Annotated in this window: 51 protein-coding genes and 1 pseudogene (2 of these 52 only partly in view); 38 read left to right on the top strand and 14 right to left on the bottom strand. The window is 64.8% G+C overall.

Annotation, left to right across the window (positions count from 1 at the left end; genetic code table 11):
* From AC07WS_RS01045 to tatC, 17 genes are all read left to right on the top strand, one after another.
* Nucleotides 1-504, top strand: the 3' portion of a protein-coding gene (locus tag AC07WS_RS01045; protein ID WP_494727308.1) for an ABC transporter permease. The gene continues 264 nt to the left of window position 1, outside the view; only the last 504 of its 768 coding nucleotides appear in the window; its start codon lies beyond the left edge, outside the window; it ends in the stop codon at nt 502-504.
* Nucleotides 505-519: 15 nt separating this feature from the next.
* Nucleotides 520-756: a BolA family protein gene (locus AC07WS_RS01040; RefSeq protein ID WP_494727307.1), complete on the top strand. Its 237-nt coding sequence runs from the start codon at nt 520-522 to the stop codon at nt 754-756.
* A gap of 6 nt (nt 757-762) precedes the next feature.
* A complete protein-coding gene (gene murA, locus AC07WS_RS01035; protein ID WP_494727306.1) occupies nt 763-2,013 on the top strand; it encodes a UDP-N-acetylglucosamine 1-carboxyvinyltransferase in 1,251 nt (416 codons plus the stop codon).
* A 2-nt stretch (nt 2,014-2,015) separates the two neighbouring features.
* Nucleotides 2,016-2,678, top strand: a complete 663-nt coding sequence (gene hisG / locus AC07WS_RS01030) for an ATP phosphoribosyltransferase (protein ID WP_008443069.1) — start codon at nt 2,016-2,018, stop codon at nt 2,676-2,678.
* Between the two features lie 6 nt (nt 2,679-2,684).
* Nucleotides 2,685-4,001 carry a histidinol dehydrogenase gene (gene hisD, locus AC07WS_RS01025; RefSeq protein ID WP_494727305.1) on the top strand — a complete coding sequence of 439 codons (1,317 nt, stop codon included), beginning with the start codon at nt 2,685-2,687 and terminating at the stop codon, nt 3,999-4,001.
* A complete protein-coding gene (locus AC07WS_RS01020) occupies nt 3,998-4,816 on the top strand; it encodes a DNA-methyltransferase (RefSeq protein WP_494727304.1) in 819 nt (272 codons plus the stop codon). Before hisD ends, AC07WS_RS01020 begins: the two co-directional genes overlap by 4 nt.
* Nucleotides 4,817-4,829: 13 nt before the next feature.
* Nucleotides 4,830-5,924 carry a histidinol-phosphate transaminase gene (hisC, locus tag AC07WS_RS01015; protein WP_494727303.1) on the top strand — a complete coding sequence of 365 codons (1,095 nt, stop codon included), beginning with the start codon at nt 4,830-4,832 and terminating at the stop codon, nt 5,922-5,924.
* A gap of 19 nt (nt 5,925-5,943) precedes the next feature.
* A complete protein-coding gene (hisB, locus tag AC07WS_RS01010; protein WP_161095267.1) occupies nt 5,944-6,534 on the top strand; it encodes an imidazoleglycerol-phosphate dehydratase HisB in 591 nt (196 codons plus the stop codon).
* A gap of 8 nt (nt 6,535-6,542) precedes the next feature.
* Nucleotides 6,543-7,181 carry an imidazole glycerol phosphate synthase subunit HisH gene (hisH, locus tag AC07WS_RS01005; protein WP_117012195.1) on the top strand — a complete coding sequence of 213 codons (639 nt, stop codon included), beginning with the start codon at nt 6,543-6,545 and terminating at the stop codon, nt 7,179-7,181.
* 32 nt (nt 7,182-7,213) lie between these two features.
* Complete coding sequence (hisA, locus tag AC07WS_RS01000; RefSeq protein ID WP_161083055.1) at nt 7,214-8,005, top strand: 1-(5-phosphoribosyl)-5-[(5-phosphoribosylamino)methylideneamino]imidazole-4-carboxamide isomerase; 792 nt, start codon at nt 7,214-7,216, stop codon at nt 8,003-8,005.
* The gene (gene hisF / locus AC07WS_RS00995; protein WP_494727302.1) at nt 8,005-8,766 is read left to right on the top strand and encodes an imidazole glycerol phosphate synthase subunit HisF; all 762 of its coding nucleotides are present in this window, start codon (nt 8,005-8,007) and stop codon (nt 8,764-8,766) included. The genes hisA and hisF overlap by 1 nt, the downstream gene beginning before the upstream one ends.
* Before the next feature lie 13 nt (nt 8,767-8,779).
* Nucleotides 8,780-9,241 carry a phosphoribosyl-AMP cyclohydrolase gene (hisI, locus tag AC07WS_RS00990; RefSeq protein ID WP_117012192.1) on the top strand — a complete coding sequence of 154 codons (462 nt, stop codon included), beginning with the start codon at nt 8,780-8,782 and terminating at the stop codon, nt 9,239-9,241.
* On the top strand, nt 9,238-9,576 hold the full coding sequence (locus tag AC07WS_RS00985) for a phosphoribosyl-ATP diphosphatase (protein ID WP_117012191.1): 339 nt from the start codon (nt 9,238-9,240) through the stop codon (nt 9,574-9,576). The genes hisI and AC07WS_RS00985 overlap by 4 nt, the downstream gene beginning before the upstream one ends.
* Before the next feature lie 21 nt (nt 9,577-9,597).
* Nucleotides 9,598-9,969, top strand: a complete 372-nt coding sequence (locus AC07WS_RS00980) for a histidine triad nucleotide-binding protein (protein ID WP_494727301.1) — start codon at nt 9,598-9,600, stop codon at nt 9,967-9,969.
* Between the two features lie 125 nt (nt 9,970-10,094).
* Entirely contained in the window at nt 10,095-10,298 is a 204-nt protein-coding gene (gene tatA / locus AC07WS_RS00975; protein ID WP_117012745.1) for a Sec-independent protein translocase subunit TatA, read from the top strand.
* 40 nt (nt 10,299-10,338) lie between these two features.
* Nucleotides 10,339-10,833 carry a Sec-independent protein translocase protein TatB gene (gene tatB, locus AC07WS_RS00970; RefSeq protein ID WP_494727300.1) on the top strand — a complete coding sequence of 165 codons (495 nt, stop codon included), beginning with the start codon at nt 10,339-10,341 and terminating at the stop codon, nt 10,831-10,833.
* Nucleotides 10,834-11,589 (top strand): twin-arginine translocase subunit TatC, encoded by a 756-nt coding sequence (tatC, locus tag AC07WS_RS00965; RefSeq protein WP_494727299.1) that lies wholly within the window; start codon nt 10,834-10,836, stop codon nt 11,587-11,589.
* A gap of 9 nt (nt 11,590-11,598) precedes the next feature.
* Here tatC and AC07WS_RS00960 read toward each other — a convergent pair whose 3' ends face one another.
* From AC07WS_RS00960 to AC07WS_RS00945, 4 genes are all read right to left on the bottom strand, one after another.
* The gene (locus tag AC07WS_RS00960) at nt 11,599-12,102 is read right to left on the bottom strand and encodes a CCDC90 family protein (RefSeq protein ID WP_494727298.1); all 504 of its coding nucleotides are present in this window, start codon (nt 12,100-12,102) and stop codon (nt 11,599-11,601) included.
* A gap of 108 nt (nt 12,103-12,210) precedes the next feature.
* Entirely contained in the window at nt 12,211-14,160 is a 1,950-nt protein-coding gene (locus AC07WS_RS00955; protein WP_494727297.1) for a DUF885 domain-containing protein, read from the bottom strand.
* 103 nt (nt 14,161-14,263) lie between these two features.
* Nucleotides 14,264-18,427, bottom strand: coding sequence for a DEAD/DEAH box helicase (locus AC07WS_RS00950; protein ID WP_494727296.1), 4,164 nt, complete (start codon nt 18,425-18,427; stop codon nt 14,264-14,266).
* A 6-nt stretch (nt 18,428-18,433) separates the two neighbouring features.
* Nucleotides 18,434-20,404 carry a dipeptidyl-peptidase 5 gene (locus AC07WS_RS00945; RefSeq protein ID WP_494727295.1) on the bottom strand — a complete coding sequence of 657 codons (1,971 nt, stop codon included), beginning with the start codon at nt 20,402-20,404 and terminating at the stop codon, nt 18,434-18,436.
* 114 nt (nt 20,405-20,518) lie between these two features.
* Here AC07WS_RS00945 and hemE point away from each other — a divergent pair, with 114 nt between their 5' ends.
* Together hemE and AC07WS_RS00935 are read left to right on the top strand one after the other, a co-directional pair.
* The gene (gene hemE, locus AC07WS_RS00940; protein WP_494727294.1) at nt 20,519-21,601 is read left to right on the top strand and encodes a uroporphyrinogen decarboxylase; all 1,083 of its coding nucleotides are present in this window, start codon (nt 20,519-20,521) and stop codon (nt 21,599-21,601) included.
* Between the two features lie 784 nt (nt 21,602-22,385).
* The gene (locus AC07WS_RS00935; RefSeq protein WP_494727293.1) at nt 22,386-24,419 is read left to right on the top strand and encodes a primosomal protein N'; all 2,034 of its coding nucleotides are present in this window, start codon (nt 22,386-22,388) and stop codon (nt 24,417-24,419) included.
* A 96-nt stretch (nt 24,420-24,515) separates the two neighbouring features.
* Here the strand turns inward: AC07WS_RS00935 and AC07WS_RS00930 are convergent, their stop codons facing one another.
* Nucleotides 24,516-25,406 carry an ArgP/LysG family DNA-binding transcriptional regulator gene (locus AC07WS_RS00930; RefSeq protein WP_494727292.1) on the bottom strand — a complete coding sequence of 297 codons (891 nt, stop codon included), beginning with the start codon at nt 25,404-25,406 and terminating at the stop codon, nt 24,516-24,518.
* A 144-nt stretch (nt 25,407-25,550) separates the two neighbouring features.
* Between AC07WS_RS00930 and AC07WS_RS00925 the strand changes: the two genes are divergently transcribed.
* Entirely contained in the window at nt 25,551-26,993 is a 1,443-nt protein-coding gene (locus AC07WS_RS00925; RefSeq protein ID WP_494727291.1) for a dihydrolipoyl dehydrogenase, read from the top strand.
* Nucleotides 26,994-27,070: 77 nt separating this feature from the next.
* Nucleotides 27,071-28,207, top strand: coding sequence for an HD-GYP domain-containing protein (locus AC07WS_RS00920; RefSeq protein ID WP_494727290.1), 1,137 nt, complete (start codon nt 27,071-27,073; stop codon nt 28,205-28,207).
* Here the strand turns inward: AC07WS_RS00920 and AC07WS_RS00915 are convergent, their stop codons facing one another.
* Nucleotides 28,208-28,690 carry an SRPBCC family protein gene (locus AC07WS_RS00915; RefSeq protein WP_494727289.1) on the bottom strand — a complete coding sequence of 161 codons (483 nt, stop codon included), beginning with the start codon at nt 28,688-28,690 and terminating at the stop codon, nt 28,208-28,210.
* 136 nt (nt 28,691-28,826) lie between these two features.
* On the opposite strand from AC07WS_RS00915, the gene AC07WS_RS00910 reads away from it, so the two are divergent.
* From AC07WS_RS00910 to AC07WS_RS00900, 3 genes are all read left to right on the top strand, one after another.
* Nucleotides 28,827-30,887, top strand: a complete 2,061-nt coding sequence (locus tag AC07WS_RS00910; protein ID WP_494727288.1) for a UvrD-helicase domain-containing protein — start codon at nt 28,827-28,829, stop codon at nt 30,885-30,887.
* Nucleotides 30,888-30,950: 63 nt separating this feature from the next.
* Nucleotides 30,951-31,406, top strand: a complete 456-nt coding sequence (locus AC07WS_RS00905; protein WP_494727287.1) for a cache domain-containing protein — start codon at nt 30,951-30,953, stop codon at nt 31,404-31,406.
* A gap of 37 nt (nt 31,407-31,443) precedes the next feature.
* Complete coding sequence (locus tag AC07WS_RS00900; RefSeq protein WP_494727286.1) at nt 31,444-31,656, top strand: SlyX family protein; 213 nt, start codon at nt 31,444-31,446, stop codon at nt 31,654-31,656.
* On the opposite strand, the gene AC07WS_RS00895 is transcribed toward AC07WS_RS00900, so the two are convergent.
* A complete protein-coding gene (locus AC07WS_RS00895) occupies nt 31,657-32,124 on the bottom strand; it encodes a heme-degrading domain-containing protein (RefSeq protein ID WP_494727285.1) in 468 nt (155 codons plus the stop codon).
* Between the two features lie 49 nt (nt 32,125-32,173).
* A complete protein-coding gene (locus AC07WS_RS00890; protein WP_494727284.1) occupies nt 32,174-33,808 on the bottom strand; it encodes a TonB family protein in 1,635 nt (544 codons plus the stop codon).
* Between the two features lie 158 nt (nt 33,809-33,966).
* On the opposite strand from AC07WS_RS00890, the gene AC07WS_RS00885 reads away from it, so the two are divergent.
* The gene (locus AC07WS_RS00885) at nt 33,967-34,413 is read left to right on the top strand and encodes an SRPBCC family protein (RefSeq protein ID WP_494727283.1); all 447 of its coding nucleotides are present in this window, start codon (nt 33,967-33,969) and stop codon (nt 34,411-34,413) included.
* A 6-nt stretch (nt 34,414-34,419) separates the two neighbouring features.
* Here the strand turns inward: AC07WS_RS00885 and AC07WS_RS00880 are convergent, their stop codons facing one another.
* The 3 genes from AC07WS_RS00880 to AC07WS_RS00870 all read right to left on the bottom strand — a co-directional run bounded on the left by AC07WS_RS00880 (nt 34,420) and on the right by AC07WS_RS00870 (nt 38,689).
* Nucleotides 34,420-34,692: a hypothetical protein gene (locus AC07WS_RS00880; protein ID WP_494727282.1), complete on the bottom strand. Its 273-nt coding sequence runs from the start codon at nt 34,690-34,692 to the stop codon at nt 34,420-34,422.
* 111 nt (nt 34,693-34,803) lie between these two features.
* Nucleotides 34,804-36,711, bottom strand: coding sequence for an NPCBM/NEW2 domain-containing protein (locus AC07WS_RS00875; RefSeq protein ID WP_494727281.1), 1,908 nt, complete (start codon nt 36,709-36,711; stop codon nt 34,804-34,806).
* 13 nt (nt 36,712-36,724) lie between these two features.
* Nucleotides 36,725-38,689 (bottom strand): sialate O-acetylesterase, encoded by a 1,965-nt coding sequence (locus tag AC07WS_RS00870; RefSeq protein WP_494727280.1) that lies wholly within the window; start codon nt 38,687-38,689, stop codon nt 36,725-36,727.
* A 164-nt stretch (nt 38,690-38,853) separates the two neighbouring features.
* Between AC07WS_RS00870 and AC07WS_RS00865 the strand changes: the two genes are divergently transcribed.
* Nucleotides 38,854-41,163, top strand: coding sequence for a glycoside hydrolase family 31 protein (locus AC07WS_RS00865; protein WP_494727279.1), 2,310 nt, complete (start codon nt 38,854-38,856; stop codon nt 41,161-41,163).
* A gap of 7 nt (nt 41,164-41,170) precedes the next feature.
* Here the strand turns inward: AC07WS_RS00865 and AC07WS_RS00860 are convergent, their stop codons facing one another.
* Nucleotides 41,171-41,569, bottom strand: a complete 399-nt coding sequence (locus AC07WS_RS00860) for a VOC family protein (protein ID WP_494727278.1) — start codon at nt 41,567-41,569, stop codon at nt 41,171-41,173.
* Nucleotides 41,570-41,758: 189 nt separating this feature from the next.
* Between AC07WS_RS00860 and AC07WS_RS00855 the strand changes: the two are divergent.
* From AC07WS_RS00855 to AC07WS_RS00845, 3 genes and pseudogenes are all read left to right on the top strand, one after another.
* Nucleotides 41,759-41,932, top strand: a pseudogene (locus tag AC07WS_RS00855) (TMEM175 family protein); the annotation flags it as partial.
* A 59-nt stretch (nt 41,933-41,991) separates the two neighbouring features.
* Nucleotides 41,992-42,741: a hypothetical protein gene (locus AC07WS_RS00850; protein WP_494727277.1), complete on the top strand. Its 750-nt coding sequence runs from the start codon at nt 41,992-41,994 to the stop codon at nt 42,739-42,741.
* Nucleotides 42,741-43,298: a TMEM175 family protein gene (locus AC07WS_RS00845; RefSeq protein ID WP_494727276.1), complete on the top strand. Its 558-nt coding sequence runs from the start codon at nt 42,741-42,743 to the stop codon at nt 43,296-43,298. The genes AC07WS_RS00850 and AC07WS_RS00845 overlap by 1 nt, the downstream gene beginning before the upstream one ends.
* On the opposite strand, the gene AC07WS_RS00840 is transcribed toward AC07WS_RS00845, so the two are convergent.
* Entirely contained in the window at nt 43,267-43,656 is a 390-nt protein-coding gene (locus AC07WS_RS00840) for an MmcQ/YjbR family DNA-binding protein (protein WP_494727275.1), read from the bottom strand. The two genes, AC07WS_RS00845 and AC07WS_RS00840, sit on opposite strands and share 32 nt — an antisense overlap.
* Before the next feature lie 213 nt (nt 43,657-43,869).
* Here AC07WS_RS00840 and AC07WS_RS00835 point away from each other — a divergent pair, with 213 nt between their 5' ends.
* From AC07WS_RS00835 to AC07WS_RS00805, 7 genes are all read left to right on the top strand, one after another.
* Nucleotides 43,870-45,993, top strand: a complete 2,124-nt coding sequence (locus AC07WS_RS00835) for a M3 family metallopeptidase (RefSeq protein ID WP_494727274.1) — start codon at nt 43,870-43,872, stop codon at nt 45,991-45,993.
* A gap of 24 nt (nt 45,994-46,017) precedes the next feature.
* Nucleotides 46,018-48,138, top strand: a complete 2,121-nt coding sequence (locus AC07WS_RS00830) for a M3 family metallopeptidase (RefSeq protein ID WP_494727273.1) — start codon at nt 46,018-46,020, stop codon at nt 48,136-48,138.
* A 310-nt stretch (nt 48,139-48,448) separates the two neighbouring features.
* Nucleotides 48,449-49,894, top strand: coding sequence for a DUF2169 family type VI secretion system accessory protein (locus AC07WS_RS00825; RefSeq protein WP_494727272.1), 1,446 nt, complete (start codon nt 48,449-48,451; stop codon nt 49,892-49,894).
* Nucleotides 49,891-51,564, top strand: coding sequence for a polymorphic toxin type 46 domain-containing protein (locus tag AC07WS_RS00820; RefSeq protein WP_494727271.1), 1,674 nt, complete (start codon nt 49,891-49,893; stop codon nt 51,562-51,564). Before AC07WS_RS00825 ends, AC07WS_RS00820 begins: the two co-directional genes overlap by 4 nt.
* Nucleotides 51,565-51,577: 13 nt before the next feature.
* The gene (locus AC07WS_RS00815; protein WP_494727270.1) at nt 51,578-51,853 is read left to right on the top strand and encodes an immunity protein Tsi6 family protein; all 276 of its coding nucleotides are present in this window, start codon (nt 51,578-51,580) and stop codon (nt 51,851-51,853) included.
* A 143-nt stretch (nt 51,854-51,996) separates the two neighbouring features.
* Nucleotides 51,997-52,206 (top strand): VF530 family protein, encoded by a 210-nt coding sequence (locus tag AC07WS_RS00810; protein WP_494727269.1) that lies wholly within the window; start codon nt 51,997-51,999, stop codon nt 52,204-52,206.
* Between the two features lie 8 nt (nt 52,207-52,214).
* On the top strand, nt 52,215-52,493 hold the full coding sequence (locus AC07WS_RS00805) for a DUF4404 family protein (RefSeq protein ID WP_494727268.1): 279 nt from the start codon (nt 52,215-52,217) through the stop codon (nt 52,491-52,493).
* Between the two features lie 46 nt (nt 52,494-52,539).
* Here AC07WS_RS00805 and AC07WS_RS00800 read toward each other — a convergent pair whose 3' ends face one another.
* On the bottom strand, nt 52,540-53,049 hold the full coding sequence (locus AC07WS_RS00800) for a DUF1269 domain-containing protein (RefSeq protein ID WP_494727267.1): 510 nt from the start codon (nt 53,047-53,049) through the stop codon (nt 52,540-52,542).
* 234 nt (nt 53,050-53,283) lie between these two features.
* Here AC07WS_RS00800 and AC07WS_RS00795 point away from each other — a divergent pair, with 234 nt between their 5' ends.
* Both AC07WS_RS00795 and AC07WS_RS00790 read left to right on the top strand, forming a co-directional pair.
* Entirely contained in the window at nt 53,284-55,584 is a 2,301-nt protein-coding gene (locus AC07WS_RS00795) for a YgiQ family radical SAM protein (protein ID WP_494727266.1), read from the top strand.
* 223 nt (nt 55,585-55,807) lie between these two features.
* Nucleotides 55,808-56,322 carry the start of a hypothetical protein gene (locus AC07WS_RS00790; protein ID WP_494727265.1) on the top strand. Its footprint extends 919 nt past the window's final position, so the window shows 515 of its 1,434 coding nt (coding positions 1-515); it begins with the start codon at nt 55,808-55,810; the stop codon falls past the right edge of the window.

Genomic DNA, 56,322 nt, shown 5'->3' with positions numbered 1-56,322 from the left:
GGCAACCTGGTGTTCGTGCTGCTCACGCCCCTGTCGCACTGGGAGATCTTCTCCGCATACGTGCTGGCCGCCATGGTGCGCGGCATCGTGGTCGGTTTCGGCGTGTTCGTGGTGACGGCGTGGTTCGCCCACATGTCGTTCACGGCGCCGCTGTGGATCGTGGTGTTCGCGCTGCTGGGCGCGGCCATCCTCGGCACCATGGGCCTGATCGCCGGCATCTGGGCCGAGAAATTCGACCAGCTGGCCGCGTTCCAGAACTTCCTGATCATGCCGCTGACCTTCCTGTCCGGCGTGTTCTACTCCATCCATTCGCTGCCGCCGTTCTGGCTGACGGTCTCGCACCTGAACCCGTTCTTCTACATGATCGACGGTTTCCGCTACGGTTTCTTCGGCCAGTCGGACGTCAACCCGCTGGTCAGTGTGAGCATCGTCTCCGCCTTCCTGGTCGCGCTGGCGTTGCTGGCGATACGCTTACTGCGCAGCGGTTATCGCCTGCGCCACTAATTTTAAGGACTCATCATGGCTACCACTCCAGAACTCATCCACGGCTACATCTCGGCCGGCCTCGAATGCACCCACCTCGAAGTGGAGGGCGACGGCCAGCACTTCCAGGCCGTCATCGTCTCGCCCGCGTTTGCCGGCAAGCGTTTGATCCAGCGCCACCAGATCGTGTACGCCGCGCTGGGCGACCGCATGCGCGAAGAAATCCACGCGCTGTCGATGAAAACCCTCACCCCTGACGAATACCAAGGATAAGCAAGCATGGACAAGCTCCTCATACAAGGCGGCAACCGCCTGAACGGCGACATCAACATCTCCGGCGCGAAGAACGCGGCGCTGCCCATCCTGTGCGCCGGCCTGCTGACGTCGGGCGACGTCGAGCTGTCCAACGTGCCGCACCTGCACGACGTGGCCACCATCCTCAAGCTCTTGGGCCAGACCGGCCTGAAAGTAACGCAGGACGGCGACAAGGTCACCCTCAACGGCGGCGCCATCGACAAGCTGGAAGCCCCGTATGAGCTGGTGAAAACCATGCGCGCCTCGATCCTGGTGCTGGGTCCATTGCTGGCGCGCTTCGGCGAAGCCAAGGTCTCGCTGCCGGGCGGCTGCGCCATCGGCTCGCGCCCGGTGGATCAGCACATCAAGGGCCTGCAGGCGCTGGGCGCGGACATCACCGTCGAAGGCGGCTACATCTACGCCAAGTGCAAAAAGCTCAAGGGCGCGCGCATCGTCACCGACATGATCACCGTCACCGGCACCGAGAACCTGCTGATGGCCGCGACCCTGGCCGAAGGCGAGACCGTGCTGGAAAACGCCGCCTGCGAACCTGAAGTGACCGACCTGGCCAACCTGCTGGTGGCCATGGGCGCGAAGATCGAAGGCATAGGCACCAACCGCCTGACGATCCAGGGCGTCGAAGCTTTGCACGGCGCGAAGCACGCCGTGATCTCCGACCGCATCGAAGCGGCGACCTTCCTGTGCGCGGTGGCTGCCACCGGCGGCGACATCACGATCCGCAACACCCGCGTCGACATCATGGACGCCGCGCTGGACAAGCTGCGCGAGATCGGCCTGCAGATGACCATCGGCGACAACTGGATCCGCGCACAAATGGACAAGCGCCCGGCGCCCGTGACCTTCCGCACCACCGAATACCCGGGCTTCCCGACCGACATGCAGGCGCAGTTCATGGCGGTGAACACCATCGCCGACGGCGCCAGCCGCGTGACCGAGACGATCTTCGAAAACCGCTTCATGCACGTGCAGGAGATGAACCGTCTGGGCGCGTCGATTGAAACCGACGGCAACACGGCCTTCATCAAAGGCGTCGAGCAACTGGTGGGCGCGCCCGTGATGGCGACCGACCTGCGCGCCTCGGCGTCGCTGGTGATCGCGGCGCTGGCCGCGCGCGGCGAAACGCTGATCGACCGCATCTACCACCTCGACCGCGGCTACGACCAGATGGAAGTGAAACTGTCCGCGGTCGGCGCCAACATCAAACGGATTAAATAATCATGAGCGCATTCCAGGCCAACTCGCAGCTGATCCTCGCGCTGTCGAAGGGACGTATTTTCGAGGACACCCTGCCGCTGCTGGAAGCGGCCGGCATCACCGTCACCGAAAACCCGGAGACTTCCCGCAAGCTGATTTTGTCGACCAACGATCCCGACGTGCGCGTGATCATCGTGCGCGCCACCGACGTGCCGACCTACGTGCAGCACGGCGCGGCGGACTTCGGCGTGGCCGGCAAGGACGTGCTGCTGGAGCACGGTGGCGAAGGACTGTACCAACCCATCGACTTGAACATCGCGGCCTGCCGCATGTCGGTCGCGGTGCGCAACGGTTTCGATTACGAGACCGCCGTGCGCCAGGGCGCGCGCCTGCGCGTGGCCACCAAGTTCGTGGAAACCGCGCGCGAGCACTTCGCCAAGAAGGGCGTGCACGTCGACCTGATCAAGCTGTACGGCTCGATGGAACTGGCGCCGCTGGTCGGCCTGTCGGACGCCATCGTCGACGTGGTCAGCACCGGCAACACGCTGCGCGCCAACGACCTGAAAGAAGTCGAAGCGATCATGGACATCTCGTCGCGCCTGATCGTCAACCAGGCCGCGTTGAAGCTCAAGCGCGCCCGCCTGCAACCGATCATCGAAGCCTTCGAACGCGCCTCTAAAAAGTAAACCATCATGCCGATTCAAATCACCAAGCTCGATTCCACCCAAGCCGATTTCAAAAAGTCACTGGACGCCCTGCTGGCATTTGAAGCGAGCACCGATGAAGCGATCGAGCGCGCCGTCGCCGGCATCCTGGCCGACGTGAAGGCGCGCGGCGACGCCGCCGTGCTGGAATACACCAACCGCTTCGACCGCATTCCGAACGGCGGCGCCGCCAGCATGGCCGCCTTCGATATCCCCGAAGCCGAACTGCAGGCCGCATTGGCCGCGATTCCCGAGGCGCAGTGCAACGCGCTGCACACCGCCGCGCAACGCATCCGCGTGTTCCACGAGCGCCAGAAGCAGGAGCTGAACGGCTTCACCTACACCGAGGCCGATGGCACGGTGCTGGGCCAGAAGGTCACGCCGCTGGACCGCGTGGGCATCTACGTCCCCGGCGGCAAGGCGGCCTATCCATCGTCGGTGCTGATGAACGCGATACCCGCGCACGTCGCCGGCGTCGGCGAGATCACCATGGTGGTGCCGACTCCGGACGGCGTGAAGAACCAGATGGTGCTGGCCGCCGCCGCGATTGCCGGTGTCACGCGCGTCATCACCATCGGCGGCGCGCAGGCTGTGGCCGCGCTGGCGCACGGCACCGAGACCATCCAGCCGGTCGACAAGATCGTCGGCCCGGGCAACGCCTACGTGGCCGCCGCCAAGCGCCGCGTGTTCGGCATCGTCGGCATCGACATGATCGCCGGCCCGTCCGAAATCCTGATCATCTGCGACGGCACCACCGATCCCGATTGGGTGGCGATGGACCTGTTCTCGCAGGCCGAGCACGACGAGCTGGCGCAAGCCATCCTGCTGTGCCCCGACGCCGGCTACATCGCCAGGGTGGAGGCGAGCATCAACAAGCTGCTGCCGACGATGCCGCGCGCGGCAACGATCCGCACCTCGCTGACCGACCGCGGCGCGCTGGTGAAGGTGCGTGACATGGCCGAAGCCTGCGCCATCGCCAACAGCATCGCCGCCGAGCACCTGGAGATATCGGCCGAGAACCCGCAGCAGTGGGCCGACCAGATCCGCCACGCCGGCGCCATGTTCCTCGGCCGCTTCTCGTCCGAATCGCTGGGCGACTACTGCTGCGGCCCGAACCACGTGCTGCCGACGTCGCGCACCGCGCGCTTCTCGTCGCCGCTGGGCGTGTACGACTTCCAGAAACGCTCGTCGATCATCCACGTCAGCGAAGCCGGCGCGCAAACGCTGGGCAAGGTCGCGGCGGAACTGGCCTACGGCGAAGGCTTGCAGGCGCACGCCCGCAGCGCGGAGCTGCGCCTCAAATGAGCGAAGCGTGGATCAATCAGGTCTTCTGTGAGGATGCGCTGGCCGGACTGGCGCGCATCCCGGACGGTTCCATCGACCTGATACTGACCGACCCGCCGTACAACCTGGGCAAGGACTACGGCAACGACTCCGACTCGCAAACGGTGGAGGAGTACCTGCGCTGGACCGAGCAGTGGATCGACGCGGCGCTGCCGAAGTTGAAGCCCAACGGCAGCCTGTACATCTTCCTGACCTGGCGCTTTTCGCCGGAGATCTTCGTGCTGCTGAAAAAGCGCATGACGATGATGAACGAGATTATCTGGGACCGCCGCGTGCCGTCGATGGGCGGCAGCGTGCGCAGCTACTCGTCGGTGCACGACACCATCGGCTTCTTCGTGCGCCGCAAGGACTACTACTTCGACCTGGACTCGGTGCGCATTCCCTACGACGCCGAAACCAAGAAGGCCCGTTCGCGCTCGATCTTCGTCGGCGCCAAGTGGCTGGAGGTGGGCTACAACCCCAAGGATTTGTGGAGCGTGTCGCGCCTGCACCGTGAGCATCCCGAGCGCGCCGACCATCCGACGCAGAAGCCGCTGGAGATCATCGAGCGCATGGTCAAGGCCTCGTGCCCGCCGGACGGCGTGGTGCTGGACCTGTTCATGGGCAGCGGCACCACGGCCATCGCGGCCAAGCGCTGCGGGCGCAATTTCGTCGGCTTCGAACTGAATCCCGACTACTGCGCCATCATCGCCGAACGCCTGGCGATGCCTGAGGTGCCCGCGCCGCCCGAAAAGAAGAAAAAAGCATCACCCAAGCGAAGTTTAATCAACTCATAGGAGCCTTAGTAAGATGTCTTCCATCGACACCCTGGTCAACACCACCATCCGCTCCGACGTGCGCGCCATCCATGGCTACCATGTCGCCGACGCGAGTGGCTATATCAAACTGGATGCGATGGAGAACCCTTACCACCTGCCGCATCATCTGCGCGAGGAGCTGGCCAACCGCCTGGTGGATGTAACGCTGAACCGCTACCCGGTCGCCTCCTACGCCACTATCAAGGAACGCGTGCGCGCCAGGCTGGGCGTACCGGCCGGCTACGACGTCATGCTGGGCAACGGCTCCGATGAACTGATCTCCATCCTGTGCACCGGCTGCGCGCTGCAGGACCGCCGCGCCGTGGTGCTGGCGCCGACGCCGTCGTTCGTCATGTACCAGCGCTCGGCGCAGTTCGCGGGCATGGACTACGTGGGCGTGCCGTTGAAGGCCGACCTGACGCTGGACCTGCCGGCCATGCTGGCGGCGATCGCGCAGCACAAGCCGTCGCTGGTGTTTTTGTCCTATCCGAATAACCCGACCGGCAACCTGTTCGCGGCGGACGACATCGTCGCCATCATCAAGGCGCTCGATGGTTTCGGGCTGGCCGTGGTGGACGAAGCCTACGAGCCGTTCGCGCAGCAGACCTTCATGCACCGCCTGCCGGAGTTCGAGAACCTGGTGGTGATGCGCACCGTCTCGAAGCTGGGCCTGGCCGGCATCCGTCTCGGCTACATGTCGGCGGCGCCGGAATTGCTGGCGGAATTCGACAAAGTGCGGCCTCCTTACAACATCAACGTGTTGACGCAGGCAGCGGCCGAATTCGCGCTCGACCACGTGGAGGTGCTGAACCAGCAGGCCACCGATTTGCGCGCCGCACGCGCCGATCTGATGGCTGCATTGGCCGCCATGCCCGGTGTGCAGGTCTTCCCGTCGGCGGCGAATTTTATCTTGATACGGGTGCCGAATTCCGATGATGCCTATGCGAAACTGCTGTCCCGCAAGGTATTAATCAAAAATGTAGGTAAAATGCACGATGTGCTGGCCAATTGTTTGCGTATCACGGTCAGCACCCCGGAAGAGAATTCCGCCTTCCTCGATGCCTTCGCCGCATCGCTGGCATCCTGAGACCCATCGCGAGCCTTTCATGAACCGCACCGCAGAAATCATCCGCAACACCAACGAGACGCAAGTGCGCGTCTCGATCAACCTTGACGGCACCGGCCAGCAAAAGCTGAACACCGGCGTGCCCTTCCTGGACCACATGCTGGACCAGATCGCCCGTCACGGCCTGTTCGACCTGGAAGTGGAAGCGACCGGCGACATCCATATCGACAACCACCACACGGTGGAAGACGTCGGCATCACGCTGGGCATGGCGGTGGCCAAGGCCATCGGCGACCGCAAGGGCATCGTCCGCTACGGCCACTCGTATGTGCCGCTGGACGAGGCGCTCTCGCGCGTGGTGCTGGACTTCTCCGGCCGGCCAGGCATCGAGTACCACATCCCGTTCACGCGCGCGATGATCGGCACCTTCGACGTCGACCTGACGCTGGAATTCTTCCGCGGCTTCGTCAACCACGCGCTGGTGACGCTGCACATCGATAACCTGCGCGGCACCAACGCCCACCACCAGTGCGAAACCGTGTTCAAGGCCTTCGGCCGCGCGCTGCGCATGGCGTCCGAGCTGGACCCGCGCGCCGCCGGCACGATCCCGTCGACCAAGGGCAGCCTCTAAACAAAATCATGAAAAAAATCGTAGTAGTTGATTACGGCATGGGTAATCTGCGCTCGGTCGCGCAGGCCCTGCGCGCCGTCGCGCCCGAGGCCAATGTGCTGATCTCCGGCGAAGTGGCCGATATCGAATCCGCCGACCGCATCGTGCTGCCCGGCCAGGGCGCCATGCCGGATTGCATGCGCAGCCTGCGCGAATCCGGCGTGCAGGACGCGCTGCTGGTGGCCGCCAAGACCAAGCCGCTGATGGGCGTGTGCATCGGCGAGCAGATGCTGTTCGACGTCAGCGAGGAAGGCAATGCCGCCGGCCTGGGCCTGTTGCCCGGCAAGGTGGTGCGCTTCCAGCTGGACGGCCAGATCCAGGAGGACGGCTCGCGCTTCAAGGTGCCGCAGATGGGTTGGAACCAAGTCCATCAAACCGCGTCTCACCCGATGTGGCGCGATATCGCGGACGATAGTTACTTCTATTTCGTGCACAGCTATTTCGCCCAGCCCGCGCTGGCCGAACACACCGTCGGACAAACTGTCTACGGTGCGCCGTTCAGTTGCGCTGTCGCCCGTGATAATATTTTTGCGACCCAGTTCCACCCGGAGAAAAGCGCCGCGGCCGGATTGCAGTTGTACAAAAATTTCGTTCACTGGAACCCTTGATCTCATTTACCCCTAAATCTACCTAAACCATCATGCTGCTCATTCCTGCCATCGACCTCAAAGACGGTCACTGCGTTCGCTTGAAACAAGGCGATATGGAACTCGCCACCGTATTTTCCGAAGATCCGGCCGACATGGCTCTGCATTGGCTGAAACAGGGCGCGCGCCGCCTGCACCTGGTCGACCTGAACGGCGCCTTCGCCGGCAAGCCGAAGAACGAGGCTGCGGTCAAGGCCATCCTGAAAGTGGTGCAGGAGTACGCCGAGGAAAACGACCTGGACGAAATCCCCGTGCAACTGGGCGGCGGCATCCGCGATCTCGACACCATCGAGCGCTACCTGGACGCCGGCATCAGCTACGTCATCATCGGCACCGCCGCGGTCAAGGAGCCGGGCTTCCTGCACGACGCCTGCGGCGCCTTCCCCGGCCACATCATCGTCGGCCTGGACGCCAAGGACGGCAAGGTCGCCACCGACGGCTGGAGCAAGATGTCCGGCCACGAAGTGATCGACCTGGCGCAGAAGTTCGAAGCCTACGGCGTGGAATCGATCATCTACACCGACATCGGCCGCGACGGCATGATGGGCGGCGTGAACATCGAGGCCACCGTCAAGCTGGCGCAGGCGGTCAAGATCCCGGTCATCGCCTCGGGCGGCCTGCACAACCTGGGCGACGTGGAAGCGCTGTGCGCGGTGCAGGACGAAGGCATCGAAGGCGTGATCTGCGGCCGTTCGATTTACGAAGGCACCATCGACCTGGCCTCGGCCCAGTTGCGCGCGGACGAACTGAGCGGCGACGTGGTCGAAGAAGACACGGAAGAATAATGCTCGCTAAACGCATCATCCCCTGCCTGGACGTGACCGATGGCCGCGTCGTCAAAGGCGTCAATTTCACCGAGCTGCGCGACGCCGGCGACCCGGTGGAAATCGCCCGCCGCTACGACGAGCAGGGCGCCGACGAACTGACCTTCCTCGACATCACCGCCACCAGCGACAACCGCGGCCTGATCCTGGACATCATCGAGGCCGTGGCCTCGCAGGTGTTCATTCCGCTGACCGTGGGCGGCGGCGTGCGCGAGGTGGCCGATGTGCGCCGCCTGCTCAACGCCGGCGCGGACAAGGTCGCGATGAACTCGTCGGCGGTGTCGAATCCGCAGCTGGTGTTCGACGCCTCGCAAAAGCACGGTTCGCAATGCATCGTGGTGGCGATCGACGCCAAGCAGGTCGCGCCGGGCAAGTGGGAAGTGTTCACCCACGGCGGCCGCAAGGCCACCGGCATCGACGCCATCGAGTGGGCGAAGAAAATGGAGCAGCTGGGCGCCGGCGAAATCCTGCTGACCAGCATGGACCGCGACGGCACCAAGTCCGGCTTCGACCTGGGCCTGACGCGCGGCGTGTCCGACGCGATCAACATCCCGGTGATCGCCTCGGGCGGCGTCGGCGGCCTGCAGGACCTGGCCGACGGCATCAAGCTGGGCAAGGCCGACGCGGTGCTGGCGGCCAGCATCTTCCACTACGGCCAGCACACCGTGCAGGAAGCCAAGCGGTTCATGGCGCAGCAGGGCATTCCGATGCGCCTGGTTTAAACGGAAAATAACGATGTCGACTACCCCAAGCGCCTTGGCCAAGGCTAAATGGCTGAAGAAGGTCCAATGGGACGAGCACGGCCTGGTGCCGGTCATCGCCCAGGAAGCGGGCAGCAACGATGTGTTGATGTTCGCCTGGATGAACCGCGAAGCGCTGGCCAAGACGGTCGAGCTGGGCGAGGCCGTCTACTGGAGCCGCTCGCGCAAGAAGCTGTGGCACAAGGGCGAGGAGTCCGGCCACGTGCAGAAGGTGCTGGAAATCCGCCTCGACTGCGACGAGGACGTGGTGCTGCTCAAGATCGAGCAGGCCGGCGGCATCGCCTGCCACACCGGCCGCCATTCCTGCTTCTTCCAGAAGTTCGAGGGCGACGCGCTGGAAGGCGACTGGCAGAACACCGAGCCGGTGCTGAAGGACCCATCGGAAATCTACACCCCCGCCACCGTGGCGAAAACCAAAGCAAAGAAACCGACATGAGCACTATCCTGGACCGCCTGGCCGACATCATCGAGTCGCGCAAACTGGCCAACGGGGGCGATCCCGCCACGTCCTACACCTCCAAGCTGTTCTCCAAGGGCGACGACGCCATCCTGAAGAAAATCGGCGAGGAAGCCACCGAGACCGTCATGGCCGCCAAGGATGCGCGCGCCGGCGGCGACAGCGGCAAGGTGCTGTACGAGGTGGCCGACTTGTGGTTCCATACGCTGGTGCTGCTGGCCCAGTTCGATTTGAAGCCGCAGCAGGTACTCGACGAGCTGGCGCGCCGCGAAGGCGTCTCCGGCATCGAGGAAAAAGCCGCCCGCAAGGAATAACCCCCCACTCACGGAGTCGTTGTGGAAAACTGCCTGTTTTGCAAGATAGCTGAAAAGAAAATCCCCTCCGCCATCGTCTACGAAGACGAAGAGCTGCTGGCCTTCAAGGACATCAACCCGGCCGCGCCGGTGCATTTGCTGGTGATTCCGAAGAAACATTTCGCCACGCTGTCCGACTGCAGCGCCAACGAGGCGCCGTTGCTGGGCAAGATGCTGGCGCTGGCCCCCCGTCTGGCAGAGGAAGCCGGCTGCGCGGTCGGCTATGATGCGGACGGCTCGCCCACCGGCGGCTACAAGACGCTGATTAACAGTGGGCCCAACGGCGGCCAGGAGGTGTACCATTTACACCTGCACGTGATCGGCGGCCCGCACCCTTGGCGCGGACAACGCTAGTCACAATGGCGGGATATCGCTAGCCGCATGACATCTACATGACAGGCTGCGGTTCGCTTATACTGTCGCAGCAGTTCTCGAATCAACGGATAAATTGGGCGCGCGCGCCTTGCAAGGGGAATATGATGGGTTCATTCAGTATTTGGCATTGGCTGATCGTGCTGGTCATCGTGATGCTGGTTTTCGGCACCAAGAAACTGGGCAACATGGGTTCGGACATCGGCAAGGCCGTCAAGGGCTTCAAGGATGGCGTCAAGGGCGAGGACGACAAGCCGGCCACGCCAGCCGCGCCGGGCACCATCGACGTCGACGCTAAAGAGAAGAAGTAAGCCGGGGGAGCGCCGCTCCCTGCCAGGCTGAAACCACCTTATGATCGATCTCGGTCTTACCAAACTTGCTGTGATCGGCGTGGTTGCGCTGGTCGTCATCGGTCCTGAAAAGCTGCCCAAGGTGGCGCGCATGGCCGGGACGCTGTACGGCCGCGCCCAGCGCTACCTCAACGAAGTCAAATCCGAAGTCTCGCGCGAGATCGAACTGGAAGAGTTGAAAAACCTCCAGAAGGAAGTGCAGGCGGCGGCCGAGAGCGTGAAGGCGGACGTCGAGAATTCGATGTCGCAGCACGTGGCCGAGGTGGAAAACGCCTGGCACGACACGCCGACCATCCACACGCCGACCATCAGCACCGCCACCACCGACGACCTGTCGCGCAAGGCGCGCGAGTTCCGCCGCAAGAAGTTGGTGCGCAATTCGGCCATCCCCGGCTGGTACAAGCAGCGCCACGGCGGCAAGATGCACGTGACCTCCGGCGCCGCGCGCGTGGCCCGCTTCCGTCCCGGCAGCAACTCCTCTTCTTCGTTCTACTAAATGACTACTCCTGAAAAGGGCGAAGAGACCTTTATCTCTCACCTGATCGAATTGCGCGACCGTCTGGTCAAGGCATCGATCGGCATTGCCATCGTCTGCATCGCGCTGATGATCTGGCCCGGTCCCTCGCAGATCTACGACTTCATCGCGCGGCCGATGATCGCCTCGCTGCCGGTCGGCTCGAAGATGATCGCCACCGGCGTGATTTCGCCGTTCCTGGTGCCGATGAAGGTGACGCTGGTCATCTCCATCATCCTGTCGCTGCCGTGGGTGCTGTACCAGCTCTGGGCCTTCGTGGCGCCGGGCTTGTACGCGCACGAGAAGCGCCTGATCGCGCCGCTGGTGATTTCGTCGTCGGTGCTGTTCATGGCCGGCGTGGCGTTCTGCTACTTCCTGGTGTTTGGGCGCGTGTTCCAGTTCATTTCCGAGTTCTCGCCGCATTCGATCGCGGTGACGCCGGATATCGAGAACTACCTGGACTTCGTCATGTCGATGTGCCTGGCGTTCGGCGCGACCTTCGAGGTGCCGGTGGTGGTGGTGATTTTGGTGCGCATGGGTTTGGTCAGCGTGGCCAAGCTGAAGGAGATACGGCCTTACGCCATCGTGGGCGCCTTCGTGGTGGCTGCGATCGTCACGCCGCCGGATGCGGTCAGCATGTTCTCGCTGGCGATACCGATGTGCCTGCTGTTCGAACTGGGCCTGCTGGTGGCGCCGATGTTCGTGCGCATGTCGACGGCGCCGGAAGAGAAGGCCTGATCTATCGGGCTAGGGCAGCCGGCTCAATATCTTGAAAAGCACGCCGAGCGTGACGCCGTGCAGTACCAGCGATATTCCGGTCACCACGTAAAGAATGTTGAACCGGATATTCATGTGCGCCTTCAGCTCGGCGAGTTGCGCCTTCAGCACGACGATCTGCGTTTTCAGTTCGTCAATCTGGCCTTGCATGTCGCTGCGCAGCTTTTCGATCTGTTCTTGCACGTCGCTGCGCAGCTTCTCGATCTGACCTTGCACATCGCTGCGCAGCTTCTCGATCTGACCTTGCACGTCGCTGCGCAGTTTCTCGATCTGCGCCTGGATTTCGCTGCGCAGCATCTCGATGCGGGCGATGAGGTCCGTTTTCAGCAATAGCAAATCAGCCGGTGTGACGGTGGATTCGGCCAGCGCGTCGCGCAAAGCCAGTGACTGCGCTTCGGCCTGGTCTTGAGGCAAACCGGCTTCCACAAGTTTTCTGGCGTACTCAAGAGTGTCGAACCTGATAGGCATGTCCATCATCGCTCCCTGATTAAATAATAGCAGAAACTGGCCAGCGTACCGGCCAGCTCCCACCCTATCGAATCAATGGATGAGCCGTTTGCGCGCACGCAAACGGCCGCGATCCTACTGCGTCATCAAGCCCTTGATCACGCGCACCGGCGCGCTGCCGTAGCTCAGGAATTGCTCGTGGAATTCCTTCAGGTTGAACTTGGCGCCCAGCTGCTGCTTGCGCTGCTCGCGCAATTCCATGATCTCGCTGTAGCCGCTGAAATAGCTGGTCAGCTGCACCGACGACACCTGCACCCGATGCCACTTCTCCACCGCCTCGCTGCGCGTCTGGAAAGCCTGGCGCGTCAGCAGGTCGATGGCCTGCTCCTCGGTCATGCCCAACACGTGCACGCTGTAATCGAGGATGGTGTTGGTCACGCTGCGCAGGTTCCACTTCGAATACATCAGCCACATTTCCGGCGCATTGTCGCCGTAGCCGGACTCCAGCATCATGCGCTCGCCATACACCGCCCAGCCCTCCACCATCGCGCCGTTGCCGAAGATGGATTTGACGATGGACGGCGACTTGTTCGCATACACCAGCTGCGCGTAGTGCCCTGGTATCGCCTCATGGATATTGAGGATCTGCAGTATCCAGTAGTTGTACTCGCGCAGGCTGCTCTCGGCCGCCTCCGGCGTCGCACCGTCGAGCGGCGTCACGTTGTAGTAGGTGCGGTCCTGCGGGCGATACGGCCCCGGCGCGTCGATGCTGGCGCCCGCCACGCCGGCCTGGTAGGCAGGCGTCGCGCGCACTTCCAGCTGCTTCTTCGGATCCAGCGTCAGCAGGTTGTGGCTGATCACCCAGTCCTGCAGCACCGGCACCTGGCGGCGGATCTCGGCGAAGAAATCCTCGCGCTTCACATGGCGCTCGGACAGCTTGTCGATCACCATGCCGATCTTGGCAAAGCGGTCGGCCGGCTTGGCGGTGGCGCCCATGGTCTTGTCCCACAGCTCGTCGGAGATGCGCTCCATATTGGCCAGCAGCTCTTCGCGCGCGGCCAGCGCCTTCTGGTAGGTCTGCTCGGCCGTGCTGCCGGACTGGATGTCGAAGGCGAACTTCTGCTCGTACAAGTCTTTGCCCAGGCGGAAGGTGCGGCGGCCGGTGGTGTCCATCTGCTTGTCCAGCTCGGTCAGGAAGGCGATGTAGCCGTCCACCGCCGTCAGCGCCGCGTTCACGCGCTGGGTGAACAGCTGCTTCTCCACCGGCGTCAGGATGGACGCCTGGGCCGCCTTGTCCACCTCGGTCAGCAAGGTCTGCACGCCGGGCGCCTGGGCAATCGCCAGGCGGGTGTGCTCGCGCGTCGGGTTGACGATGTTGGCGCGCGCCGCCTCGTAGTAGGCCGGAATGCCGGCGATGCGCTTGAGCAGCGTGCGCAGGCGCTGCGGCTGGGCCGCGTATTCCGTGTTCAGGATCAAGTCGATCGGGCCGGCCACGTTGTAGCTGGCCGGATTCCACTCGAACTCCTTCAAGGTGGTCAGGCGGAAGCGGTCGCTGTCGAGCTTGTTGATCAGCAGCGCCAGGTCGGTGCGCTGCTTGGCCGACAGCTGGCTGGCGTTGATCGCGCCGAAGCGCTGCTTCCATTCGTCGATGAAGGCCAGCTCCTTGGCCTGGCCGGCCTTGTCGGGGATGGACAGCGTGGCGGCGGTGTCGTACTTGCCGGCGTAGATCGCGCTTTCCGAATCGATGCGCCACAGCGCGTTCAGGAACTGGCTGCTCTGGCCGTCGAAGGAGCGGTCCTGGCGGCGTTCCGGCGTGCCGGACGGCTTCAGCGACGGTGCCACCGCAGCGGCGGCCACGGCGGTGGCGGCGACGGCCCTGGTCTTGCCCTTGCCTTTGCTGGTGCTGTGTTTGCTGCTGCCCTTGGCGGACTTGCCGCCGCTCTTGGCGTGCGTGGCGTGCGTGGATTTGGCGCTGCTTTTGCTTTTGGCCGAGGTGTGGGAGGCCTTGTGGTGCGTGGTGGCGCCGGCTGGTGCGACGGCGAGCGTCGTCATCAATACAGCCAGGGCGATTTTTGTCTTGATCATCTTGAACAGCCTTGTCGAAAAAGTGGCCGGGCGTGCCGGGCCGAAGCGATGGAGATTATCACTAATCGGCCCGTTTGAGAGCGCCCGGTTTGTAACTGGACGTCTACTTTCGCATTCCCTCTTGCAGCATATTGAGCATTTCGCTGGCCGACATGCGCCCGCTGACATCGCTGCCTTCGAGCAGGCTGTCGGCCAGGTCGCGCTTGTGCTGGTGCAGCTCGACGATGCCCTCCTCGATGGTGTGGCGCGCCACCAGCCGGTAGATGGTCACCGGCCGCAGCTGGCCCATGCGGTGCGCGCGATCCGAGGCCTGGTCCTCCACCGCCGGGTTCCACCACGGGTCCATGTGGATCACGTAGTCGGCGGCGGTCAGGTTGATGCCGACGCCGCCCGCCTTCAGGCTGATGAGGAACACATCGCCCTCGCCCGACTGGAACAGGTCCACGCGCTTCTTGCGGTCGGCCATGGTGGTCGAGCCGTCCAGGTATTGATAGGCGATGTTGTTTGCGTCCAGGTGCGCGCGGATCAGCGACAGGTGGTCGACGAACTGGCTGAACACCAGCACCTTGTGGCGGTTCTCCAGCAGCCCTTCCAGCAGGTGCGCGAAGGCCGCCAGCTTGCTGCTGGCCAGGCCCAGCTCCGGCGCGATCAGGTTGGGATTGCAGCAGGCGCGCCGCAGCCGCATGATCTCGGCCAGGATCTGGATCGATTTCTTCTCGGCCGGGCCTTCGACGGCGGCCAGGTTTTCCAGCGCGGCGCGGCGCAGCGATTCGTACAGCGCCGTCTCCTCCGCCGACAGGTCCACCTCCATTGTGATCTCGGTGCGCGACGGCAGCTCGGTCAGCACCTGCGCCTTGGTCCGGCGCAGCATGAAGGGCTGGATCAAACGCCGCAGGCGGTTGCGCGCACCCAGTTCGGCGCGATGGTCCTGCGGCTTTTCGATCGGCGCGGCGAAGCGCAGGTTGAACTGCTCGATGCTGCCCAACAGGCCAGGATTGATGAAGCGGAACAGGTTCCACAACTCGCCCAGGTGATTCTCCAGCGGCGTGCCGGTGGCGATCATGCGGAAGTCGCCCTTGAGCGCCATCACGGCCTGCGAGCGCTTGGTGGCGCCGTTCTTGATCGCCTGTGCCTCATCGAGCACGATGGTGTTCCACTGCACGCCGGCGAACAGCGCGGACTCCAGCTGCAGCAGGCCGTAGCTGGTCACCACCAGGTCGTAGGGCTGCAGCGTGGACAGCGTGCCGGCGCGGTCGCCGGCGCCGAACAGCTTCACGTTCAGCGTCGGCGCGAAGCGCGCGGCCTCGCTGATCCAGTTCATGCAGACGGAGGTCGGCGCCACCACCAGCGTCGGGCCTTGCGGCGCGCGCGACAAAATCAGCGCCAGCGCCTGCAGCGTTTTGCCCAGGCCCATGTCGTCGGCCAGGCAGGCGCCCACGCCCCAGCTGGCGAGGCGCGACAGCCAGTTGAAGCCCTCCAGCTGATAGTCGCGCAGCTCCGCCTGCAGAGTGCTCGGCAGCTGCGGTACGAAGGCCGCCTGCGCCTCCATGCGCGCCAGGTGCTCCTTCCACAGCTTGTCCGACTTCAGGCCGCCGATGTCGTCGACCAGCTCCTCCAGCGCGAACGACGCCAGCGGATGCACGCGCACGCCGTCGCCGGTGATCTCGCCGTACACCGACACCTCCATCAGGCGGCGGTGCAGCTCCTCAGTCAGCGCCAGGTAGCGGTTCTCGCCCAGCTCCACGAAGCGGCCCTGGCTCTTCTGCATCAGGTCCAGCAGTGTCTTCAGGTCCATGACCTTGCCTTCGTCGATCTGCAGTTCGCCGCTGGCCGCGAACCAGTCCTTGTTGCTCTTGATGGCCAGGCGCAGCTGCTTGGTCTCCACCTTGGCGGTCACGCGGAAGCTCTCGCCTTCCGGCCAGGCCAGCACGATGCTGTCCGGGTTCATCTCCTGCAGCTCCACCAGCAGCTGCAGGCACAGCGCCGGTTGGCCCAGCAGCCATTCGCCGTGTTCCTGTTCGGCCGCTTCCAGCACCGGACACTTGGCGATCAATTCGCGTTCGGCGTCGCGTTCGTCGATCAGCTTGCGGCGCGCCTGCACCGGCTTGCCGTTGACGTCCGCGATCACGCTGTCCGCGCCGGCGCCGGGCGCGTAGTAGGCGCCGTTGGCCAGCGGGCGCACCAGCACCTGCATCTTCAGGCCGTGCTGGTAGGGCAGCAGGTGCAGGTGCAGGCGCATGTCGGCCTCCACCTGTTCCATGTCCGGCGCGGCGCCGCCGATTTCCGACTGCACCGTCACCAGCGACGAGATGGAGCTGATCGCGTGCAGCACCTGCTGCTCCGCGTGGGCCGGAACGCTCAGGCCATCGCCGACGATGGCGGCGATGCGGCGGTGCTCGTCGAGGATGGTGACCACGCGCAGGCGGGTTGGCGTCTCCTTGCTGACGATGACGGAGGAGCTGTCGTCCGGTATCGGCGGTTGCAAGCGCAGTTCCAGGTTGCCGGGGCTTTTCTTGATCAGCAGTTCGGGCTCGCCGGCAAGCATCTCCACGCGCGTGTCGGGCGCGTCGGCCCAGAACAGCAGCGGGTGGCCGATCAGCGCCGAGGCGGCGCGCTGCGGATCGATCTCGTAAGCGAGGCCGCTGGACTGGTAAGTGCGGTGCGCCACCGAGATCGCCTCGGAGGCGCGCACGTCCTGCGGCGTGAGAAAATCGAACTGCTCGGCCTCGAAGCGCAGCCGCTTCAGGCCCACGGCGCGGCCCTTGCTCCACAGGCCGCGCGCGTCGCGCTTCTGCTCCACCGGCGCGACGTCGGTCAGGCCGTGGCGGTTGTCGTAGTTCAGCATCCACACCAGGCGCGTGCTGCCGGCGGCGTCGGGGGCGGCCGGCTGCTGCAGGTTGATCAGCGCCGTCAGCTGCCGTTGCCACGCTTCCTGCCGCTCGAACCACATGCTCAGGTCGGGGTAGCCGAGGCGCGAGCGCAGCGCGTTCGCGTGGCGCTGCTGTTCGACGTCGCCCAGGTGGCCCAGTAGGCAGGCGGCCTGCCCGGCGATGAACAGGTAGCCGGCGCGTTCGGCGTTCTGTGCCAGCTCCTGCAGCTGCGCCTTGCGCTCGGACAGCTGCGGCAGCGACAGCCAGAAATACAGCAGGCACTGGAACATCTGCGTCTGCAGGCCGGTCTCCCACGCCAGCGCGGAGACGGCGGCGGGCGGCATGGTGCCGGCGCGGATCTGGCGCAGCATGTCGATCTGCTGATGCACGGCGGTGTCGTGGTTCTGCGGCATGCGCACGGCGATTTCGAGGTAGGCCTCGGCCGCCTTTAAATGTTTGGGATCGCCGCTGCGCAGCATCGACAGCAGGTACAGGTAGCCGCCCATGCCGGTGAACAGGTGCTTGCGCTTGGCGGTTTCGCGCCGCAGCGTTTTCAAGGCCGCGTCGAAGCCGACGATGGCCGCGCCGCTGGCGCCGCGCAGCAGCACCACCGCGCTGGCGAGGTATTGGCTCTGCGGGCCGGCGGTGCGTTCCAGATAGCGCTTGGCGTCGTCCAGGCGGCCGCACAGGATGGCGTCTTCCGCCAATGCCATGCGCAGCTCGGGGCTGATGTCGTCCTTGACTGAAAGGCGGCGCTGTATGTGCTGCTCGCAGAATTCGCGTATCACCGGCACGGTGAGGAATTCATGCTGGGCGTTTTGCAGCAGCACCATCAGCACGTCGTCCTGCAGCAGCGGATGCACGCGCGCCAGCATGCCCGGCTCGAACGGGCGGCCGAAGATGTCGACGATGGGGTGCAGCTGCGCCGCCTCGTAGCTGCCAAGGCAGAAGGCCAGTATCGGCTGGATCTGCTGCGGCGTTTGGCCGCGCAGGAGGCCCATGCGCAGGCGCGCCATGCCGGCGCGGTAGCTGCGCGGCTCGACGCTGTTCCAGGTCTGGCGCATCGGCACCAGCTCGTCGTAGGCGTTGCACAGGTCATCCAGCGCGTGCGTGCCGATGGAGGCGCGCATCGCCGGCCAGCGCAGCTTGGGGTTGCAGACGAAGCCGCGTCCCGTCACCACGCTGATGAAGGCCAGCCGTTCCAGCTTGCGCAGCGCCTCGTCCAGCGTGCCGACGCTGTAGGCGTTGCCGTCCTTGTCCTCGATGCGTGCGCGGTTCAGGTGATCGAGGATGGAGGTGCGTCCCACCGGCTCGCCGATCAGGGCGAGCAACGCCAGTATCATTTTTTCGTTGAACTCAAGCGTGTCAAATTCGGCGAGCAGCTTTGCGTCGGTCATGCGGGGTCAGTCTTTCAGGTTATCGATGTGTACCGGCGGCGTGGCGGCCGGGTCGTGCAAGCCAAACATCCGCTGGTAGAAGTACAGCTCCGCCTCCAGCGTGCGGACGATGTTCTCGCCCTTGCGGAAGCCGTGGCCCTCGCCCTCCAGCGGCACGTATGCCACCGGCACGCCGCGCGCCTTGAGCGCGTCGACCATCATCTCCGATTGCTGCGGCGGCACGACCTTGTCGTCCAGGCCCTGGAAGAAGATCATTGGGCGCGCCAGCTTGTCGGTGTGGTTGATCGGCGAGCGGGCCTGGTACAGCGCCTCGGCCTGCGGCTGCGGCGCGATCAGGTATTCGTTGTAGTGCGATTCGAACTTGTGCGAGTCCTGGTCCAGCCCTTTGAGGTCGGACACGCCGTAGTAGCTGGCGCCCACCTTGAACACGTTGTGGAAGGTCAGCGCGCACAGCGTGGTCAGGCCGCCGGCGCTGCCGCCGCGGATGATCAGGCGCTCGCCGTCGGCCAGGCCGCGTTCCACCAGCGCCTGCGCGCCGGCCACGCAGTCCTCGACATCGACGATGCCCCACTGGCCCTTGAGCAGGTCGCGGTAGGCGCGGCCGAAGCCGGTGCTACCGCCGTAGTTCACATCGAGCACGCCGAAGCCACGGCTGGTCCAGAACTGGGTCTTCAGGTTCAGCGTGTTGACGGTCATGCCGGTCGGGCCGCCGTGGCTGATGACGATCACCGGCGGCTTGCTGCCCGCCGGCGCGGTCGCGTCGCGGTTGCGCGGCGGGTAGAAGAAGGCGTGCGCGGTGCGGCCGTTGGCGCTGGGGTAGCTGATGCTGGCGGGGATGGACAGCTGGTCCTCGTCCGGCAGTTCCTCGATCGATTGCGCCAGGATCTCCACGCCCTCCTCGGTGAAGTCGATGCGCGCCAGTTCCAGCGGGATGGTCGGGCCGCCGGCCAGCATGGCGATGTAGCCCTTGGCCACGCGCAGTTCGCGGATTTCCTCGTACGGATTGGCGATGGCTTCCAGCTTGCCGCTGCCCGGCAGCAGGCGCGCCAGGCGGCTCACGCCCTTGTCGATGTAGGTGCAGATGATTTCGGAGGCGGAGCGGAAGCCGTACATCGAGTTCCCGAAGGTCCAATGCGGCGAGGCGAATTCCGCCTCCATCGGGCACAGGCCCTCGGTGCGGTCGCGGCCCCGGCACAGGCGGTACAGGTTCCACCAGCCGCTGCGGTCGGAGACGAAGTGCAGCAGGCCGTCCGGCGACCATTCGGGCTGGCACACCGATTCCTCGGCGCCGCCGGCGATGCGCAGCGGCGCGGCCAGCGTGCCGTCGTCCTGGACCTCGGCCAGCCACAGCGTGGTACCCTGCCACGGCATGCGCGGATGGTCCCAACTGAGCCAGGCCAGCGAGCGGCCGTCCGGCGACAGGCGTGGCGACGAGTAGAAGTCGGCGCCCTGCGCCAGCACGGTTTCGCCGCCGTCCGCGCCGATGGCGCAGATGGTGTTGGTGGGCTGGGCGTGCGGATCGCTTGCCTCATCCTTGTGCAGCTCGCGCACGCCGATCAGGCGATCGCGCGCGCGGTCCACCACGAAATCGGCGAAGCGCTGCTTGCCGGCGGTGGTCAGCGCGACCGGCGCGGCGCCGTCGTCGGTCAGATCAAGTTTGTAGACGCGGTTGTCGGCAAAGTGCGAAAAATAGATGGTATCGCCGTCGACCTGGTAGGCGCCGCCGCCGTATTCGTGTACGCGGCTGCGCACATTGAAGGGGGCCGGCGTCAGCTCGCCGGTGGTCACGCCGTGGTGGCGCAGCAGGGTGTTGCGGCCCGCTTCGGCGGCGCGGCCGGCCAGCCAGAAGATATCGCTGCCGTCGGCGCCACCCAGCATGAGCGTGGACAGGGGCGTGGCGCCGGCGGCGACGCGCGCGGCGCTGATGGTCGATGGCCAGGCGCCGTAAGGGGCGGTAATGGGTGGGGCGGATGTCATGGCGTCTCCAAAGTCGGGTGCTACGCATGATAGTGAATGAACGGCCTATCATCCAGCAAAAAAAATCCGCGCAGGATGCGATAATAGCTCTTTGACCGATTTCGATTGCCTTCCATGCCACAATTTGCCCCGCTCCAGAACGACACCTTCTTGCGCGCGTTGTTGCGCCAGCCGACCGACTACACGCCTGTGTGGCTGATGCGCCAAGCGGGGCGATATCTGCCGGAATACCGCGCCACGCGCGCCAAGGCCGGCTCCTTCATGGGCCTGGCCACCAATCCGGACTACGCGACCGAAGTCACGCTGCAGCCGCTGGACCGCTTCCCGCTGGACGCGGCCATCCTGTTCTCGGACATCCTGACGGTGCCGGACGCGATGGGCCTGGGCCTGTACTTCGTCGAAGGCGAGGGTCCGAAATTCGAGCGTCCGCTGAAGACCGAGGCCGACGTGCTGGCGCTGCGCGCGCCGGAACTGGGCTCGCTGGACTATGTGTTCAAGGCCGTCACCCAGATCCGCACCGAATTGAACGGCCGCGTGCCGCTGATCGGCTTCTCCGGCAGCCCGTGGACGCTGGCCTGCTACATGGTCGAAGGCCAGGGCTCGCGCGAGTTCCACACCATCAAAACGATGCTGTACAACCGTCCGGACCTGATGCATCACATTTTGAGCATCAACGCCAAGGCGGTGGCCGAGTACCTGAACGCCCAGATCGACGCCGGCGCCCAGGCGGTGATGGTGTTCGACTCGTGGGGCGGCGCGCTGGCCGACGGCGCCTACCAGGAGTTCTCGCTCAAATACATGCAGCAGGTGGTGTCCCTGCTCAAGCGCGACAAGGACGGCGTCAAGATCCCGGCCATCGTCTTCACCAAGGGCGGCGGCCACTGGATCGAGCAGATCGCCGACATCGGCGCCGACGCGGTCGGCCTGGACTGGACCGTCAACCTGACCCAGGCGCGCAAGCTGGTCGGCCACAAGGTCGGCCTGCAGGGCAACTTGGACCCGGCCATCCTGTTCGCCAGCCCGGACCAGATCCGCGCCGAAGTGCACAAGGTGCTGGACGCCTACGGCACGCCGGCCGCCGGCAACGGCCACGTGTTCAACCTGGGCCACGGCATCTCGCAGTTCACGCCGCCGGAGAACGTCGCCGCGATGGTCGAAGCCGTTCATAGCTACAGCAGGGGCCAGCGCGCCGGCTGATGTAATTTGCGAACAGAGGGCACGTTTCTCCGGAGGCGTGCCCTTTTTCGTTGGTGCGCGCGGGAAAGCAAATACCGACTTATACACAATTTTTTTTGCTGCGGAAATATTAGGCAGTGCTTTTTTTCTAGCCCGTGAGCGCCTTGCAAGTCGTTGATTACATGGGATAAATTTTGTAGACGAAGAGTCAATAGATGGCAAGTCGTAAACCTTGACTGTGCGCTGAAACTAGTTTATTTCTTCATTGTCCACAAAGTTATCCACAAAAACTGTGGATAAAAAATAAAAGTACTTAGTAAACCGTGACTTAGCCATAATGTTGCTGTTTTGCGTGAGGTTTATGTTGCGTTGCACGATTTTTAGGCAAAGTTTGAGCCGCGATAACGAAGTTGCGAACAGACAAACCTTATACATAAAGTACCTCTTGGCTCTTCCACTGAAAGTACCGCGTTGTGCTTTGCAATATCGGTGGATAAGCCCCAAAAAGTGCTTGATTTCAGCAAAAAAAGCATCCTAAATACTTCACTTATGCACAGCGGCGGAGAAAAAACGCGAAATTTTCTTCCCCTAGGAAGCATTTTCCAAGTGTTTGATTTTAAAGAGAAATAATTTTGAATTTTTGCCCGGTTTACGACGATGCCAAGCCAGAAGTCTGTGCTTTCCGGGGATTAAGATTCCTTTGTCCACAAAGTTATCCACAAAAACTGTGGATACATCAAAGCGCCCTAGGCGGGGCGGTATTTGCGGCCAATTTCCGCAAGAATTTTCTACTGTGACGGGATCCATGCAGGGCCTTTTCCACCATTGCATTCTTCAGATTGCGCTCGATACGCCGCTGAACGCGATTTTCGACTACCGCTGGCATTGCGATGCGGCAGAGCAGCCGCAGGTCGGCCAGCTGGCGCTGGTGCCGTTCGGGCGCCGCGAGGTGATGGGGCTGATCGTCGGCATCGCGGCCGAGACCGACGTGCCGGTGGACAAGCTCAAGGATGCGCTGGCCGTGCGCAGCCAGCTGGGGCCGTTGTCGGCGCAATGGCTGGCGCTGGCGGGCTTTGCCGCCGATTATTACCAGCGTCCGCTGGGCGAGGTGGCGCTGCCCGGCCTGCCCAAGAACCTGCGCGTGCTGACCACGGTGGCGCTGGACCGGGCGCTGAAGAAGCTGGCCAAGCTGGACGCGCCGCACGACGGCACGCCGCTGAACATGCCGGCGCTCAATCCCTCGCAGCAGGAGGCGGCGGACGCGATCGGCGGCGCCACGGGTTTCAAGCCGACCCTGCTGTACGGCGTGACCGGCAGCGGCAAGACCGAGGTCTACCTGCAATCCTGCGCGCAGGTGCTGGCGCGCGAGCCGGACGCGCAGATCCTGATCCTGGTGCCGGAGATCAACCTCACGCCCCAGCTGGAAGGCAATATCCGCGCGCGCTTCCCCGGCGTGATGCTGGCGACTTTGCACAGCAGCCTGTCCGAAGGCGAGCGCATGCTGCACTGGCTGGCCGCGCACCAGGGCAAGGCGCGCATCGTGCTGGGCACGCGGCTGGCGATCCTGGCCTCGTTGCCGAACCTGAAGCTGATCGTCATCGACGAGGAGCACGATCCCTCGTACAAGCAGCAGGAAGGCTTGCGCTACTCGGCGCGCGACCTGGCCGTGTGGCGCGCGTGGCAGCTGGGCATCCCCATCGTGCTGGGTTCGGCCACGCCGTCGCTGGAGAGCTGGCACCACGCCCAGTCCGGCCGCTACCGCAAGCTGGAGCTGCGCGAGCGGGCCGTCAAGAACGCCGTGCTGCCGCAGGTGAAGCTGCTGGACATGGAGCGCGACAAGCCCAAGGACGGGCTGACGTCCCATTTAATCGCGGCGATCAAGCAGCGCATGGAGCGCGGCGAACAGTCGCTGCTGTTCCTGAACCGGCGCGGCTATGCGCCGGTGATCTGCTGCGAATCGTGCGGCTGGATCAGCGAATGCACGCGCTGCACCTCGTTCATGGTGCTGCACCGTCCCGAGCACCGGCTGCGCTGCCATCATTGCAGCCTGGAGATGCGCATCCCGCGCCATTGCCCCACCTGCGGCAACGTCGACCTGCAGCCGCTGGGGCGCGGCACGCAGCGCGTGGAGGAAGGCTTGCAGGCCTTGTTCCCGGAAGCGCGGGTGTTGCGTATCGATGCCGACTCCACGCGCAAGAAGGGCAGCGCGCAGGAGGCGTTCGAGACTGTGCACCGGGGCGAGGTCGACATCCTGATCGGCACGCAGATGGTGGCCAAGGGACACGATTTTAAGAACCTGACCTTGGTGGGCATCCTGAATCCGGACACGGCGCTGTTTTCGCAGGACTACCGCGCCAGCGAGCGCCTGTTCGCGCAGCTGATGCAGGTGGCAGGCCGGGCCGGCCGCGCCGCCCAGACCGAAGGCGGCAGCGCCAGCGAGGTGTTGATCCAGACCAGGTACCCGCAGCATCCGCTGTACGGCGCGGTGGTGAACCACGACTACGACCATTTCGCCACGGCCTTGCTGGAGGAGCGCGAGCAGGCCGCCTTGCCGCCCTATCTGTACCAGGCGCTGCTGAGGGCCGAGGCGCCCGAGCTGGCCACGGCCATTGAATTCCTGACCATCGCCCGCGACTGCGTCGAGCATCCGGGCATCACCATCAACGATCCGATACCGATGAGCATGACGCGGGTACACAACGTCGACCGTGCCCAGCTGCTGGTGGAATCGGCATCAAGGCCCATGCTGCAAGCCTTCCTGCGCGAGTGGCTACTCACTCTGCGCGAAATGAAAAGCCGCGTGAAATGGTCGCTGGAAGTCGATCCGCTGGACATCTAACCGTGGGGTCAAGTCTGACATTCGGACACGAGCTCTGCCGTTGCGGCCGCAACGGCAGAGCTCGTGTCCGAATGTCAGACTTGACCCCAAAATGGGTTAGAGCAAGAAGCGTTGCGCGGTGGCGACGATTTGCTCGGTCAGCGCGCGGGTGAACGGGGTGTCGAGGTTCCAGGCGTGCCAGTTCAGGGACACGTCGATGTGGTGGCCGGGCGCCAGGTCGATCAGGCGCCCGGCCGCCAGCGCGCCGGCGACCTGGATCTGCGGCATCAGGCCGTAGGCAAGGCTGCCGTGGATGCACTCGGCGGTGGCGGCCGATTGCGGCATGGTGTGGTGCGGATACGGGCCGCTCAGGTCCAGCACCGTGCGCAGGAAGCCGCTCATCATGTCCTGGTCGCTGATCACGGCGGGCGCCAGCCGCGCCGCTTCCTGCGAGAAGCCGTCGCCGAACCAGTGGCCGGCAAACGCCGGCGTGGCGACGCACACGTAGCGCAGCTTGCCCAGCGGCGTGACTTCCGGCCCGTTGGCGTGCTGGTCCGGGTGCTCCTGGGCGGCGGCGATGCTGCCGAATACGCTGCCCTCCTGCACCAGATGCAGCGCCATCCGCTGGTCGGCCAGCTGTACCTTCAACTGGCAGCGCGGCGGCGACAGCAAGGGCTGCAGACTCATGGGGAACCAGGTCGCCAGGCTGGCCGCGTCCACCGCCAGCGCGATCTCCGGCATGCTCACTTTGTGACCCAGGTCAATGTCGAGCGCGGCCTCCATCAGCCGAACGTTGCGGTGGTGCGACACCAGCCGCTGCCCCAGCCCGGTCGGCACGGCCGGCTGGCCGCGCACGATCAGCAGGCGCCCGGCGGCGTCCTCCAGCGCCTTGATGCGCTGCGATACGGCAGATTGGCTGATGCCCAGCGCCAGGGCGGCCTTTTCGAAGCTGCCCTGGCTGGCAACGGCGTCCAGCACGGCCAGCGCGCGGTAGTCCAGTGATCCCATAAGCTGTACTTATATAAATTGGAAACGATAAGCGATACTAATACTCTTTTGAAATTAAGTAAAACTCGATTACAGCCTGTCGTGCGTGAAAAGCTTGCCTTTTGGCCGGAGATGCGCTCTGGCCAAACGGTGTAGACTCTCGACATGAAAACGCTACGCACCGAAGTCGCCGTGATCGGCGCCGGCACCGCCGGCATGACCGCTTACCGCGCCGCCTCCGCCGGCGGCAAGAAGACCCTGTTGATCGAGGGCCATGTCTACGGCACCACCTGTGCCCGCGTCGGCTGCATGCCGAGCAAGCTGCTGATCGCGGCGGCCGAGGCGGCGCACGCGCTGCACGCGGCGCCGGCGTTCGGCGTGCATCCGGGCCAGGTGCGCATCGACGGCAAGGCCGTGATGGCGCGCGTGCGCAGCGAGCGCGACCGGTTTGTCGGCTTCGTGGTCGACAGCGTGGACGGCTATCCGGCCGAGGACAAGCTCCACGGCCACGCCCGCTTCCTGAGCGCGACCCAGCTGCAAATCGACGACCACACGCTGGTCGAGGCGGAACGCTTCGTCATCGCCACCGGCTCGACCCCCATCGTGCCGGACGAGTGGCGCGCGGCAGGCCCGCGCGTGATCACCAGCGACGACGTGTTTGACTGGGACGACCTGCCGGCCTCGATCGCCGTGGCCGGCACCGGCGTCATCGGCCTGGAGCTGGGCCAGGCGCTGGCCCGCCTGGGCGTGCGCGTGACCGTGTTCGGACGCGGCGGCAGCGTGGCCCAGCTCAGCGATCCGGACGTGCTGGAGGTGGCGCGCCGCGCCATGGCGGACGAGCTCGACGTGCGCTTCAAGACCAGGGTGGTGCGCGTGGCGGCCGACGGCGACGGAATGGCCGTCACCAGCGAGGACGCCAACGGCGAGCAGCGCACCGAGCGGTTCAGCTATCTGCTGTCGGCCATCGGCCGGCGGCCCAATGTCCACAAGCTGGGCCTGGAAAACACGGGCCTGGCGCGCGACCACCAGGGCATACCGCTGTACGACCCGCGGACGATGCAGTGCGGCGCCAGCGCCATCTTCATCGCAGGCGACGCCGACAACGAACGCCCGCAACTGCCGGAGGCGGCCGACCAGGGCCGCATCGCCGGCGACAACGCGGCGCGCCACCCGGCAGTGCAGCCCGGCCTGCGCCGCACGCCGCTGACCATCGCCTTCACCGAGCCGCAGATCGCCACGCTGGGCGCCAGCTACCAGGAGTTGTGCGCGTCGCACGCGGGCCGTTTCGCGGTCGGCAAGGTGTCGTTCGAGAACCAGGGCCGCAGCCGCGTCATGCTGCAAAACAAAGGCATGCTGCGCGTGTACGCCGAGTACGCCACCGGCCGCTTCCTGGGTGCCGAGATGATCGGCCCGCGCGCCGAGCACATCGGCCACCTGCTGTCCTGGGCCTGCCAGGCCGGGCTGACCGTCAGCGCCATGCTGGACATGCCCTTCTATCATCCGGTGGTGGAGGAAGGCGTGCGCACCGCGCTGCGCGACCTGGCGCACCAGCTGGCCAATGCGCCGGCCCACGACTGCGCCTGCATCGATTGCACCCCGGCGCCCTAGAACAAAAATGCAACAATCTCACACATTCTCACGGAAACACCGTATGCTGCTGGCTCGATAGTTTTTTATCAACGGCAATGAAGATACGTAGAGTGACGGCGGCCGATCTGAAGCTGGGCATGCTGATTCCGTGGAATGTGTACGGCGAGAATGGCGCGCTGCTGGTCCGCAAGGGCCATATGATCGCCGGCGCCAACCAGATCGACTATCTGGTCGAGCGCGGCTCGTTCGAAGACCACGGCGGGCAGCCGGAAGCAGCCCGCGAGCCGGACTCGGCACTACGCAAGCTGAACGCCGCCAGCCTGGAATTGCAGGGGCTGTTGCACGCGGTGGCGCGGCGCGCCGCCCCGCCAGACCTGCGCCGCCGCCTGGACGAGGTGGCGCTGCTGGTCGCCGGCGCCGTGGCGGTCAACGCCGACGTGGCGGTCGCCGCCATCCTGCACAACCAGCGCGCCGCCCCGTACGCGGTGCGCCACAGCATCGATACCGCCGTCGTCGCGCAACTGCTGGCGCAGGCAAAACAACTGTCGCCGGAAGAGACCGCCAGCCTGACGCTGGCCGCGCTGACCATGAACGTCGGCATGCTGGAGCAGCACCAGCGCATGCACGACAGCCGCGCCGGGCTGAACGCCGCCGAGCGCGCCGCGCTGCGATCCCATCCCGAGGCCGGTGTGCAGCTGCTGCGCCAGGCCGGCGTGGCCGACCTGGCCTGGCTGGACTGCGTGTTGCACCACCACGAAAACGAGGACGGCAGCGGCTATCCGCTGCACCGGTCGGGCGCGCAGATCCCGCCGCTGGCGCGCCTGCTGGCGCTGGCCGACCGCTACTGCGCCCGCGTGGCCGAGCGCGCCTGGCGCCCGAGCATGACCCCGCACGCCGCGCTGCGCGAGCTGCTGCTGGAATCGAACGTGACGGTGGACGGCAAGCTGGCCGCGCTGCTGATACGCGAGCTGGGCATCTACCCGATCGGCACCTGGGTGCGCCTGGTCAACGGCGAGGTCGGCGTGGTGTCGCGCCGCGGCCTGCAGTCGACCACGCCGCACGTGGAGTCGGTGATCGGCCCGCGCGGCGCGCCGCTGGAGCTGTTCCTGCAACGCGACACGCGCGCCGAGCTGCACGGCATCCGCGAGGTGTTGGGCGGCGCGCAGCTGGCCGCGCTGCAGGCGCCGCCGCTGCGCATGGAGCAGGTGTGGGGCCGCGGCGCGGCGCTCTGATCAGTTGAGCAGCGCGTCCAGCCGGCCCTGCTGCGCCAGGTCGCGCAGCACGCGGATGGTGTCGATGTCCGACTCCTGGTAGGCCGAGCGGCGGAAATCGTCGTACATGGCGTTGGCGGCGTCGGTGGCCGCGTCGTGGCCGTCGTCGTACTGGAAGCGCACGTACAGCGTGTCGGCGGTCGGGGTTTCGATCGTCATCGTCAGGCTGGACTGGCTGATGTCCTGCTGCGCCGCCACCTCGTAGCGCACCGCGCGCATCGGCTCGAGCAGCACGCGGTCCTCGATCACCAGCTGGCCGTAGCGCAGGCTGCGGCTGAAGCTGAGCTCGCTGCGCTCGGTGATGGTGCATTCGTCCAGGTGCGGCACGAACAGCTTGGGCGATTCGGCGCGCAGCACCAGGCCGGTCCACAACTGCTTGATGCTGAGCGCGTCGATCAGCGGGTTGAGCGGGTCGTTAATTTCAATCAAATGTTCGAATTTCATAGGGCAACCGTCTAAAAGCCAGGCGCGCGTGCGCCTCATCCCCGCATGGTAACGCAAATGTCCACGACACCTCTGCGCCGGCTCAGGCAAGGCGCTGCTACAATGGGTGGTTGTCACCCAGCCATAGCGCCTCCAGATGTCCAAAGCACCACAATTCGGCCTTAACGTACCGCAGAGCGAAGCGGTCACCTATCTGGACGGCCCCTGCCTGGTGCTGGCCGGCGCCGGCTCGGGCAAGACGCGCGTGATCACCCAGAAGATCGCCCACCTGATCGAGGACCGCGGCTACGATCCGCGCACCATCGCCGCGCTGACCTTCACCAACAAGGCCGCGCTGGAGATGCAGGAGCGGATCGCCAAGCTGCTCAAGCAGCCGCGCCAGGCCAAGCAGCTGACGGTGTCGACCTTCCACTCGCTGGGCGTCAAGATCCTGCGCCAGGAAGCCAACGGCGTCGGCCTCAAGGACCGCTTCTCGATCATGGACGCCGACGATTGCGGCTCGCTGATCCAGGACCTGGCCATCACCACCGACAAGCAGGTGGTGCGCCGCATCCAGACCGACATCTCGCTGTGGAAGAACGGCCTGGTCGATCCGGCCGTCGCGCTGCACAACGCCAAGGACGAGGACGAGGCGCAGTCGGCGCGCATCTACGCCAGCTACCTGGCCACGCTGTCGGCCTACCAGGCGGTGGACTTCGACGACCTGATCCGCCTGCCGGTGGAGCTGTTCCGCAACAACGAGCCGGTGCGCGACAAGTGGCAGCGCCGCCTGCGCTACCTGCTGATGGACGAGTACCAGGACACCAACACCTGCCAGTACGAGCTGGTCAAGCTGATGGTGACGGGCGTCGGCAAGAAGCCGATGTTCACCGCCGTGGGCGACGACGACCAGGCGATCTACGCCTGGCGTGGCGCGTCGGTGGAAAACCTCAAGACGCTGCAGACCGACTTCCCCGACCTGGCGGTGATCAAGCTGGAGCAGAACTACCGCTCCACCACCCGCATCCTGCAGGCGGCCAACGCGGTGATCGGCAACAATCCCAAGCTGTTCGAGAAGTCGCTGTGGTCCGAGCACGGCCTGGGCGAGCCGATCAACGTGCTGGGCATGGCCAACGACGACCAGGAGGCCGAGCAGGTGGCCATCATGATCTCGGCCGACCATTTCCAGCGCAAGAACAAGTGGTCCGACTACGCCATCCTGTACCGGGGCAACCACCAGGCCCGCATCATCGAGCAGACGCTGCGCAAGGAGCGCATCCCGTACACGATCTCCGGCGGCCAGAGCTTCTTCGACAAGGCCGAGATCAAGGACATCATCAGCTACCTGCGCCTGCTGGCCAACACCGACGACGATCCGGCCTTCATCCGCGCCGTGACCACGCCCCGGCGCGGGGTCGGCCAGTCGACCATGGAGACGCTGGGCACCTTCTCGGGCCAGTGGCAGTGCTCGCTGTTCGAGGCGGTGTTCAAGGGCGGCATCGAGGCGCTGCTGAACGACCGCCAGCTGGGGCCGTTGCGCGACTTCTGCAACTTCATCAACAACCTGGAGGCGCGCGCCAGCCGGCCCGGCCCCAGCGGCAGCGGCGACAACGCGGCCCAGGTGCTGGACGACCTGCTCGAGGCGATCAACTACGAATCCTATCTGTACGATATGTTCGACGAGCGCGCCGCCCAGGGCAAGTGGCAGAACGTGCTGGAGTTCACCAACTGGCTCAAGGAGCGCGGCCGCGGCGGCAAGGACCGCGACGGCGAGGAAAAGAACGTGCTCGAGCTCACGCAGATGGTGGCGCTGATGTCCATGCTCGAAGGCCAGGACGAGGACCCGGACGCGGTGCGCATGTCCACCCTGCACGCCTCGAAGGGGCTGGAGTATCCGCACGTGTTCCTGGTCGGCGTGGAGGAAGGCATCCTGCCGCACAAGGGCGATCCCGACGCGCCGGCCGAGACCATCGCCGCCCGCGTGCAGGAGGAGCGGCGCCTGATGTACGTCGGCATCACGCGCGCGCAGCGCACGCTGCAGATCACCTGGTGCAAGAAGCGCAAGCGCGCGGGCGAGCAGGTGCATTGCGATCCGTCGCGCTTCATCAAGGAGATGGAGCTCGACGTCGGCAACGCCGTGCCGGCCGAGTCCGAGGTGCTGACGCCGAAGGAGCGGCTGGCGCGGATGAAGGAACTGTTGACGACACCGAAGACGTAATCGGGCGCGTCTTGTGCTAGCATCGGCACGTGCCGTTCCGGCATGCTCTTGTTGGAGGTGATCTTGGGTACCAAGTTGCTCGCGTCTCTCGTTTTAGCCTGCGCCCTGCTGCCAGCGGCCCGGGCCGCAGAATTTGCCACCAAGCCGGAAGCTGAGGCGATGGTGCACAAGGCCCTGAAGTTCATGAAGGCCAACGGCAAGGAAAAAACCTACAGCGAAATCGACAAGAAGGACGGCCAGTTCGTCGACCGCGACCTGTACCTGACCGTGTACGGCATGGACGGCGTGGTGCGCGCGCACGGCGCCAACCCCAAGATGATCGGCAAGAACCTGATGGAGATTAAGGACGTCGACGGCAAGGCCTTCGTCAAGGAACGCGTCGAGATGGCGAAGAAGAAGCAGCCGTTCTGGCAGGACTACAAGTTCACCAATCCGGTCAGCAAGCAGATCGAGCCGAAGTCCATGTACTGCGTGCCGGAGGACGACATGGTGGTCTGCGGCGGGGTCTATCTCAAGTAAGGCGGTAGAATGCGGGCTTTCCAGCAGGGAGTATGCCGTGAGCACCACCGAAGACCGCTTCATCGATATCGAAATCAAACTGGCGCACCAGGAGCACATCGTGGAGTCGCTGAACCAGCGCGTCTACGAGCAGCAGCAACAGATCGACAAGCTGGAGCAGATGTGCGCGGCGCTGGTGCAGCATGTGCGCGACCAGGCGCAAAGCAGCGGCGGCGGCGCGCTGGCGCACGAACCGCCGCCGCACTACTGATCAGGCTAGCACGGCCCGCAGCGCTTCCACCACGATCGCATGGTCTTCCGCCTGGCGCAGGCCGGAGACGGTGGCCGTGCCGATCGGCCCCACATTTTTGACCACCAGCGGGAACGAGCCGCCGTACGGCGCGTACTCCTTCGGGTCGAGATACTTCACGTCCTCGAACGACACGCCGCGATTCTTGTAGTCGGTGCCGACGTGGAAGGAGCAGCGGCCGAAGCGCGTCACCACATTGCTCTTGCGCCGTATCCAGTCGGCCTGGTCGGGCGTGGCGCCCTGCATCGCGTGGTGGAACAGCACCTTGCCGTTGACGGTCACGTTGACGGTCACGCTCTTGTCGCGCTGCCTGGCCAGCTCGACCACCTTCAGGCCCAGCGCCAGCGCGATGTCGCTGGTGAAGGCGGTAAATTGCAATTCCTTTTCCTGCTGCGCCAGGGTTTCCAGCAGCTCGACATAGTTTTCCATCGTTGATCCTCGTGCGGTACAAGACGGCAGTGTAGCCGAGCCGGCCGGCTTAGCGGAAGACGAATCGCGGCGCGGCGGCCTTGCGTTCGGCCTTGTCCTGCCATGCGCGCGCCAGCGCCGCGTCCGGCTTCAGGCCCAGTTCGCCTTTTTCGTAGGCGCTGGCCAGGCGGCGCATGGCGGCTTCGAAGTCCAGCCTGGCAGAACGCTGGTACAGGGCGGCGGCCGTGGCCTCGCTGCGCGGCACGCCCAGTCCGGCCTCGTGCAGCGCCGCCAGGCGATACAGGCCGTCCGCGTTCTCTTGCGCGGCCGCCAGCTGGTATTGCGCCGCCGCGCGCACCGGGTCCTTGTCGACGCCCAGGCCCAGCTCGTACAAGCCGCCCAGCGCAGCCTGCGCGTTGCCGTTGCCCCGGCCGGCGGCGCGGATGTACCAATCGCGCGCGGCCGCGTAGTCGCGCGCCACGCCGCTGCCGGTCTCGTAGGCATAGCCCAGGTTGTTCTCCGCGACGGCACTGCCGCGCCTGGCCGCGGCGCGCTGCCACTTCGCGCCCTCGACGGGATCGGCGGCGGCGCCCAGCAGGCCGTGGCTCAACACCAGGCCCAGCCTCACTTGCGAGCTGGTGTCCGCGTCCTCGGCCGCCAGGCGCAGATAGCGCAGGCCCTGCTCGTCGTCGCGGGCGACGCCTTTTCCGCTCAGGTACATGGTCGCCAGGTCGCGCTCGGCGGCCGGGTTGCGCTTGGCCGCGGCGCGCTCCAGCCATTGCCTTGCCTGCGGCAGATCCTCGGGCACGCCGCGCCCGTACAGGAGGAACATGCCCAGGTTGGCTTCGCCCCAGGTGTCGCAGCCTTCGGCCGCCTTGCGGTACCAGACGGCCGCCTCGGCATAATCGAGGTTGACGCCGCGGCCATACGCATGCAGCAGGCCGATATCGTTTTCCGCTTTGTGGCTGCCCTGCGCCGCGGCCTTCAGATACCAGGCCATCGCCTCGGCATAGCTTTGCGTGACGCCTTTGCCGTGCTCGTAGCGGTAGCCCAGTTCAAGCTGCCCGTCGACGTGGCCGGCTTCGGCGGCCTTGCGGTACCAGGCTGCGGCTTCGGTCTGGTCCCTGGGGGCATTGGCGCCGGTCGCCAGCCGATGGGCCAGCTCGAACTGCGCGTCCGCCAGGCTCTTGTCCAGCGTTTCGCGGAACTGTTGCAGCGTCACGGCCTGGTTGGCCGCGCCGTTGCTGTAGGCCTTGGCCAGCTGGTACAGCGCTGCGCGATCGCCGGCCAGCGCGGCGTCGCGATACTGGCCCACGGCGGCTTGATCGACCTTCAGCCTGGGGCCGCCTTCCAGCGCCCACACGTATTGCATCTGCTGCCAGGCGCTGGCGGGTTTGCCGTCCACGGCGCTGGGTTTGAAGTGGCACTGGCGCACGGCGGTCAGCGCCGCGTCGTCGAGCAGCGGGTAGCCGCTGGAGCGGACGACGAAACTATCGACCACCGTGCCTGCGGCGCCGATCATGAAGGACAACGTGACGGTGCCGCTCTGCTCCTTGCGCAGCGCTTCTTTCGGCCAGACCGGTTTGGCGCAGCCGCGGAAATCGGCGACCGTCAGCGAGCGCGGTTCCGCCGCGCCGGCCTGCAACGAGACGCTAACGCCCAGCGCCGCCGCCAGCAGCGGCCAGGTGGAAAAAAACGGTCTCATGGCGTATCCTTAATGTTTCAAATTTAAAAACTGGCAGGATAGGCGCTCATGGCGTGTTTGTCTATTACTGACAGGATAGGCGCGGCGTGTCGAATTCGCGCACCGTCGTTCGTCGTAGCATGCAGAGGGATGTCCTCTGACACTTTGGAGATACGATCATGACCACGAATACCGTACAACTGCACCGCGTGCTCAAGACCAAGGCCGAGCGCGTCTACCGCGCCTTCCTGGATGCCGACGCGCTGGCCAAATGGCTGCCGCCGCACGGCTTCACCGGCAAGGTGCATGCGCTGGACGCCAGGGTGGGCGGCGGCTACCGCATGTCGTTCACCAACTTCACCACCGGCGGCGGCCACCACTTCGGCGGCGAGTACCTGGAGCTGGTGCCCAACCAGCGCCTGGTCTACACCGGCAAGTTCGACGACCCCAACCTGCCAGGCACCATGCAGACCACGGTGACGCTGCGCGAAGTGTTCTGCGGTGTCGAGCTGAAGGTGGTGCAGGAGGGCATACCGGCGATGATCCCGGCCGAAGCCTGCTACCTGGGCTGGCAGGAATCGCTGCAGTTGCTGGCGCAACTGGTGGAGCCTGAGATTCGCCAGTGACGCCGGCTAGAGCAGGCCGAAGACTTTGACGATCAAGCTCATCGTGCCGAGGGCGGTGCTCAGGCTGATGCTCAGCAGGATGCGGAAGTCCGTGGTGCGTATCTTCATCAGCTGCTCGTGTACGCGAACGAACTCGGCGTCCGTACGGACAAAGCCCGCCCGCATTTCCTCGCGTAGCTCCGCTATGGCCTGGCTTTGATAGTCGATGGCCGTCTCAAGACGGGCAACGCGTTCGGCGATGCTGTGCTGTTCTTGCTGGGGCGGATGATTGCCATTCATGGTGGACTCCTTGGCGGCATCCACCACTCTACGCCGGCAATCATGCGCGGCATAGCGCGCACGATTGATGCAGGTCGCGATGGTTCGGCGACCCCGGCAGTGAAGTCCGCGTCACCGCAGCGCGGCGTCGGCCCAGCTGACCGGCAGTTGCTCGTTGGCGCCGGCCGCGCTGCGCGCCACCAGTTCGACCATGCGCACGCCGGTCACGTCGGCGTTCAGCGCCTGCGCCGGCTGGCCCCAGCGCAGGGGCTTGCTCTTGGCCAGCAGCTTGCCGTCGCCGTAGACCAGGAAGGTGACGCCGCGCGCGCGGTCGTGCGCGGAGTCGTCCACGCCCACCTGCGCGCTCAGGCTGCGATAGCCCTGGTTGCGCACCTCCAGCCGGGAATTGGCCAGGATGCCGATGCCGGCGGCGTAAGGCTGGCCGGCGATCCGCAGCGTCTGGCCATACGGCGTGCTGTCGGCGCGCGCACCGCCCCAGCCGGCGTACATCGGCCGTTCGCCCGGGCCCTTGGTGCCGGTCCAGCCGGCCGACGAGCGGAAGATCGTCGGGTCGGCCTGCGGCCTGGTCACGCCGTCGACCGCCGGATTCACGCTGCCCGGCTGTTCCGAAAGATACAGGCCCTGGGCCAGCGCCCGCGCACCCTGGGCGCGGAAGATGCGCGTCTCGCGCGGCGCCACGCGCAGCTTGGTCTCGTTGGTGAACGTGCTGTGTTCCTTGCTCCACAGGTCGGTCAGCGTGACCGGCGCGTCGGTGCGGAACTTCAGGTGCTCGGCCGTCAGGTCGACGTCGATCGGCGCCAGCCCGCGGTTGAACACCGCCACCGCCTTCTCGCCGGACGCCAGCGGCTTGACCAGGATCTGCAGGTCGTCGGCGTCGTAGGCGAGCGCCGCCTGGTTGCCGGCCGGGTCCTGGTTGAGCGCGATGATGTCGGCGTTGCCGACGATGTCCATCAACGGCTGCGCCATGCTGCGCAGGTCGGCGCCCAGCATCAGCGGCGCGTTCAGCATGGCCCACAGCGCGAAGTGCGACTTCGCCTCCACCAGATGGTCGGCGTCGAAGTCGCCCTTGCCGATGTACAGCATGTCGGGGTCGTTCCAGCTGCCCGGATGCGCATACAGTTCGCGCCTGGCCGCGCTGTCGAAATTGCTCAGCATGCGAGCCCACGACGGCGTGAGGTCGTCGCTGGTGCGCGAGAGGTTGCCGTAGTTCTTGCCCCAGGCGCGCACGTCGGCCGCGCCCCAGATGCACAGCGACAGCAGGAAGTCGCCGTCCGGCTTGTTGCGCCGCAGCGCCGCGTTGATCTGCGTGAATTCCGCCTGCACCGCCGGGATGTCGGAGCGGCTGACCGATTCCAGGTCCAGCACCGGCGCCAGCGCGCGGTACTGGCCGGAGCGGACCTTGGCGCTATTGGCGCCGTAGGCGCGCAGGCCGCAGCCGTCGACCTTGATGAAGTCGAAACCCCAGTCGCCGAAGAAGAGGTTGATGTCCTGGTCGATATGGCCGTACAGGCCGATCTCGCGTTCCAGCACGCTGCCCTTCGGCAGGTCGGTCTCGACGCCGGAATAGGCCTGCGAGCAGGTGTTGCGGCCGAGGTCGGAATAGATGCCGGCCTTGAGTCCCATCGCGTGCAGCCTGTCGGTGAAGGGGCGGAAGCTGGTCGTGCCGCCCTGCACCGTCGACGGGAAGCGCTCGGCCCGTATCGCCAGGCGGCCGTCCGGGATCTGGCGGCGCGCCGCCCAGCCGTCGTCGATGTTGATGTAGCGGTAGCCGCGCGCGGCTAGGCCGCTGTCGGCGATGCGCTGGGCCGAACCGAGGATCTTGGCCTCGTCGATGTCGGTGCCGAAGGCGTTCCAGCTGCTCCAGCCCATCGGCGGTGTGGCGGCGCGGCCGGCGGTGTAGGCGCTCCAGCGCGCCGATGGCGCCAGCGGATCGGGCGCCGCGTGCAGCGTGGCGGCGGCCAGGCACAGGGTCAGCAGCGCCAGGCGGGGCGGGCGGTGTGGGGTGGTGCGTGCTTGCATCGTGGTCTCCGGGTTATTTTGTCGTTTTGAGTTGGAACGTGCCGACCGGTTGGTCGTCTCCGCTGTACAGGTTCGCGAACGGCGCGTCGGCCCAGGCGTGGCGCACGTGGGTGACGTCGGCCGCGCCGGCGCCGGGCAGCACCACCGTGTCGCCGGCCACGCGCGCGTCGGCGTAGCGGCAGCGCGCGCCGGCGCACACTTCAAAGCCGATGGCGCGGTCGGACGAATACGTCGCCAGGCCACCGCCCGTGTCGCGGAAGGCGATGACGAGGTCCTTGCCGCTGCGCTGCGCCGATACCGGATAGGGGCTGCCGGGCGCTATCTGCTCGCCGTAGGCGACGGCCCGCGCCGCGCGCGCCAGCCGTTCGCCGACCACGGTTTTTTGCGTGGGATGGATGTCGAAGCGGTCGCCGACATCGAGCGTGACGGCGAGCGCCGCGTGGGCGTCCTGCGCCACGGCGGCGGCCTGGGCGTCGCGCAGCTCGGCCCAGCTCGACTCGCCCGGCGCCTTGGCCACCGCGCCGAACGACGTCAGCTGCGCGACCAGGAAGGGCAGCGCCGGCTGGCCGAGGCGCTGGCGCCAGTCGCGCATCAGCAGCGGCAGCAGGGTGCGGTATTCCTGCCCCGCGCCCGCGTTGGCCTCGCCCTGGTACCACGCGGCCAGCTTGAATTTGTAGCCCACCAGCGGGGCGATCATGCCGTTGTACAGCGTGCTGAGGCTGGTCGGCACGTCCCACGGCGCCGGCGCCACGGACAGGCCGCGCAAGGCGCGGCCGCGCTGCACCTTCCACGTGGCAGGCAGCGGGATGACCTGGCCGTCGGCCGTGCCGATCTGGCGGTTGTCCGGCTGGCCCGACAGGCCGCCGCCCTGGCCGCCGCTCAGCACGCGCACGGCGATCACGTTGCGGCCCGGCCGGAACACGCCGGCCGGCACGGCGTAGTCGCGCCACATCCAGGCTATGCTGGCGCCGCCCACGCGCACGCCGTTGACCCAGGTGCTGTCGCAGGTGTCGATGGTGCCCAGGCGCAGCGCGTTCGCGGCCCGCGCCTGCGCCTCGGTCAGCGTGACGGCGGTGCGGTACCAGGCCACGCCGTCGAAGTCCTGGAAGCCGGCCAGGCCGCTGTCCTTCCACGAGCCGGCCGGCGTGACGCTGGGCCAGGCGGCGTCGTCGAAGTCCGGCGCGCTCCATGCGTGCTGCGCGGCGGCGGCCGGGTCGTGGGCGCGCCACCATGCCTCGTTGCGGGCCTCCTCGGCGCGCATGCCTGCGGCCGGATCGGCGCCGTATTGCGCGACGGCGTCCACGCCCGCCGCGTAGTCGCCGAGGGTGCGCAGCGATCCGGCCGCGATCCAGCTTTGGATGGTGGTGCCGCCCCAGCTGGCGTTGATCAAGCCCACCGGGATCTTGTAGCGGGCCTGCAGCGTGCGCGCCATGTAGTAGCAGACGGCGGAGGCGTCGCCGACCGTCGCCGGTGTCAGCGGCGTCCACGCCACCGGACCCTTGAGCTCGTCCTGCGGCGTGGCCGCGCTGTGCTTCTGGATGTTCAGGTAGCGCATGCGGTCGTTGCCCGCGCCCCAGGTCGCGCCCATGGCGTTGGTCGACGCGTTCACCGCGAATTCCATGTTGGACTGGCCCGAGCACAGGTAGACGTCGCCGACCAGCAGGTCGCTGCGGCTGAGCGTCCGGCCGTCCGAGGCCACCGTCAACGCATAGGGCCCGCCGGCGGGCTGCGGCGGCAGCTCGACGCGCCATTTGCCGTGCGCGTCCGCGCTGCCGTTCACCGTCCGCCCGCCCAGCGTGACGGTCAGCGGGCGTCCGGCGCCGGCCGTGCCCCAGACGGCGATGGGCTCGCCGCGCTGCAGCACGGCGTGGTCGGAAAAGAGTTTTGCCAGGCCGAGCTCGGCCGCCTGCGCGGGCAGGCCGGTGCAGCCCAGGGCAAGCGCCAGCAGGGGCGCGGCGGTGCGGGGTGTCGCCATCATGATTCCTCGTTGTTGGGGGCTGGCCGGATTCTGCGATCTTGTGCGGCGTGGAGCAATTACGAAAACGGCCAAAGGGTTCAACGTTATTGAGGAAAACGGGCGGCGCGGATTTTTGGCGGGCGCGCGAGCCGATAGAATGAGTGCTCTTCAATGCGGGGACTACGATGACGAACAACCTACTGCGCGCCGCTGTCGCGCTTGCCCTGGCGTCGCTGTGCGCCGCTGCCATGCCTGCCCGCGCGGAGGCGGCCGCCCCGGCCGTGTCCGCCGCCGTGAGGAGCGCGAGCGGCCTGACGGTGACCACCGCGCAGGGCACCGTGCGGATCGAGCCGTGGAGCGAGCGCATCGTGCATGTGCTGGCCGGCCCGGCGGCGCAGTGGGACGGCAACTACAACCCGGCCGTGATCGCCCGTCCGGGTAGCGTGGACTGGACCCTGGCCGAGACGGCGGACTACTATCAGCTGGCGACGCCGGCCCTGTCGGTGCGCGTGGCCAAGGCCAGCGGCGCCGTCAGCTTCCTCGACGCGCAGGGCAAGCAGCTGCTGGCGGAGGCCGGGCGCGAAGCCTCGAAGGCCGGCGTCATGCAAGGCTTCGACTACGCCGGCCCGGTGTTCGGGCTGGGCCAGCACCAGAACGGCAAGCTGGACTACCGTGGCACGTCGGTGCGCCTGCAGCAGGCCAACCGCGACGTGGCGGTGCCGATGCTGGCCACGCCGGAAGGCTTCGGCATCCTGTGGAACAACGCGGCGGTCACGCAGGTGGATGCCGGCCTGCCGGCCGTGCCGTATCCGCTGGCGATCCGCTCCGAGGCGGGGCAGGGCGTGGACTACCATTTCATCCTCGGCCCCGAGCTGGACCAGGTGGTGGCCGGCTACCGCGAACTGACCGGACACGTGCCCATGATGGCGCGCTGGACCTGGGGCCTGTGGCAGTCGAAGGAACACTACGCCACCCAGGCCGAGCTGCTGGACATCGCCGCGCGCTACCGCGAGATGAAGGTGCCGCTGGACGCGGTGGTCCAGGACTGGCAGTACTGGCAGCCGGGCGCCTGGGGCGAGCATCAGATGGACCCGGCGCGCTACCCGGACCCGCAGGGCATGCTCGACCGGCTGCACGCGCAGCATGTGCACGCCATCGTCTCCGTCTGGGCCAGGTTCGACGCCGGCACCCGCAACGCGGCCGAGCTGGAGGCTGCGGGCGTGCTGTATCCCGGGCTGTACAACAACGTCTACCCCGCCGGCAAGGGCCGCTGGTACGACGCCTACGCGCCCGCCGGACGCAAGCTGTACTGGGAGCAGATCAACCGCACGCTGGGCCGCGCCGGCTGGGACGGCTGGTGGCTGGACGCCAGCGAGGCCGAGCTGGGCGGATGGTGGGGCCAGATGCGCGACGTCGCCACCGCCGCCGGCCCCGGCGCGCAGGTGTACAACGCCTATCCGCTGCTGCACACGGCGGCCGTGTTCGAAGGCTCTGCGCAGGCCGCGCCGGCCAAGCGGCCCTTCATCCTGACGCGCTCGGCCTACAGCGGCCAGCAGCGCAACGCGGCCGTCACCTGGTCCGGCGACACCATGGGCACCTGGGACGTGCTGCGCGCCCAGCTGCCGGCCGCGCTGAACTTCACGCTGAGCGGCATCCCGTACTGGTCGGCCGACATCGGCGGCTTCTTCGGCGGCAATCCGGCCGATCCCGGCTATGCCGAGCTGTACACGCGCTGGTACCAGTTCGGCGCCTTCAATCCCATGTTCCGCGTGCACGGCACCGGCGACGGCAAGGAGATATGGCGCTTCGGCCCGGCCACGCAGCAGATCCTGCGCGACGTGACGCAGCTGCGCTACCGCCTGCTGCCCTACATTTATTCGGCCTCGTGGGACGTCACCAGCCGCGACGGCACGATGATGCGCGCGCTGGCGATGGACTTCCGCGCGGACGCCCAGGCGGTCGCCACCGCCGATCAGTACATGTTCGGCAAGACGCTGATGGTGGCGCCGGTGATGACGCCGCACACGGACGTGCGCACGGTCTACCTGCCGGCGCAGAACGACTGGTTCGATTTCTGGACCGGCAAGCGCTACGCCGGCGGCAAGGTCATCGCCGCCAAGGCCGATATCGCGACCATACCGCTGTTCGCCCGCGCCGGCAGCATCCTGCCGCTGGGGCCGGTGCTGCAGTACGCGGACGAGCCGAGCGCGCAGCCGCTGGAACTGCGCGTCTATCCGGGCCGCGACGGCAGCGTCGAACTGTACGACGACGCCGGCGACGGCCAAGGCTATGCTCGCGGCGAGCGGGCGACCCGCCGCATCACCTGGAGCCAGGCCGGCGGCAAGCTGGTCATCGCGCCGTGGCAGGGCAGCTTCCCCGGCATGCGCCGCGAACAGGCCTACCTGGTGCGCTGCGCGGCCACGCCGGCCGGCAAGGGCGTGCGCGTGGTGGCCGGCGGCGCGGCGGTCGAGGTGTCCCTGCCGGGTTGCCGCTGATTCGGGGTCAGGCTTCCGGCGCGGACCAGACCAGGTTCCACAGGTGGCCGTCGATATCCTCGAAGCCCTGGTCGTACATGAAGCCGTTGTCCTCGGGCGGATGCGGTATGCGGGCGCCGGCGGCGGTGGCCTTGGCGATCAGGCTGTCCACCTCTTCCCGGCTTTCGCAGCTTAGGCAGATGACCAGCTCATTGGCCTCCTTGGCCTTCACCATGGGCTTGTCGATCAGGGACTGGAAGAAGGGTTCGGTCGTCAGCATGGCCTGGATGGTGTCGCCGACAATGTTCATGAAAGCCGCGTTCTCGCCGCTGAAGCGGGCATTGAAAGTAAAGCCGAGCGCGGAAAAGAAGGCCTTGGACTTGTCCAGATTCTTCACGGGCAGGTTGAGGATGATCTGATTTTTCATGGCGTTTCCTTGGTTAAGGTGGATTGGGCAAGCGGTGCTACATCCCTACGACGGCTGACGTTACACAAAATCGACACGTTTGCGAAAAATATTTTCCTCCAGGATGGACGAAAGAGCGAAGTCTTCCTGAAGGAAGTTGCGTGCCGGAATAAGTTGAATCACAATGCGTCGAACGATAAGGAGCGGCGCATGGGCAAAGGCAGGTTGGAAGCATTCAGCGATGGCGTCATCGCCATCATCATCACCATCATGGTGCTGGAACTGAAGGTGCCGCATGGCGCGGACTGGGCGGCGTTGCAGCCTTTGTGGCCGGTGTTCCTCAGCTATGTGCTGAGTTTCATCTATGTAGGCATCTACTGGAACAAGCTTCAACAAGGGAATCACCCATCGCGAGTAGTGACTGAAATCAGTTAGACTGCGTTATGAAAATTATCACTCAATTGCTCAAGGAATTCTGGCTACCACTTCTGCTTACTCTTGCATGGACTGCCTTCGGTTTGGTCGGACATGCGTATCAGACTTGGGATGGGACGAAGATCGTTAATGGGGCGTTTGTCACCTTCTTTGGGTTGGCGTTCTGGTTCGGACAATGGAATCGAGTCAAGAAGCAGTTGCGAGTCGAAGAAGGTCTAACTGGGATTGAGTTGAAGGTAGCAGAAATGCTGGACAGCCTCGACAAAAAAACCGATCACCTTGTCGGTCATATCACTGGAGGAGATGGATACTGTTCCGTCATCGGCCTAGGATCGTCCTTCGCATCCCTTTGCAACTTCCACCAATACACATTATTTGACGTGACGGCTACTTTCATCGACCTTGATCTGATGTTGAAGAACGCGCAGATAAGTGATCCGAACTTACGATATCAGGGACAAACGGTGCATATTGGCACCTTGCATAGCGGCACTGCCGTGCCGTGGCCGGTTCCCCTTCACCTCGGAGAAGGATTGAAGCGGTACATCAACATCAATTTTTCTGCAAGAAATGGACAGTTCTACCAGCAACTTCGCTTCTCGAAAGTAGGCGGAAACTGGGTCGTTGCGCAACGGACTTTTCGCGCCAACCCGGAAGTGATATTGCAAGAAGTCGTGAATGAAGCTTTCCCACGAGAAGCCGATGGAAGCGTCGATTGGAGCTATCCTGGCTCTGGTAACAGTCAGCGGAGTGATTGATGGGCAAGGGGCGATTGGAAGCATTCAGCGATGGGGTAATCGCGATCATCATCACCATCATGGTGTTGGAACTGAAGACTCCGCATGGTTCTACGATGGACGCGCTGATTCCGCTGTTGCCGGTGTTCTTGAGCTATCTCCTTAGCTTCATTTACGTTGGGGTGTATTGGAATAATCATCACAACTTGGTCCATGCAGTTACCAAAGTGACCGGCGGCGCACTGTGGGGGAACCTGCATCTACTGTTCTGGTTATCGCTGATCCCGTTCGTAACGGCTTGGGTAGGGGAGAACCAACTAGCGTCTGTTCCGCTGGCCTGCTACGGCTTCATCCTGTTCATGTCCAGCGTCGCCTACTACGTCCTGGCGAAGTGCCTGGCGGCCAACAACGAGGCGCTGCGGGTAGCATTGGGCAAGGATCGCAAGGGCAAGCTGTCGACGCTGCTGTATTTGATCGGCATCGGCCTGTCGCTGCTGCAACCGATGGCCGGCTTCGCGGTCTATGTGATCGTTGCGATGATCTGGTTTATCCCTGATCGCCGTTTCGAGCAGCGCTAGCGTCCTGGCTCAGCGCCTTTTGCCTGGCCTTGCTGAGCGATTCCACCGCGCGGCGGTAGGAGCCGTCCACCAGCTCGGCCAGATAGTCGGCCGGGAACTTGCCCACGTCGACGATGGTCACCCAATGAAAGCGACCCATGTAGCGCGCCGGCTTCACGCCGGGCATATCGGTCAGCTCCAGGAAACGATCCGGCGTCACCCGCAGGCTGAAGCGCCACTGCTCCGGCTCGCTGGTCTTGAAGTAGGCGAAGGTCTTGTCCTCGACCTTGTAGACCAGGATGTTCGACGGCTCGCCGTGCAGGGTTTCCACCGCGCCCGGGTATTGCCGGCAATGTCGTTTCAGCTGTTGAGGAGTCATATCTGCGGCCATGTTGCATTGGAGCCTCAGTGTAGCCGCAAAAATGCCATTTCGACAAAGCATTCTTCGGAAAAAGCGCCCGCTTTCCAATCAAGTGCAGTGCAGCATTTTTTGCCAGTGACTGCCGCCATAGCACCCTGATATGATCTTGCGCTTCCATGCTGCGCTTAGTCGCGTCAGCATTTTTCCCTGGCGTTTATGAAAGATACCCACATGTCCCGTCCTCAAATGCTCATCATTGCGGCCGCCCTCGGCCTGGCCTTCTCCTCGACCGTGCTGGCCGCTCCGGCGGCTACGCTGGCCGGCAATCCGCTGGCCACGGCCAGCACGCTGCCGTTCCACTATCCGGCGTTTGACCAGATCAAGGACGAGCACTTCCAGCCCGCGTTCGTCGAAGGCATGCGCATCCAGCTGAAGGAAATCGAGGCGATCGCCAACAACAAGAAGCCGGCCACGTTCGAGAACACCATCGTCGCCATGGAAAAATCCGGCGAGCTGCTGACCCGCGTGCAAACCACCTTCGGTAATCTGCAGGGCGCCAACACCAACGACAAGCTCGACGCGATCGACAGCGAGATGTCGCCGAAACTGGCCGCCCACGGCGACGCCATCTACCTGAACCCCAAGCTGTACGCCCGCGTGAAGTCGCTGTACGACAACCGCGACAAGCTCAAGCTCGACGCCGAAGCCAAGCACCTGCTGGAACGCTACCACACCGATTTCGTCCGCGCCGGTGCCAAGCTGTCCAACGCCGACAAGGAAAAACTGAAGGCCATCAACGGCGCCATCGCCACCTTGCAAACCACCTTCACCCAGAACGTGCTGAAGGAAACCAACGCCTCGGCGCTGGTGGTCGACACCCGCGAAGAGCTGGCCGGCATGACCGACGCCGCCATCGACGCCGCCGCGGCAGCCGCCAAGGCCAAGGGCATGGACGGCAAGTTCCTGATCGCCATCGTCAACACCAGCGGCCAGCCGCCGCTGGCCGTGCTGACCAACCGCGCCGTGCGCGAACGCCTGATGGCCGCTTCGCTGGCACGCGGCAGCCACGGCGGCGAGTTCGACAGCCGCGAAGTGGTGCTGAAGATCGCCAAGGCGCGCGCCGAGAAGGCCGCCCTGCTGGGCTATGCCAACTTCGCCGCCTATTCGCTGGAAGACCAGACCGCGCACGACACCGCCGCCGTCAACAAGCTGCTGGGCGAGCTGGCCAAGCCGGCCGTCAACAACGCGAAGAAGGAAGCGGCCGACCTGCAAGCCGTGGTCGACGCCGACAAGGGCGGCTTCCAGATCGACGCCTCCGACTGGGCCTTCTACACCGACAAGGTGCGCGCCCAGCGCTTCGCCTTCGACGAGAACCAGCTCAAGCCCTACTTCGAGCTGAACAACGTGCTGACCAACGGCGTGTTCTACGCCGCAGGCAAGCTGTACGGCCTGTCGTTCAAGGAGCGCAAGGACCTGCCGGTGTACAACCCGGATGTGCGCGTGTTCGACGTGTTCGACGCCGACGGCAAGCAGCTGGCCATCTTCCTGGCCGACATGTACGCCCGCAGCAACAAGCAGGGCGGCGCCTGGATGAACGAGTACATCTCGCAATCGTCGCTGCTGGGCACGCACTCGGTGGTGGCCAACCACCTCAACATTCCTAAGCCGCCAGCGGGCGAGCCTACGCTGCTGACCTACGACGAAGTCAAGACCGCCTTCCACGAGTTCGGCCATGCGCTGCACGGCATGTTCTCCAACGTGAAGTATCCGCGCTTCTCCGGCACCAGCGTGCCGCGCGATTTCGTCGAATATCCGTCGCAGGTCAACGAGATGTGGGCCGTGTGGCCGGAAGTGCTGGCCAACTACGCCAAGCACTACAAGACCGGCGAGCCGATGCCTAAGGAATTGCTGGACAAGGTCATCGCGTCGAAGAAATTCAACCAGGGCTTCCTGACCACCGAGTACCTGTCGGCCTCGCTGCTGGACCAGCGCTGGCACCAGCTGACCCCGGCGCAGATCCCGACCGACGTGCTGGGCTTTGAAGCGGCTTCGCTGAAGGACATGGGCGTGGACTTCGCGCCGGTGCCGCCGCGCTACCGCACCACCTACTTCTCGCACAGCTTCTCCGGCGGCTACTCGGCCGGCTACTACGCCTACCTGTGGTCCGAGAAGCTGGATGCCGACACCGTCGAATGGTTCAAGGAAAAAGGCGGCCTGAAGCGCGAAAACGGCGACTGGTTCCGCGCCAAGCTGCTCTCGCGCGGCGGCACCGACGATGCGATGAATTTGTTCCGCAACTTCCGCGGCCGCGATCCGATCATCGAGCCGCTGCTGGACCGTCGCGGCCTGAAATAATATAAACCGTTTATAAGAAAACAGATGAACACCAACCTGATTATCGCCGCCGCCGTGGCGGCCGTCTTCAGCGTCGCGCATGCGGCCGAGCCAGCTTCGATGCTGCCGGCCAGCAATGCCTTCGCCAAGGCCAGCACGCTGCCGTTCGGCTATCCGCCGTTCGACCAGATCAAGAACGAGGACTACGCGCCGGCCTTCGCCGAGGGCATGCGCATCAACGCCGCCGAGATCGAAGCGATCGCCAACAACAAGCAGCCGGCCACGTTCGAGAACACCATCGTCGCGATGGAGAAATCCGGCCAGCTGCTGTCGCGCGTGTCCAGCGTGTTCGGCAACCTGTCGGGCGCCAACACCAACGACAGCTTCAAGGCGCTGGAGCGTGAGCTGTCGCCCAAGCTGGCCGCCCACAGCGACGCCATCCGCCTGAACGCCAAGCTGTACGCGCGCATCAAGTCGCTGTACGACAAGCGCGCCAAGCTGCATCTGGACGCCGAGTCGCTGTATCTGCTGGAACGCTACAACACCGACTTCGTGCGCGCCGGCGCCAAGCTGTCCAATGCCGACAAGGAAAAGCTGAAGGCGCTCAACAGCGAGCTGGCCCAGCTGTCGACCAGCTTCGCGCAGAACGTGCTGGAGGAGGCCAACGCCTCGGCGCTGATCGTCGACACCCGCGAGGAACTGGCCGGCATGTCGGACAAGGCGATCGACGCCGCAGCCGCCGACGCCGCCAAGCGCGGCCTGGCGGGCAAGTTCGCCATCCCGGTGGTCAACACCACCGGCCAGGCCAACCTGGCGGTGCTGACCAACCGCGCCGTGCGCGAACGGCTGATGGCCGCTTCGCTGGCGCGCGGCAGCCACGGCGGCAAGTACGACAACACGCAGGTCGTGCTGAAGACCGCCAGGCTGCGCGCTGACAAGGCCGCGCTGCTGGGCTACGCCAACTACGCCGCCTATTCGCTGGAAGACCAGACCGCGCATACGCCGGAAGCGGTCAACAAGATGCTGTCCGAGTTCGCCCGTCCGGCCGTCGCCAACGCCAAGAAGGAAGGCGCCGAGATCCAGGCTGTGATTGACAAGGAACACGGTGGCTTCCAGCTGGCCGCGCAGGACTGGTCGTTCTACAGCGACAAGGTGCGCGCCGAGCGCTTCAATTTCGACCAGAACCAGCTCAAGCCCTACTTTGAACTGAACAACGTGCTGACCAACGGCGTGTTTTTCGCCGCGAACAAGGTCTACGGCCTGACGTTCAAGGAGCGCAAGGACTTGCCGGTCTACGATCCCGACGTGCGCGTGTGGGACGTGTTCGACGCGGACGGTAAGCAGCTGGCCATCTTCATCGGCGACTACTACGCTCGCAGCAACAAGCGTGGCGGCGCGTGGATGAACGCCTATGTTTCGCAGTCGAAGTTGATGGGCACGCAGCCGGTGATCGCCAACCACCTCAACATTCCGAAGCCGAACGCCGGTGAGCCGACGCTGCTCACCTACGACGAGCTGCGCACGGCCTTCCACGAGTTCGGCCACGCGCTGCACGGCATGTTCTCGGACGTGAACTATCCGCGCTTCGCCGGCACCCGCGTGCCGCGCGACTTCGTCGAGTTCCCGTCGCAGGTCAACGAGATGTGGTCGGTGTGGCCCGAGGTGCTGGCCAACTACGCCAAGCACTACCAGACCGGCGAGCCGATGCCGCAGGCCTTGCTGGATAAGGTGATCGCGTCCAAGAAATTCAACGAGGGCTACCGCACCACCGAGTACCTGGCCGCCTCCATCCTGGACCAGAAATGGCACCAGCTGGGCGCGTCGCAGATCCCGGCCGACGTGCTGGGCTTCGAGGCGGCGTCGCTGAAGGCCGCCGGCGTCGATTACGCGCCGGTGCCGCCGCGCTACCGCACCACCTACTTCTCGCACGTGTTCGCGGGCGGCTATTCGGCCGGCTACTACGGCTACCTGTGGTCGGAGAAGCTGGACGCCGACACCGTCAACTGGTTCACCGAGAACGGCGGCATGCTGCGCAAGAACGGCGACTGGTTCCGCAAGATGCTGCTGTCGCGCGGCGGCACCATGGACGCGATGCAGATGTTCCGCGCCTTCCGCGGCCGCGATGCACGCATCGAACCGCTGTTGGAGCGCCGCGGCTTGAAATAATATAAATCATTTATATGAAAAATGCGATGATCACCAACCTGATCATCGCTGCCCGTTTCTAGCTGCATTCCATCAACACTCGCACTTGCAAGTTGCGCTGGACTTGTTTCGGCGCAAAGCAAACCAGGATGTGTCAGCTACAGTTGCTCTCTACGCGCGCAGCAAGAGACGAGAGCCGACATGAACCTGCTTCCTGGCATTACCGCCCTATTCGCCGCATTTGACGACGATCACCAGAGCAGCTGCCTGCTGTGCCTGAATAGGCAGATCGACGGCAAAGACGTGGACCTCACGTGACACGGGGGCGGCGATGGAATTCGTCAATCACACGCCGTTTCCAGCCCAAGCGTTCGAGGGCATTGATCAGCACCGGCGCCCTTTCCATGTCGTGGCGCTGCGCCAGACTCTGAGTTTCGCCACTGGCATGCTGAAGTACGCCAGCGCGCAGGTGCCTCTGTGCGAAGGCAACGTCTGCTTTGGCGAAATAGACGGAGCTGGGGGGCGCCAGGAATCCGACCTGTGCCACTACAAGCCTAAGTGCGACGTTATCGTCAACGCGACGGCATATGCGCCCCATGGAAAGCCACGGACATGTTTCCCGGTGCGTCTGCGGGTCGCCAAACCGGATGCACCGGCGCCAATACCGCAGCGCCCCCAGGGGTTGAATCAATTTGAAAACGCAGCGCCCGGGATTATGGCGTGCTGGCGGAAAGCGGTTCAGCACGCGGAACAACATCCCGTTCCCGGCGCGCTTCTGATCAACAAGACACTGATCGTCAGTGGCGAGCGCGAGTTCAAAAAGAAGGCGGGCGTCACGCGGACCTTATACGGCCTGCTCCGTCTGTCCACGCTGGGCATGCTGCGGCTCAACCCGTGGAAGCTAACCGACGCCAAACGGGTCACAATGCTGCCGCTGCGCTACGAGCGCGCCTACGGCGGGGAATGCCGGATCGAGGCCGATGATCCGGCCGCGCAACGTCTGCAACGCAAGCAATGCAGCGCGCTAGCGCGATCACCGGCCCTGCATTCGGTTTACGAACCCAATCCGCGCGGGACCGGATACGTCGAACCTTCTTACTTGCGGGCGACGCGCGTCAGAACTATCGCCGCACCGCAGATAGAACTTTCAGCCGCGCCGCTCTGCGCCTGGAAGTTCTGGCAAGCGCTGCGTGGAAGCCCGAACGATGCGGAACGGGACAGCCCGAGCGCGCTACAACCCGCCGGCTTCGGCATACGTGCCGGCTCGCATCCGGCCCGGCGCGCGTTCGCCGGCACGGTTGATCAAACCTTTCTCAAGGGTGACGACGCCTTGCCGGCGGACTTCGATTTCGCTTTCTGGAACGCCGCCCCGCCCGATCAACAAACCGATTTCCTGCGCGGGAATGAAACATTTGAGCTCATCAATCTGTGCGCTCCAGACACACCGGGAGCGACACCAGACCGCGATGGTAATACAACGCTGCGGCTAAAACTGCCGGGCCACGAATGCTTCGTGCTAGTCAGGCAGGAAGATGGCACGCTGTTCCGGCAGGCGCTGGCCCTTGATACGGTATTGCTCGAACCGGAAGAGCGACTAGTGACCCTGGTGTGGCGCGGCATACTGCCAAAGGACGCAGACGCACCATTGCGCCGCTGCGAAGCGCGCATGCATAGCCATGAAGAGCGAGACAGGATGCTACGGGAGGTCAATTTTCTGGACTGCTACGCCGGCGCGGCCGAATCGTCACCATCGTCGACGGTCGAAGGCGCGCCATGAGTGACCATTTGAAGTTATCCGATCCAAACGGCGACGACGGGACCAGTAAGATCGCCAGTACGTTGGAAGTGGCCGAACAGCAGAAGCGCTTCGATGAGCTGAAGAATAATATTCAGCGGCTCGAACAATTGGTCGCTGAACAAAAGCTCCAAGCGCGGCGCGCTCAACCATTAAAGCACGCTAACAACAAGATCGCTGCACGCAAGGACGGCGTCTTCACGGCAACTTCCACCGCGCCATCGTTCAACCTGACGCCGGTTGGTCCCAGCATGGTGCCTCTTCCCTATCCGACGACCGTCGACCTGTCCAACAGCGTCGACGTCGCTTCCAACGTCCGCTTTAATGGCAAGCGGGTCTACACCTTGGGCAGTTCGCAGCCAAGCTGCAAAGGCGACGAGCAAGGCAGCGGAGGCGGCGTCAGGTCGGGCACGGTCAACGGGGAAGTCAAACCGGTGGCGGCCAGCAAGTCCGTGCGCGTGGAAGGCAAGCGCGTGGTCAGGGATGGCGATGCCTGCACCATGAATGGTGGAAACAATCCAGGCATCTACATCACGGTGCCGCCCATCAGCGGCGCGTCGCCCAATGACGCGCTGGCGACGTCGAACCCACCGGTCAAACTTGAAACGGAGCAGGAGAAATCCGCGTTCAAGCAATGGCTGCGCCGGACGGAAGAGCAATTGCGTCAGGCTGCTAACCATCCGGCGGAAGCTGTCAAAGGCGCGGCCAAGGGCATGGCCAACATTCCTTCGTATATTTGCGAACTGCTGTTGAAGGCGGCTGCCGAACAACGTGTCACTGAATTGGACCAATCGGCCGCGACGCAAGCCGCATTTGGACGGACTGAGGCGACAAAAACGTTGTCCGACGTGGCGGCGGAAACCGGGCGGCTGGGCGCTAACATTGACCTGCCAAAATTTAAGATGGAAAATCCAGCGCAGGAAGGGGGCGACGTGATCGCCACGGCCGTTCAGCTGTTCGCCGGCGGCGCGGGGATAGTCAAGAGCGCGGCAAAGCGCGCTCTGACACTGAGCAAGGCCGGAGAGGCCGCGCGAGCGGCAGGCACTGGTGGCGAAATGGGGAAAGGTGCGGTGGAGGCTAGCACCGTTGGCGGTGCGGAACCAACAATTGCGCCAGCTGGTCAGACGGAGGATGGCGTCCGTGTCGCGAGGGGTACGGCGCTGCGACGTGGGCATCTGAATGAAAAATTTGGACGAACAGGGAACCTCAACCTCGACATCAATATTCGGGGAAACCAGCAAACCGCTACCAATTTCTTCCTATCCCAAGGCGTCCCAGAGGAGGCTATTCCGTCGTACATGACAGGAATTGACCTTACCAAACCTGTTGAAGTACAAACGCTAGGTTCCCAAAAGCAGCTTTGGCAATATCAAACATCGGGAGCACCGCAGGGAAACTGGTACTCTTTAAGTCCATCGGTAGAACCCACAGAATTAGGAATCAGCCCCCTTGGCTTCAATCGAGCCACCCGAACCGTGGAGCCCAAAATACTCAATTCATACAAGACAACTCAACCGACAACCGTACTACGAAGCACTTCGGCGGAGGTAGAAGATTTTTGGTCAGTTAAAGGGCAGTCCTATCCTACGACGGGGGGTGCCCGACAATTATTTTCAAGCAAAAAATCGGTGTTTTCCCCTGATTCACATTAAATTTGGTGAACCTATGAGCGCAATAGAAACTGTAACTAAAGCTTTGGAACTTGCTCGCGCCCGTTTAAACACAGCGCCAAACTTCGAGATATTTTCTTCGGCTGTAACCCAATTGGAATATGTTTTGGCGGTATTGAACGGGAATGAGCGCGATAAATCTCGGCTGAAAAACATTATCGTTGGTCATTTTGCTGTCAGGGAATTTGAGGAAAGTGATCCAGAATTTGCAGAGGCATTGATGGCGGTTCAAGCACTAGCCTCTAAGATGGCAAAAGGACTTAAAGTATAAACATGGGTTGCTACACAACTCTGATAGTGGAGTGCTGCGGCTTGACCGAAAAGTAAGCGCCAGCGGGACAAGTAAGCAGGGGCCGGGCTCGATTTGTGTAAGAATCGAGTCCGGCCCTTTCATTTTATGAGTAAGATAGAACTATGAGTAACGAACTGCACGGCGTGACGCTGGAAGCCATCGTGACCCTTTTGCACGCGCATTACGGCTGGGAACAGCTGGGCCAACGGATCGACATCAACTGCTTCATCAGCGATCCGAGCGTCAAGTCCAGCCTGAAATTTTTACGCAAGACCCCGTGGGCCCGCGCCAAAGTCGAAGAACTTTACGTCGCCACGAAATTTACCGACTAGGGATGTATATGGACAGCAATCTGAAGGCTTCACTGAGTTCCCTGCGCAACCGCCTGGCCAGCGCCGGCCCGATCGACGATGAATTGCAGGAATTGCTGACGCAGCTGGACGGCGATATCAAGCAACTGCTGGAACGCCGCGCCGCCGAGGCCGAGCCGGGCGAGAGCACCACCTACGGCCTGGCCGAGCGCACGCAGGAAATCTCGGCCAAGTTCGCCGTGCGGCATCCGCAACTGGAACCGGCCCTGCGCGAGCTGGGCAATATTCTGTCGAGCATGGGAATCTAAAGCAGGCGGGAGAACCCGGGGAACCCAAGTCCCCGGGCAGCCGGCGTTACGGAAACGCCAGCATAGGCGGTTCCATACCGCCAAAGCTGATTTCGGGATGACGCTTGGCGATCATCTCTTCGATTTCTTCGACCCGCCGCACCGGCACGTCGACGATTAACAGCACCTGTCCCTGCTCGATGCGGGCGGCGAAGGGCTTGAGGCGCGAATTGGGCACGGCCGCCGCGTTCATGCCCGAGGCCCAGCCGCCGAACACCGCGCCGGCCAGCGCCACCAGCAGGATGGCGGCGGTGCGCAAGGTCATGCCGTCCACCGGGAACAGCGTGAGGAACACGCCGGCGCCCAGGCCGACGATGGCGCCGATCACCACGCCCAGCTGGGCACCGTGGACCAGGTCGGTTTTCTGCATGAAGTTAACGTCCGGCATGTCCGACGGCAGCGCATCCCTGGCCATGAAGCGCATGTGGCCGATCTCGATGCGGGCCAGCAGCAATTCGTCCAGCATGGCGCGCGCGCTCGGCACGTCCGGCAGCATGAAATAAAGTCGGCGTCGCATAATGGTCTCCCGGCGATAGGTATCTAACCGTTATAGCAAAATTGCGGACTATAGCAATGTGAATCCGTCATCATTTACACTCAAGTGATTGAATAGTAAAAGAATTTTTCTTTCCGGCACAAGCGGAGCGGGGGCATTTCCGGTACAATGCTGTCCGATATGAGCTCCCCTACCAATTTATTTGCGACCGTTCCCAAGCGGTCTGCGCGCGCTGCCGCCGCGCCTTTCCTCCCGATGTCCCGCGCCGAAATGGACGCGCTGGGCTGGGACGAGTGCGACGTCATCCTCGTCACCGGCGACGCCTACATCGACCATCCGAGCTTCGGCATGGCGCTGGTCGGCCGCCTGCTGGAGGCGCAGGGCTTCCGCGTCGGCATCATCTCGCAGCCGGACTGGACCTCCGCCGAGGCCTTCCGCGCGCTGGGCAAGCCGCGCCTGTACTACGGCATCACGGCCGGCAATATGGACTCCATGGTCAACCGCTACACGGCCGACCGCAAGATCCGCTCGGACGACGCCTACACCGCCAACGGCGAGCCGAACAAGCGGCCCGACCGCGCCGTCACCGTCTACGCCCAGCGCGTGCGCGAAGCCTACCCCGGCACGCCGGTGGTGATCGGCTCGATCGAGGCCTCGCTGCGCCGCATCGCCCACTACGACTACTGGTCGGACAAGGTGCGCCGCTCGGTGCTGACCGATTCCAAGGCCGACCTGCTGATCTTCGGCAACGCCGAGCGCGCGCTGGTCGACCTGACCCACCGCATGGCGGCCGGCGAGGACATCAAATCCATCCGCGACCTGCGCGGCACCGCCTTCATGGTGCCGGCCGGCTGGCTGCCGGACGCGGACTGGGGCGTGCACAACAGCACCCGCGTGGACGTGCCGGGCAAGATCGACACCCATCCCGATCCGTACATGATGGTGCAGCAGAACACCTCGTCGTGCGCCACCGAGAACGGCGGCGCCAGGGCCGAGGCGGACGAGGGCATGGTCGAGCCGAAGCCGGTGGTGCCGGTCGAGGTCGTCAAGCCTATCCGCATCATGAGCCGCGAAGAGCGCCAGGCGATGGCGAAGGAAAAGCACCACAAGACCGTGGTGCGGCTGCCGTCCTACGAAACCGTCAGCGCCGACCCGGTGATGTACGCGCACGCCTCGCGCGTGTTCCACCTGGAGTCCAACCCCGGCAACGCCCGCGCCATGGTGCAGGCGCACGGCGAGCGCGACGTCTGGCTCAACCCGCCGCCGCTGCCGCTGCGCATGGACGAGATGGACGGCGTGTACGACATGAACTACGCGCGCGCGCCGCATCCGTCCTACGGCAAGGCCCGCATTCCGGCGTGGGAGATGATACGCTTCTCGGTCAACATCATGCGCGGCTGCTTCGGCGGCTGCACCTTCTGTTCGATCACCGAGCACGAGGGCCGCATCATCCAGAGCCGCTCGGAGCCGTCCATCCTGCGCGAGATCGAACACATCCGCGACAAGACCAAGGGCTTCACCGGCACCATCTCCGACCTGGGCGGGCCGACCGCCAATATGTACCGGCTGGCCTGCAAGGATCCGAAGATCGAGGAGTCGTGCCGCCGCCTGTCGTGCGTGTACCCGTCGATCTGCGTCAACCTGGGCACCGACCACAGCAAATTGATCTCGCTGTACCGCAAGGCGCGCGCGATTCCCGGCGTGAAGAAGATCCTGATCTCGTCGGGCCTGCGCTACGACATCGCCGTGCGTTCGCCCGAGTACGTCAAGGAGCTGGTCACCCACCACGTGGGCGGCCTGCTGAAGATCGCGCCGGAGCACACCGAGGAAAACACGCTGTCGAAGATGATGAAGCCGGGCATCGGCGCCTACGACGAGTTCAAGGAGATGTTCGACCGCTTCTCGCTCGAGGCCGGCAAGAAGCAGTACCTGATCCCGTACTTCATCGCGGCCCACCCGGGCACGACCGACCTCGACATGCTGAACCTGGCGCTGTGGCTGAAGAAGAACAACTTCAAGCTGGACCAGGTGCAGACCTTCATGCCGACGCCGATGGCCATGGCCACCACCATGTACCACACGCGCAAGAACCCGCTGCGCAAGGTGACCGAGGATTCGGAGGTGGTCGAGACCGCGCGCAGCGGCAAGATCCGCCGCACCCACAAGGCTTTCCTGCGCTACCAGGACCCGGAGAACTGGCCGATCCTGCGCGAGGCGCTGGTGGCCATGGGCCGTGGCGACCTGATCGGCAACGGCGACAAGCACCTGATCCCGTCGTGGTCGGCGGGCGAGGGCAATGCGCCCGACCCGAGCCGGCGCGCGCCGTCCGGCCCGGCGCCGAGCGCCAAGGGCGCCCGCTCCGGCATCGTCGCCAGTGCCCAGCCGCCGGCGCGCCAGCAGGGGCCGCGCGCCAACGCGCTGACCGGCTCGCTGACGGCGCGCCAGTCGCTCGACACCAAGCCGCGCGCCTCCATCCTCGACACCATCAAGGTCAAGCGGCCGGCCGCCGCCGCCCCGGCCAAGGGCGGCAAGCCGGCCCCGCGCGGCCGCAAATAAGCCCGCCCGGCCGGCCGGTCAGGCAGCGTCCTTGCGGGCGCTGCCTTTTTTTTGTCTATTCCCCCGAAGAAATGTTGTTAAATACCCCTAACGGTGCAATTGCGTGGATAATTCAGGCTTGCTCCGGCGATGCGTGGCGGCCGCTTGCGGCTACACTGGTTGCAAGCTGGCCACCGGTTCGGTTGGCTCCGCACGCAGACCTCATTCTGTGAACTGGAAGAACATGAAAAACTTTAAATTCTCGACCCTGCTGCTGGTACCCGTGCTGGCCATCCTGGCGGCCTGCGGCGGCGGCGGCGGCGGCAGCAACGCGACGCCGGCTGCGCCGACGCTCAAGTCCATCGCCGTCACGGCCACCGGCAGCACCACCATCCCGATCGGCATCTCGGTGCCGCTGACGGCCACCGGCACTTATTCGGACAACAGCACCAAGGTGCTCAACACCGCCAGCGGCCTGGTCTGGGCCTTCAAGGGCACCGGCGCGGTGGCCAGCATCGTCCCGGCCGGCAATGTGACCGGCAAGGCGGCCGGCACCGACATCGTCACCGCGACCCAGGACGGCGTGGTCGGCACCCTCAACATCAGCGTGATCGCGCTGTGGAACGGCGTGAACGCCGGCGGCAACCAGACCATCGGCCGCAAGTCCGACGGCACGCTGTTCGGCTGGGGCTCCAACATCCGCGGCCAGCTCGGCGACAGCACCAAGACCGACCGCAACGCGCCGGTCCTGGTCAGCGG

Source organism: Duganella sp. GW821-FHT01E12 (assembly GCF_059422325.1).
The sequence above is the reverse complement of the archived record's forward strand: the minus strand, read 5'-3'. Positions and strand labels throughout refer to the sequence as shown.

Excerpts from the sequence above, each read along its gene's own strand:
- AC07WS_RS01040 (WP_494727307.1), top strand. The coding sequence starts at position 520 with ATGGCTACCACTCCAGAACTCATCCACGGCTACATCTCGGCCGGCCTC.
- murA (WP_494727306.1), top strand. The coding sequence starts at position 763 with ATGGACAAGCTCCTCATACAAGGCGGCAACCGCCTGAACGGCGACATC.
- hisG (WP_008443069.1), top strand. The coding sequence starts at position 2,016 with ATGAGCGCATTCCAGGCCAACTCGCAGCTGATCCTCGCGCTGTCGAAG.
- hisD (WP_494727305.1), top strand. The coding sequence starts at position 2,685 with ATGCCGATTCAAATCACCAAGCTCGATTCCACCCAAGCCGATTTCAAA.
- AC07WS_RS01020 (WP_494727304.1), top strand. The coding sequence starts at position 3,998 with ATGAGCGAAGCGTGGATCAATCAGGTCTTCTGTGAGGATGCGCTGGCC.
- hisC (WP_494727303.1), top strand. The coding sequence starts at position 4,830 with ATGTCTTCCATCGACACCCTGGTCAACACCACCATCCGCTCCGACGTG.
- hisB (WP_161095267.1), top strand. The coding sequence starts at position 5,944 with ATGAACCGCACCGCAGAAATCATCCGCAACACCAACGAGACGCAAGTG.
- hisH (WP_117012195.1), top strand. The coding sequence starts at position 6,543 with ATGAAAAAAATCGTAGTAGTTGATTACGGCATGGGTAATCTGCGCTCG.
- hisA (WP_161083055.1), top strand. The coding sequence starts at position 7,214 with ATGCTGCTCATTCCTGCCATCGACCTCAAAGACGGTCACTGCGTTCGC.
- hisF (WP_494727302.1), top strand. The coding sequence starts at position 8,005 with ATGCTCGCTAAACGCATCATCCCCTGCCTGGACGTGACCGATGGCCGC.
- hisI (WP_117012192.1), top strand. The coding sequence starts at position 8,780 with ATGTCGACTACCCCAAGCGCCTTGGCCAAGGCTAAATGGCTGAAGAAG.
- AC07WS_RS00985 (WP_117012191.1), top strand. The coding sequence starts at position 9,238 with ATGAGCACTATCCTGGACCGCCTGGCCGACATCATCGAGTCGCGCAAA.
- tatA (WP_117012745.1), top strand. The coding sequence starts at position 10,095 with ATGGGTTCATTCAGTATTTGGCATTGGCTGATCGTGCTGGTCATCGTG.
- tatB (WP_494727300.1), top strand. The coding sequence starts at position 10,339 with ATGATCGATCTCGGTCTTACCAAACTTGCTGTGATCGGCGTGGTTGCG.
- tatC (WP_494727299.1), top strand. The coding sequence starts at position 10,834 with ATGACTACTCCTGAAAAGGGCGAAGAGACCTTTATCTCTCACCTGATC.
- AC07WS_RS00960 (WP_494727298.1), bottom strand. The coding sequence starts at position 12,102 with ATGGACATGCCTATCAGGTTCGACACTCTTGAGTACGCCAGAAAACTT.
- AC07WS_RS00955 (WP_494727297.1), bottom strand. The coding sequence starts at position 14,160 with ATGATCAAGACAAAAATCGCCCTGGCTGTATTGATGACGACGCTCGCC.
- AC07WS_RS00950 (WP_494727296.1), bottom strand. The coding sequence starts at position 18,427 with ATGACCGACGCAAAGCTGCTCGCCGAATTTGACACGCTTGAGTTCAAC.
- AC07WS_RS00945 (WP_494727295.1), bottom strand. The coding sequence starts at position 20,404 with ATGACATCCGCCCCACCCATTACCGCCCCTTACGGCGCCTGGCCATCG.
- hemE (WP_494727294.1), top strand. The coding sequence starts at position 20,519 with ATGCCACAATTTGCCCCGCTCCAGAACGACACCTTCTTGCGCGCGTTG.
- AC07WS_RS00935 (WP_494727293.1), top strand. The coding sequence starts at position 22,386 with ATGCAGGGCCTTTTCCACCATTGCATTCTTCAGATTGCGCTCGATACG.
- AC07WS_RS00930 (WP_494727292.1), bottom strand. The coding sequence starts at position 25,406 with ATGGGATCACTGGACTACCGCGCGCTGGCCGTGCTGGACGCCGTTGCC.
- AC07WS_RS00925 (WP_494727291.1), top strand. The coding sequence starts at position 25,551 with ATGAAAACGCTACGCACCGAAGTCGCCGTGATCGGCGCCGGCACCGCC.
- AC07WS_RS00920 (WP_494727290.1), top strand. The coding sequence starts at position 27,071 with ATGAAGATACGTAGAGTGACGGCGGCCGATCTGAAGCTGGGCATGCTG.
- AC07WS_RS00915 (WP_494727289.1), bottom strand. The coding sequence starts at position 28,690 with ATGAAATTCGAACATTTGATTGAAATTAACGACCCGCTCAACCCGCTG.
- AC07WS_RS00910 (WP_494727288.1), top strand. The coding sequence starts at position 28,827 with ATGTCCAAAGCACCACAATTCGGCCTTAACGTACCGCAGAGCGAAGCG.
- AC07WS_RS00895 (WP_494727285.1), bottom strand. The coding sequence starts at position 32,124 with ATGGAAAACTATGTCGAGCTGCTGGAAACCCTGGCGCAGCAGGAAAAG.
- AC07WS_RS00890 (WP_494727284.1), bottom strand. The coding sequence starts at position 33,808 with ATGAGACCGTTTTTTTCCACCTGGCCGCTGCTGGCGGCGGCGCTGGGC.
- AC07WS_RS00885 (WP_494727283.1), top strand. The coding sequence starts at position 33,967 with ATGACCACGAATACCGTACAACTGCACCGCGTGCTCAAGACCAAGGCC.
- AC07WS_RS00880 (WP_494727282.1), bottom strand. The coding sequence starts at position 34,692 with ATGAATGGCAATCATCCGCCCCAGCAAGAACAGCACAGCATCGCCGAA.
- AC07WS_RS00875 (WP_494727281.1), bottom strand. The coding sequence starts at position 36,711 with ATGCAAGCACGCACCACCCCACACCGCCCGCCCCGCCTGGCGCTGCTG.
- AC07WS_RS00870 (WP_494727280.1), bottom strand. The coding sequence starts at position 38,689 with ATGATGGCGACACCCCGCACCGCCGCGCCCCTGCTGGCGCTTGCCCTG.
- AC07WS_RS00865 (WP_494727279.1), top strand. The coding sequence starts at position 38,854 with ATGACGAACAACCTACTGCGCGCCGCTGTCGCGCTTGCCCTGGCGTCG.
- AC07WS_RS00860 (WP_494727278.1), bottom strand. The coding sequence starts at position 41,569 with ATGAAAAATCAGATCATCCTCAACCTGCCCGTGAAGAATCTGGACAAG.
- AC07WS_RS00850 (WP_494727277.1), top strand. The coding sequence starts at position 41,992 with ATGAAAATTATCACTCAATTGCTCAAGGAATTCTGGCTACCACTTCTG.
- AC07WS_RS00845 (WP_494727276.1), top strand. The coding sequence starts at position 42,741 with ATGGGCAAGGGGCGATTGGAAGCATTCAGCGATGGGGTAATCGCGATC.
- AC07WS_RS00840 (WP_494727275.1), bottom strand. The coding sequence starts at position 43,656 with ATGACTCCTCAACAGCTGAAACGACATTGCCGGCAATACCCGGGCGCG.
- AC07WS_RS00835 (WP_494727274.1), top strand. The coding sequence starts at position 43,870 with ATGTCCCGTCCTCAAATGCTCATCATTGCGGCCGCCCTCGGCCTGGCC.
- AC07WS_RS00830 (WP_494727273.1), top strand. The coding sequence starts at position 46,018 with ATGAACACCAACCTGATTATCGCCGCCGCCGTGGCGGCCGTCTTCAGC.
- AC07WS_RS00825 (WP_494727272.1), top strand. The coding sequence starts at position 48,449 with ATGGAATTCGTCAATCACACGCCGTTTCCAGCCCAAGCGTTCGAGGGC.
- AC07WS_RS00820 (WP_494727271.1), top strand. The coding sequence starts at position 49,891 with ATGAGTGACCATTTGAAGTTATCCGATCCAAACGGCGACGACGGGACC.
- AC07WS_RS00815 (WP_494727270.1), top strand. The coding sequence starts at position 51,578 with ATGAGCGCAATAGAAACTGTAACTAAAGCTTTGGAACTTGCTCGCGCC.
- AC07WS_RS00810 (WP_494727269.1), top strand. The coding sequence starts at position 51,997 with ATGAGTAACGAACTGCACGGCGTGACGCTGGAAGCCATCGTGACCCTT.
- AC07WS_RS00805 (WP_494727268.1), top strand. The coding sequence starts at position 52,215 with ATGGACAGCAATCTGAAGGCTTCACTGAGTTCCCTGCGCAACCGCCTG.
- AC07WS_RS00800 (WP_494727267.1), bottom strand. The coding sequence starts at position 53,049 with ATGCGACGCCGACTTTATTTCATGCTGCCGGACGTGCCGAGCGCGCGC.
- AC07WS_RS00795 (WP_494727266.1), top strand. The coding sequence starts at position 53,284 with ATGTCCCGCGCCGAAATGGACGCGCTGGGCTGGGACGAGTGCGACGTC.